This window comes from Pseudomonas sp. R3-52-08, from assembly GCF_003851745.1.
Classification (GTDB): domain Bacteria; phylum Pseudomonadota; class Gammaproteobacteria; order Pseudomonadales; family Pseudomonadaceae; genus Aquipseudomonas.
Window position 1 is genome coordinate 915,399 of sequence record NZ_CP027730.1, and the last position, 55,821, is coordinate 971,219.

The window sequence follows — 55,821 nt, forward strand, 5'->3', positions numbered from 1 at the left end:
TAGCGGTTGGTGATGGCCGACTAAGGAGTCTCAAGGGTGAATTGTAAGGGCCATTTGCACCGTCTACACTCCAGCTCATGAAACGCTACCTGCGGTTTTGCCTAATTTTCCTGATTAGCTTGGCGCTTCCCCTCAGCGGGATGGCGGGTGTTCAGACATCGATTGAACCATGCCCGATGAAAACCATGGGCATGGCGATGATGGATGGTATGGGGCAAGACTGCTGCCACGACATGAAAAGTCCCACCGAGCATGGCAAACCTTGTAAGCCCGGTCAGGAATGCAAAACTGGCGGCATGTTGCAAGTATCGATCATCAAGCCTCCTATCACCCTGTCCAGTCCTCTCATTCTATCATTCTCCAGCCATTTCCCGCTCGTACAAACCTCTTCAGGGGTATGGCGACCCCCACGTACTTGATTCCTGTACCACACTGAGCCTCATTCCGCGTTAGCGGGATGGCATATCTGCGCGCATGTCTTATGAAGCGCGCGGTGGATCATCACAGGAATCGTGAACATGAACTCCAAGTGCTGTTGCACAGGTTGGTCCTTCCTGGCCGGCCTGGCGGCAAGCGTACTTGCATTGCCGAGCTTCGCTAGCGCATTGACATTCGATGAAGCGCTGCGTCTGGCCGAAAACAATGCACCATCGTTGACCGCACAAGACGCCAAAATTCAAGCAGCCACTAGCGCGGCCATTCCCGCCGGCGAACTACCCGATCCCAAGCTACTGCTGGGCGTGCAGAACTACCCCATTGGTGGACCCGACAGATGGAGCATCGACCAGGACTTCATGACCATGCAAGTGGTCGGGATTAGGCAGGAGATGCCCAACAGCGACAAGCGCAAAGCACGTATCGAGGTCGCGGATGCGGCTGTTGATCGAGCGTCAGCCGAGCGTCGAGTGGCGCGTCTGAACGTCCGACAGTCCACGGCATTAGCCTGGATCAGAAGCTACTCGGTTGAGCGTAAAGATGCGTTGTTCCAGGACTTCTACAAAGAAAACCGTCTTCTGACCGATACCGTCAGAGCTCAGATTGCGGGTGGCCGAGCCCAACCCGCCGATGCGGTGACACCTAAACAGGAAGCTGCTCAACTGGCTGAGCAGCAGGATGATTTAGTTCGTCAACGTGCACAGGCCCGGGCCGCCCTCAAGCGCTGGATTGGCCCTGCCGCCGATGACAAACCGGTAGGCGGTTTGCCTGATTGGCCTATTGAGACCTCAGGTTACTCCCATAAGCTGCAACATCACCCCGAATTAGCGGCTTTTGTGCCGATGACCCGTGAAGCACAAGCCAAGATCCGTGAAGCTGAGGCGGAAAAGCAGTCTGACTGGAGCTGGGAATTCGATTATCAGCACCGAGGCCAACAATTCGGTGACATGGTCAGCGTGCAGTTTTCATGGGATCTCCCGCTGTTCCCTAACTCTCGGCAAAACCCCAAGATTGCGGCCAAGCACGCCGAACTAAACCAGCTTGAGGCTGAGCGCGAAGCCCTGTCACGCGAGCATACCCAGCAACTGGAGGATGAGTTGGCTGACTACGAGCGCCTCAATCGTGCAGTCAGCCGTAATCAGGAAAGCTTGTTGCCGTTGGCTAAAGAAAAGGTCGAACTCACGATGGCCAGCTACCGCTCCGGCAAGGGTGATTTGAACTCGGTTGTTGCCGCCCGACGCGAACTCATCGAAGCCCGTCTCAAGCAGGTTGACGTTGAAGAGCAACGTGCCCTGACCAGCGCTCGCCTGTATTTCTCTTACGGGGAGTCCGCTCAATGATTTTTAAATTATGGAAAGGGACTTTAATCATCGGCATCTCGATTGCCTTGGGTGTTGCCGGGGGTTACTGGTTAGCCCAACCGCGAATGAGCGGAGTAGCTGGTGTCGTACCGGATCATGAACCCAAAGCCTCTGCCGATCGAAAAGTTCTGTATTGGTATGATCCCATGTACCCACAACAGAAATTCGATAAACCGGGTAAGTCACCCTTCATGGACATGCAGATGATCCCTCAATACGCAGATACCAAGGGGGACAGCGCTGCCATTCGAATTGATCCAAGCCTGACTCAGAACCTTGGTGTGCGACTGGCTAGTGTCAGTCGAGGCGTATTTGCCTCGACACTGAACGTGGTAGGTGTGCTGGCCTTCAACGAACGGGACGTTGCAGTCATTCAGGCCCGTACAGCGGGTTTTGTCGAGCGTGTGTATGCCCACGCACCTGGTGATGTGCTGAAAGCGAATGCCGCCTTGGCAGATATCTTGGTGCCGGAGTGGGCAGCTGCTCAGGAGGAATTTCTCGCCCTCAAGCGTAGTGGCGATGCTGGCTTGCTGACAGCGGCCCGGCAGCGACTGCGGCTAACCGGAATGCCACTTACGTTAATTGCTCAAGTTGAGCGCACTGGCAAAGTTCAATCGAACCTGACGCTGACCAGCCCTATTGGTGGTGTGCTTCAAGAGCTGAGTGTGCGTGAAGGTATGACGGTGGCCGCAGGCGAGACGTTGGCTCGTGTTAATGGTTTGAGCAGTGTCTGGCTGGCCGTGGCTGTACCAGAGGCGGAAGCTGGGTCAATCGTAGTAGGGCAAGCAGCTGAAGCGCGTTTATCCGCATTCCCTGGAGTTGTGCTCAAGGGCGTCGTCAGTGCGATTCTTCCGGAAACCAGTTCGGACAGTCGCACACTTCGCGTTCGAGTTGAGTTACCCAATCCAGATGGCCGACTCAGACCAGGTTTGACCGCACAGGTAAGCCTCAATCGTTCAACGGAGCAAAGTGTTCTGTGGGTGCCGAGCGAGGCCGTCATTCGTACCGGTCGACGTGCGTTGGTCATGCTCTCTGAAGACGCTGGTCGATATCGCCCGGTGGAGGTGCAGCTAGGCCAGGATAACGATGGCAAGACGGCGATATTGAAAGGCTTGGAAGAGGGGCAGAAAGTGGTGACCTCTGGCCAGTTCCTGCTCGACTCGGAGGCCAGTCTCAAGGGCGTTGTCGCAAGCTCATTGGACGTTTCGCCATCTACTATGCCCGTTGGCGCTTTGCATGAGGCCGATGGTCAGATCGTTGAGATCAACGACAAAGAAGTCACGCTCGCCCACGGTCCCTTCAAGACATTGGGTATGCCAGGCATGACGATGACTTTCCCTCTCGCCACTCCTGCTCTGATGAAGGGCCTAAAAACGGGCGACAAGGTTCGGATCGCTGTTAGCCAGACGGACGATGGTCTGCGTGTTGAACGTCTGGAACGCTCTGGGGGCCAGCCATGATTGCGGCCCTTATTCGCTGGTCGGTGGCCAACCGCTTTCTTGTGTTGCTGGCGACGCTGTTCGTCACGGCATGGGGGATCTGGGCGGTTCAAAGTACGCCCATCGATGCATTGCCAGACCTGTCGGATGTTCAGGTAATTATCCGTACACCTTACCCAGGCCAAGCCCCACAGATCGTCGAAAACCAGGTGACCTATCCACTGGCAACCACCATGCTCTCGGTACCTGGGGCCAAGACTGTGCGCGGTTACTCCTTCTTTGGCGACAGCTTCGTTTATGTGCTGTTCGAAGACGGAACTGACTTGTACTGGGCCCGCTCGCGGGTGTTGGAATACCTGAGCCAGATACAAAGCCGCCTACCAGCCAGTGCTAAGCCAGCCTTAGGACCTGATGCCACTGGCGTTGGCTGGATTTTCCAGTACGCGTTGGTTGATCGCAGCGGTGGGCACGATCTGGCGCAACTGCGAGCCCTACAGGACTGGTTTCTCAAATTCGAGCTCAAGACGCTGCCGAACGTTGCGGAAGTTGCCACCGTAGGTGGCATGGTCAAACAGTATCAGGTCCAGCTCGATCCGCTAAAGTTGGCGAACTTGGGTATCACGCAGTCTGAGGTGACCGAGGCGATCGGCAAAGCCAATCAGGAAACCGGTGGAGCCGTGCTGGAAATGGCGGAGACAGAGTTCATCGTACGAGCTTCCGGCTACCTAAAGACGCTCAATGACTTTCGCGCCATCCCGCTCAAACTGGGCGCGGGCAGTGTGCCGGTCACGTTGGGCGATGTTGCCACGATTCAGTTAGGGCCTGAGATGCGTCGAGGCATTACCGAACTCGACGGTGAAGGTGAGACCGTCGGCGGCGTGGTGATTCTGCGCAGCGGGAAGAATGCTCGTGAAACCATTGCGGCGGTCAAAACCAAACTCGACGAGCTGAAAAGCAGTCTGCCGGCGGGGGTTGAAATCGTCACCACCTACGACCGCAGCAAGTTGATTGATCGTGCCGTGGAAAACCTCAGCCACAAGCTGATCGAAGAGTTCATCGTCGTCGCGTTGGTCTGCGGAATCTTTCTCTGGCACCTGCGTTCATCTCTGGTGGCAATCATTTCCCTGCCGGTTGGGGTGCTGATCGCCTTCATCGTGATGCGCTATCAGGGTATCAACGCCAACATCATGTCCCTTGGCGGGATTGCCATCGCCATCGGCGCTATGGTCGACGCTGCCGTGGTGATGATTGAAAATGCCCACAAGAAGGTCGAGGCTTGGCACGTGGCCAATCCTGGGGAGGAACTGAAAGGTGAACGTCATTGGCACGTGATGACTGAAGCGGCTGCCGAGGTAGGACCTGCATTGTTCTTCTGTCTGCTGATCATCACCCTGTCGTTCATTCCGGTGTTCACGCTGGAGGCTCAGGAAGGACGTCTATTCGGTCCATTGGCGTTCACCAAAACCTACGCTATGGCCGCAGCGGCTGGACTGTCGGTAACTCTCGTACCGGTGTTGATGGGGTATTGGATTCGTGGACGAATTCCCAATGAGCAGCAGAATCCGCTAAATCGCTGGTTGATCCGGATCTACGAACCCGCTCTGGACGCCGTATTACATCGACCTAAAATAACGCTGCTGGTTGCGTTGCTAGTCTTTGTCAGCGCGTTGTGGCCGATCTCTCGTCTGGGTGGTGAGTTTCTTCCCCCGCTGGACGAAGGGGACCTGCTCTATATGCCATCAGCTCTGCCTGGATTATCGGCGCAGAAGGCCGCGCAACTGCTTCAACAGACTGACCGTCTGATAAAGACAGTTCCAGAGGTCGAACACGTTTTCGGCAAAGCCGGCCGCGCTGAAACCGCGACTGACCCAGCACCTTTGGAAATGTTCGAAACCACCATCCAATTCAAACCACACGAACAGTGGCGCCCAGGCATGACCCAGGAAAAGCTCGTTGAGGAGCTAGACCAAGCGGTGCGTGTCCCAGGATTGACCAACATCTGGATACCGCCGATTCGTAACCGCATCGACATGCTGGCCACTGGCATAAAAAGCCCTATTGGTGTGAAGGTTGCCGGTACCAACCTGACGGAGATCGATGCCGTCACCCAAGCCATCGAACGTGTTGCCAAGGATGTCTCAGGTGTGAGTTCAGCGTTGGCCGAACGACTGACCGGTGGCCGCTATATTGATGTGGATATCGATCGTAAAGCTGCGGCCCGCTATGGGTTAAATATTGCCGATGTGCAATCGATCGTGGCCGGCGCAATCGGCGGTGAAAACGTCGGGGAGACGATTGAAGGGTTGGCTCGTTTCCCAATTAACGTACGTTACCCTCGTGAGTGGCGGGATTCACTCGGCGCTCTGGAGCAGTTACCTATCTATACCCCTCTAGGCAGCCAGATCACTCTTGGCACCGTTGCGAAGATCAAGGTCAGCGATGGTCCGCCGATGCTTAAGAGTGAGAACGCCCGACCTTCAGGCTGGGTGTATATCGACGTGCGGGGACGGGATATTGCTTCGGTAGTCGCCGATCTACGACGGGTCGTCAGCGAGCAGGTTAAGTTGCAGCCTGGTATGAGCCTGAGCTACGCAGGACAGTTCGAATTTCTCGAAAGGGCCAACGCACGACTCAAGCTGGTGGTGCCTGCCACGCTGTTGATCATCTTCGTGCTGCTTTATTTAACCTTTGCTCGCTTCGATGAGGCCTTGCTGATCATGGCCACTCTGCCATTCGCACTGACTGGTGGGGTATGGTTTCTCTATCTATTGGGATTCAACCTGTCGGTCGCCACTGGTGTCGGCTTCATCGCTTTGGCCGGTGTTTCTGCCGAATTTGGCGTAATTATGCTGCTTTATCTGAAGAACGCCTGGGCTGAGCGTGAAGACCTCGGCGATAGGACCGAGCACGGGCTGATGGCCGCGATTCGTGAAGGCGCTGTCCAGCGCGTTCGGCCCAAAGCCATGACTGTGGCTGTCATCATTGCTGGCTTGTTACCCATTTTGCTGGGCAGCGGGACCGGCAGCGAGGTGATGAGCCGAATTGCGGCACCCATGGTTGGAGGCATGATTACCGCGCCCTTGCTGTCGCTGTTTGTCATTCCGGCAGCCTATCGACTGATGCGTCGCCGGCACCTCTCAGTTGAGCCCATCAATCCTCAAGAAAAAGTCGTATGAAACTGACCCTGATTGCAGTTGCAAACACCGTATTTGCGCTGTCTCTTTCGGCCCACGCGTAGGACATGCCGGGCATGAAAATGTATGAATGGAATGCAAGCTCATTTAATGACAATGGCTAAGTGATTTAACGTTCGACTTTTGCAGAGCGTCGCAGCTCTTTTTTTGAGCCAGCCAATCACGAGCTGATAATAACAATACCCCGTCAGCTGGTCCCTCAAGCTTTACGGAGCTGCCAGTCGTGTTGTCTTTAATTATCACAGTAGGAGTTGCCGTAATGCCCGCTTTGAGGGCCTCCTCGACCTGTTGGCCAACATGCCGGGCGATCACTTTGTCGGTAGCTGCACAGGACAATAAATCCTGGTAAGTAACATCAACGACGTTCAGATGCCCATTGAAACCCTCACCGTTGCTACGGGTCCGGTCAAAAATCTGGTCAATGGCTTGCCAGAAGGCAGGTGCGCCACCAAGCGCCCCCGCACATTCAGCGAGCTTGGCTTCGTGTAATGCGGTCGGACCGTGCACATCCAGTGGCAGATGATGCCACTGCAGGTTTACATCCTTCTGCTGCTGTATCCAGGTTTTCAACGCAGGTGTGTACGTCTTGCAGTAGGGGCACTCCAGATCCGCGAACTCAGTCACAGTCCAGCGTGCTTTGGAAGGACCAAACAACCACGGGCCTGTGTTGTGCGGGGATGGTATCTCACTTCGAGTGAGGGCTAAGCAGGCCATCGATGTGCCTGCCAAAACGCACCCCAGCATCAACCAATATTTGCGAAGGCCTATCATGCCCGAGCCTCTGCTGGCTTCGATGAAAGCAGCGCTTGTTTACGAAGGGCCTCAAGAAGAGCGTTCTCAGCATTCTCGGGTTGTGGGTGCTGTAGCAGCCAATTGGCTAACACCGCGTGAAGTTGGGACTCGATGTCACGACGATCCACCGCACGAACCAAAACCTGTTGCAGTTGCTCTATCAAAACGGGGGCACACACCTCAAGGGTTTGAAGGGCGTCTTCACCCGGTTGTTCAAGCAGCTGGGTCAGACTTTCTATAAGGTTCTGGGTCAGGGAATTCAATGCTCTCATGCTTGGCGCTCCAAGGCCGTGACTTGCTCGGGGAAAGTAATGATGTGAGGTTCGATACCGCGATAGCGGTCAAGCGTTGCAGCAACTTCAATGGCCGCATCCAGCTCGCTGCAGCCTTTGGCTTGCATGATGTCGAAGCGTTGCTTTTTCTCTTCCGGCTCGGTCATGGCCAGGGCCAGATACAAACTCGGTGGTACCGCCCGGAATAACATTTCCATGCTTTTGGACAACACGACGCCCTCGGTGAATTTGCCGCTTTCTTTACGCGCTGACAGCATCATCGACTTCTGTGCAGGAGTCAGTTCACGAAACCGCGCGATCTTCTCCACCTCATCAGGCGGCATGTTTAAGCACATCCACCACTCGATCATGTTGAGCAGGGCTGAGGCCTCTGGCGGCACGTCGTCAACGTTCTGGGTGGCCATCCAGAACCAGGCGCCGAGCTTTCGCCACATTTTGGTAATCTTGACGGAGTAGGGGGATAGGAGTGGGACCTTCAACTGGATGTGGCCTTCGTCGGTGAAGCAGATCAGCGGACGGCCTTTAAACTGGTCACGCTCGGCAATGTTGTTGACCGTGTTGAGCAGGGAAATATAAGCGATGGCCATCTGTGCGCTATAGCCTTCTCGCGCATAGGTGGCAAGGTCGACAATGGTAATGTCCGCTTCTGGCCATGGGGTGCCAGGACGGTTGAACATGTCGCCTTCGGTGCCCATACAGAACATGGACAAGGCTTCCGCCATCTCCAAGAATCGTGAGCTTCGGGCGTCTGGAATACCGGGCTCGAGTCCCATTTCTCGCAGCGCTTCACGGATATCTTCCGGCAGAACGATACGTTGCTCCGTCACGCATTTTTTCGCTGCATTCAGTATGCATTGGCGGATGGCGCTACGGTCGGCACGAGTAAGACGGGCATCCTCTTTTTCTTCACCACCGGTGATCATCAGCCTGGCCGCAATTTCCATCTCGCCCAGGATGTCGCGTTGTTCATCCTCGGTCTGGCTAGTCAGATGTTCGTCCGACGCCTCAAGATCATCAGCTTGGATAATCTTCACGTTTTGGCTGGGTTCGATGAGCTTCACGGCATCAGCGAATGGCGCGAGGCTGACACCCGATCCAGGTGCAAGTCGAACCCGGTTTACCGTCAAACCCAACTTTTTGGCGAAATCACCGAGTAAGCCGAAGCTGTTGCCAGCCTCCACAATGAATAGACGTGGCCGATAGATGGCGATGATTTGGCTAAGGATGTTTGTCGCGCTGGCCGATTTACCTGAACCCGTAGGCCCGAAAATGAACAAATGCGCGTTCATCTGCCGGTCCAGCTTGTTCAGCGGGTCGAAGGTTATCGGCGCTCCCCCACGGTTAAACAGGGTAATACCCGGGTGCCCGGTTCCGGTCGACCTACCCCAGACGGGGGCCAGGTTCGCAATGTGTTGGGCGAACATCAGTTGTGCGTACCACTCCAGTGCTTTGCGCGCATTGGGGTCGAAGTTGCCGGGTAGCCATCTAAGGTAGGAGTTCAGCGGTGCCACTTCATCCCGAGGTTCCACCGGCTCCATGCCCGCACCCAGCAATGCGCTGCTGAGTTGCAAACTGCGTTCGTGCAGCTGGGCATCATCTTTACCCCGCAGGTAAAACGCTACGCTACCTCTGTACAGCTTGTGCTTGCGCCCGAGCAACTGACGGGCGGTGGCGACGTCTTCGCGTGTCAGGATCGAGGCCTGAGTGTCTCCAACTGCCTTGCGTGAAAGCTGTTCCAGATGCCCTTCGAGAATGTCCTGCGGGGTGATCACGAGAGTGATACAGAGAATGGTGTCCTCTGGCATTTTGTCGAACAGTGCGTTGAGCGCATCACCGCCCTTTCGGGTTTCACCGGTTAAGTGCCCGGTCTTGGGAGCATCCCTCAAGCGGTCAAGCATCACCACCTGATGGGGAAGGCCGTCGAAATACCACAGACCTTTCTCTATATCTGACAGTGGTTCGCGATAAAACAGGTTTTGCGAGAAGTCAGTGCCGCTGGCGAGCGGCAGCTCGCCCTCTGCAGCACCAGGTGCTTGCTTGCACACCAATTCGTAGAAGCGGCGAATATCTGCATCGGCAGGGCCAAGATGATCGGGACGTGGATTGAACCAATGAATCAGCCAATGGCGAATGGCGTGGCCATCCATGCGATGGGTTTTAATGCCGGCGTTCGCCAAGCCGCCCACCAAGCGATCGCAGATGATTTTCAGGTAAGGACCTGGTGCCTGGCCTCGCACATCCGCTTGCGCGCCTTGGGTACGGCGGTAGACAACAACACGGACGCGGCGCTGTTGGCCCCTCCAGGGCAGTTGGCTGACCTTGGTGTCTTCAAACAGCCCGCCTGGTTTGGAGATGGATTCCAGGTGTTGCTTCATCAGCTTCAAATAAAGCTCGGTGAATGCACTGCCTTGTGCGCGTGGTTGAACGTAGTCATGCAGTTGCTGAAGGTAATCGTCCCAGCTGGTTTCGTCCTGGGCATAGAGCTGAACCACCCAGGGTGAGGTTTCAAGCTCGTCGAAGGAGTCCTGGAGGGCGTTTTCCAGGGCGTCGCGGGCCTTGCGTAACCATTCGGGATCCCGACCTTCAGTACCAATCGGTGTCAGCTCAAAAAAGGCAGCACGAGACACGCCGTCTTCCAATAGCATGGCTTTTTCTGCAGGCAGGTAATCTACCCACGGCAGTAGGTCTACGAAGGAGGGGTTGACGTGGTATAGACGGTCAGCATCAGCGGTTGTGGCTGGCTTTTTCTTTGGGTTACGCCAATCGCTCGGCGAGGGAATACCCATGGCAGCAAGGCGTTCGTAGTAACGCTCTGTAGCAGCCTCAAACGTCTCGGTTGCTGGTCCCTGCACATCGTCAGATAACGGCGAACCTGGTGTTACGCCAGGTTCCACACGCTCTGTCGCCCGTCGCGTTTTGAATCGTTCAAAAAAACCCATCAATATGCCTCCGTGCGTTCGCCAGGCATGGCGTATTGCACCCGCTGATACAGCGGAAACACCGTGGTGTAGCCTGGGATCGGTGCCGGGTCTGAACCCGCTAAATGAGGAAAGACGTACATCACCAGGTCGGGATTGGGTAGGCGTTTAAATTGGCTGTAGATCTCGTTTTGTGCGGTACGTGTGAACATGGTGTTGTCTGTTTCCCTCGTCTCCAGAGGCCGACGAAGATCTTGGCGTGCATCGAGCAATTGGCGGCTGCTCGAGCTGCTTGAGCCGCTGGAGCCTTGATCCCAAACGTCCATCATTGTGCGGTCCCCATGGGGGAGCAATTCGTCTTTGTTGGTGGAACAGGCCGAGGCGAGTAGGGCGATGGCCAGGTATGCACCTAGTTTTAAGCCATGATTAGTCAAGCGCAGTCGAAACATGACGGGCTCCTGAGCGATAGTTGACCTTGCGGCCATTGAGTTCGTAATCGATGGTCAGTTGCTGGTCCAGGTGCACAGCTATCTTTGCCCCGGGTTGTACATACACCGCTGCGAAGGCTTGCCCGTAGAGTTTGTTGACCCAGCTGGAGACGTCATTGACGCCCTGGCCAATAATTTTGCCCATGGCTTCACTGCCCGAGCCGCCGACAGAACCGATGGTCCCGGACTGAGGGTTTATAAAAGAGCCGCTGTTTCCATCTGACTTGATGAGGGAGGCAGCACCTGCGCCGGCGGCGGTAATCAGTACCTGCGAGCCAATGTATTGCGAGGCGTTGCTTTTGCGGTCGCCACTGATACAAGGAATGCCATAGGCATCGCTTATCCAGCCCAGGCCACCCTGAATGGTGGTTTGGTTGCCATTGTTCTGATTGTTACTATTTTGACTGCTATTCGTTTCTTCCTGAGGTTGTGGCAGCGTGCGCACAGTGCCGTCATTGAAGACGAACGTCAGGCTTTTGATCTGACCGCGTACGCAAGACAGGGTCCAATCGCCGGAAGCCGTTCCGCTGGCCACCGCGCCGGCGACGTCGGGCAAGTCGATGCCGTTGGCCGTGAGATTGTCCGGCCCGATCAATACCTTGAACGGGTAGGGGTCGTTGACAGTGCCGTCAATGGGCACCCGGCCGATCAGCGCGGACATGGCCACCGAACCCATCAATGTCGAGTTCTGCGGCAAGGTGTAGACCTTGCGCACCTGTTTGCGGGCCTCCTGTGGCGAGATTTCATTCGCAACACTTTGAGCGCCCGTGCGCAGTGCATTTTGTCCTCGGTCCACGGACTCGCCAAAAGAGGTCGGGAAGTTGAAGCCGCTTGCCGTTTGATTTGTCCCTGCAGCGATGGGCTTGCCGTTGACATCGACCGGCGTTGCGTCCTGCGGCTCTATCCAAACAACGTCCGCGCCAGGTCCGCCTTTGAAGCCTTGACCGTCACCTGGCTGAACGCCGAAGCCGATCGGCAAATCAGATCCAGACTCATTGCCACTGCCCGATTTGCTGCTCAGGGTATTGTACTGCTGCTGCAGTGTGTCCAAGAGGGTTTGGCTCTGTTGTTGCGCCTCCTGCTTCATCGTTTGCTGAACGTTCTGCAGTTTGTTATCGACGTTGAGGTCGATGTTCTGCAGGCGTTTTTGCAGCTCGATGTTCTGTTGCTTTAGTTCGTCATTGTTCTTCAAAGCATTGGAGACTTGGTCCTTGAGTTGTCTGCTTTCCACGACAATGGTGCGCAATGTGTCGCTGGGTGTATCTCCGTCAACCCCAAGCTTTTTAGCCTCCTTCGTACTAAGTACAACCGTTTCCGGCGCATGAACCTGTTGGTCGGCACTTTCGCGATTGAATAATTTGACCACTACGTATATCGCCAGGATCGCGAACGGTATGACCAGGTATTTAACAAGTGGATTACTCTTCACGACGGCCTCCCTTCGGATCGATCTGGCTGATGGCGGCCGGCAATAACGATTCGGCTAGACCATGACCACGGGTCACCAAGTAGACCGTCGAGGTGTCGCTGGAATCACCTTTGGCGCCAAGGTAGGGATGCTGAAAAGTCGCGGTGACAAAGTCACCCATCAGGTCACGCGGATCCAATGTGAGGTTTTGGGCGCTTGTGTTACGTAGCTTCACCGCCGTGACCCAATACTCGTCTAACCGCCACGACCCCAACGCAGAGGCTTCGACCGGCAATATCGGCATTAGGGTGGTGAGGTCCAAACCGCGCTTCAGATTGATCTGAGCAATCCCCTCCACGGGCTCAACGGTGCGTAGGGGCGCGTAAAGCATCTGTGCGGCATAGCGCGTCATGACCACCGGAAGAGGGGTCTCACGACGCGGTTTCGGCGCGTCCTCATCCTCCTCGGCTTGAGCGCTGGCTTGGGCCGTGGAAGAAGTTGAATGGTTGCTTGTAGGTTTGGCGTTGACTTGGCCGTAACGCGGGGCGGGACTGTCCCCGGCTACAATTTTAGCCGGCTCGGATGCGACCTGATTTGGTTTCCCTACCGTTGCGATGATATCCACGAGCATGATCTCACCGGAGTTCATGTTCTGCAGCTGTAAGCGAGTCGGTTCAATCGGCTCTTTCGCCAACAGGTAGAGGGCACCACCGGTGCTCTGCACGCGCAGTTTGTCGACGAGGTTACGAGGCAGACCCACCCGTACGTTTTGGTCCACAAAGACAATACGCTCCTGACCCACGATCAAGGGCAGTGCTATAGGGATACGATCCCAGCGCAGGATTTCGACGGCGTTGGCCAACCCGCAGAAGTGAAGGGCTACGAGCCCGATGATCAGTAGGCGGCGTGTCATCATTTGCCTCCTGCTCTGGTCGTTTCTGCGGAGACTTCGATGCGTTGTGGATTACTGCTATAACAGTCCCAGGCCAAGCCGAATGGGTTTTTTTCGGGATCGACGTCGAATCGGATAATTCTTAACGGATAGCGAGCAAATGCCCGCTTTACGCGCTCCCCGCCGTAGTGCTCGTCAGCGGTGATGTCCAGGTTGACGGTCCAGTCATTGATGCTGTGCTGTTCAATATGTTGCTCAGACTTATCGTCGATGCCTCTGCCTGGAATTTCAAATACACCCCGCTCACGTTTGCGCAGTTCCCCGCTATTGCGGCGTAGCTCGAAATCTTTCTGCAAGTAGGCTTTGCAGCTGGGAGTCAGGTAGCTTTCCAAGCGGGTAATGTTGTCCTCGTAGTCGGTTTCACCGTCAACGGGCCAACGGTTCATCTGCTGAAAAATGTACAGACCGAAGGCGTATACCGACTCCGGTGGAATATCCCACCACTTACGGGTGCTACCTGAACGTAGATCTGGAGGTACATGAACAGTTAGGTCACGCGGTGCGCTCTGCCAGCCATAAGCCATGTACAGACCCAGGGCAATGAGAAAACCAATGACCATGCGCAGGCTGTTAATGTGGGCCAGTTGGGCGTCTACTTTTTTACGGTAAGTCATTGAACCTCCGTTCGATGACAGGTCCACGCACCTGTACGAGTAATCAGCAGGGCTTTATTCCAGGTAGGAAAGAACCGCGCGATGTTCAATTGCATCTGGCGGTATAGCCATGTATCAGGTCGGCCGCGTTTCCACCGACGCAAGAAACGACTGGCAAGAAACAGCCCTAGGACAGCACAGAGCATGGCGGCGCCGATGATAAGTGCCCAAATCTGGGTCAATATCGCGGCCGGAATACCGATAACCAGCCCTGCGCCGGTGCTCAACGCCAAGGTGGCCCACATTTCGTCAGCGGTAAGGCCGCCCATGATGACTGGCTGATTGTTCAATCGCACAGGGAGGAAAATCAGGGTCCCATCGTCTGAGAGTTCTGTCATGGCCACGGCTCTTTTAAAGAATATTTGAAGCCTTGGTGACCAGAAAAATGGCGACACCGAGGATGGCGACGCCAACGGCGGCTGTCGCCCCCAGATCTCCCCATTTTTTCTTGCCAAGTTGAATTTCGTGGTAGGTGCCGAAGGCATGCCAAGCAACGCCACTGAAAATGACTGCGCAGATGATGAGGCCAAGCAAAGTAAAACCGTCAAAGGCGTAGTTCTGCATGGTTTGCATCAGGTTAGAGCCTTCCCCCCGGGTAGGAGGCTGAGACTGCGGAAGAGCCGCCATGGCCAGTTGGGGGAGAGCAAGCAACCCGATCAGCATGCGGCCCGGTTTTAAGAATGAAGTCATGGTGTATCTCCCATAGGGTCAACTAAGAACAAATGTGGTGAGGATCATGCAAAGCAGTAGGATGCGGACGAGCGAGGTCGAGGCAATCGTTCGATCAAGGTTGCCAGTGGCCCATCCTCGGTAGCAGCTCCAGATAGCCCAGGCGCCCCACATAAAGATGATGGCTACAGCGACGCCGACGAAAAACAGGTAGCTCGTCGAGGCAGGAAATCCTCCTGCCGCTTGAAACGCAGCAGCCTGAGCGCCGCTCATGCTCATGGCTTGCGTCCTTCGGTCGTGTATTGGCCTGACAGCTCAACAGGATCACGAGGCTGGGCTCGGGTTGGGGTTAGATAGCCCTCCAACCCATGACGAATTCGAGCGATATCACCTGCTAGACGCTGGTAATCGAAGAAGTAACGCTTGCCAGGTTCGTCGGCCACTTGAGCGCTACGACGTGCGGTGTCCTCTAAGGCATTCAACTGGCGGATCATCACGTCCAGGTTGGCCTGTTCGGAGGCTGAAGCAGCGGTCGCATGAGAGACAGGCAGGCCGCATCCAAAAAGTGCGATGAGGCCTGGCAAGGCAAGTCGGCAAGTGAGTGCAGTGAGACGCGGGTACTGGATCACGGCTGGGCTCTAGTCATTCCTGATGCCGTCAGCTTGCCGTGATCAAGCTATGGTCGCCGCAAGAAAACCATATTCAGGACTGTAAGGATTTCTTCTGACGGTACTGACACCATCAATCACAGTGGATAGGGCGTTTGAAGAACAGCAGATACCCGATGGGCAAGGCGAATCCGTAAGCCCAGCCTTGGGCGTTTTGATTGCCAACCTTGACTTCTCCTTTGACCACGGGCTGCACGCTGACCAGCTCCCAGCCTTCGCTGCCTAATTGAGCAAGGCGGTTTTGACGTTCAGAATCTTCCAGAAAACCCTGGGTGTCGGGTTCAGTGGTGGGCTCTTCGGACTTGAACATGAAGAGCTTTTTGGTTCTGACAACGTACTGAAAGGGAGAGAACTCAGTGTGGTATTCAAATTTCTGACGGCCCATGGCGACGTCCTCAATGTGCAGAGCTACCAGGGTTTCAATAATAAGCGCGTGCCAGCAATCTGAAATAGTTTGTTGCTAAGCGCGTGATTTCTGAGGTTGGAGTGCAGAGGTCCGAGCATCGACATAGCGCTGCATGATAGAAAGCACCATTGAGTTCAACGCTAGGATCTTCATCCCTCGCGTCACCGCCACGTACAGCAAATTCAACTCGTCATCTTTACGACCTTGATCGATATCGGGTGAAAGCGGATCAGCGCTAAAGTCGTCATACAGGCTGACAAAGTCCCACTCCAGCCCCTTGGCCTTGTGCCCAGTCGTGAGTGTCACGGTGGCGTCGAGCTCGTTATCTACAGAGCGGGAACGTAGGGTTTGGATCCGCTGGGGCAGGTCCGGATAGGCTGTAATGATCTTGATCGATCGCAACATCTCCGTATCCTGGCTTACCTCGGCTATTTCCACGTACTGTGAAAAGTCCCGGTAATCTCTCAACAGCCTGCGGTTCTGCACCTCATGGTTACGGTTGCGGCTGAATAGGTATAAATCTTCCAGATCGCGTAGCGAGTAGCTGTCGATACCGCCGACCCAGAAAATCTTGGGGTTGCTTGCGACCAGCTGCAGGGCGTTCTCGATGACGCCGGTCACGGTACGATGGATAAACGTGCGATGCGGTAGCTCTTCAGGCAGAGCCCGTTTAACCAGGGTATTGCAACCTAACCCCTGCAGCTTTCGTGTCTCACCCTTGTAAAAAAGAATGATGTTGGCCACATGCGCGACGGCAGGGCCGAAGCGAAAGCTTTGGGTCAGGTAGTGACGTTCGGCGTCGGCCATCCAGTCGCTGTTGAGCGCATCTTCTGCGCCGCGGAAGCGATAGATCTGCTGGTGGGGATCGCCGACTGCCACCTTGCGGACCCGTTGTATTTTTACTATGTCGGCAATAACTGGGTTCACGTCTTGACCTTCGTCGAGCAGAATGGCGTTAAATCGTTCGCTCAGGTCGGGCTTGCTTAGCTGATACAGCTTCAAGTAAGCGTCATGGGTGATCGACATTGCTGTGTCCTGCAGATCGATCATCCGGTTCCAGATGGTTTTAGCCACGTTTAAAGCATTGTTCAGGAAACGTTCCTGGGCACTTGTGAGCATTCGTTGCCCCTGGAATCTGGGAAAATGCACACGGCCCAACTCGTCATCGGCGCTGGCCATGAAGTTGTTAAGCGTGCTGAGGACATCCCGCACGAGCTCCCAGTCCTGGGTGTTGATGGCCCTTGCGATGTCCGTCAGGCGTAAGTTATTGGTCTGCTTGGTGGCGTACTGACTGCCATAGACTGCATATGCGAGGCCATGCGCCGTCTTACACACCACGTTTCTGCGTGGAAAGCGGCCCCTGGCAGCGAGCTCGACGGATTTGTTGTAGCAGAGGTAGAGCATTTTCACCGAGGCGTGTTGTGTGGCGTAGCCCACCAGTGTGGTGGTTTTGCCGGTACCGGCAAAAGCCTGAACCAGTAGCTTGTCAGCCGTGGAATGGATGATGGGCTGCTGTTCTTGTGTCCACTGCATGGGCAGCTCCTAAAGGTATTTTTTGAAGCTTGAAACGGTGATGTAAACGGACACACCCAACAGCACGGCGCAGGGCAACAGAATCAAAAGGGGGCTGATGCTGATGGGGATGGCCAGGTAGACCGTCCAGGGCACGATGGTCAGCGGAATGATCGTCCCCCGGGCTTTGTGATACAGGTAACTTGACTCGCGGCCGGAGCCGAATTTTCGTAGATCACGCCGCACCAGGCCATCGACCAAGCCAGTGAACGCCGCCAGTGCGAACAGCGGAATCGTCAACGTCAGAATGACCATTCGCACACAGAAGGTCAGGACTGTGTATAACGCGGCTAAGCCATAGTCCTGGAATTTGATCATCGCCCGACCGAGTTCGTAGCGAAGGTTCAAGGTTCCCGTTTGTTGTGGTGATGTTGAGCGAGCGTACTGTGTCAGTGCATTTATATTGTCCTGCATGCCGGTTTTCACCATCAGCCAGTCATAGACCGTTTGTGCCAGCCAGGTTGCCGTACGCCCCGGTTCTTTGATGACAACGCTGTGCAGCAGATCCTGGGACAGCCAGCCCAGTTCATGTTGGAACATCTGCTGAGCATGTTTCCAGCCGGCATCCGGCCAGAACGTGTACATGCAAAGCCATTCAACGACGATGGCGCCGAGCAAGGAGCCGAACATCACCCCCAAGAAATGAAAAGGGGTAGAGAACAGCATGCCCAGGAAGTTTTTTTGACCTTCCTGCTGTTGCTGGGCTTTTTCCGCGATATCGGCCATGGCTCTGTTCCTTCAAGCCTATGCGGCTTTTCCGTTATTGGCCATCTGGCGGAAGTCGTCTACCAAGTCATCAGGAAGCGACTCACTTAGTGCGTCATATCCCGGTGCTTGCCACCAGTCGCTGCTGGTTCCGGATCCTTTACGCATGCCCTCAACCAAGGCCTGAAGATCCTTGGGCATCACTTCATCGGGATCGCTTGCCGGCAACGGCATACGAATCTTCCACAAATTCCCGCCCTCTATCAGGGCAAAGCATTGCCCCTTGGGTAGGGCAACCACATGCGCCGGTTCGATCATCGGTACGCTGACACTTTGGATCTGATCGTGAGTGTTAGAGGTGAAAGCGGTGTTGCCGTTAATAGCGTCGTTTGCACTGCTTGCTGGTGTACTGGTAAACACCTGGACCTTTGGCAACTGGTTGGTCAGCAGCTCGGCGGTTGCAGTCTCACGTACACGTAACATGAACAGGTTGTTGAAGTTACCGATGACTTGGCCAGCTTTAGCCCGGTTACCGATTTTTGCCTCAATATCGCTCATGGTTTGGGTATAGGCCGTGACCTGCATGCCGGCACCACCGCCTTTGTTGATCATCGGTATGAATTCATCGCCCATCAGTTCGTTGAATTCGTCCGCATGTACGTTAATTGCTACCTTGCCGCCGGTGGCCCCGGGCAAGCCATCATCGATGCCAAACTTATAGATGTGACCCGCAACTGACACCAGGTCGCTGAACATCGAGTTGCCCACCGCTGCAGCTACCTCTGTATCAGATAAAGCGTCCAGGCCGACATAGACCACTGCCCGTTTGCGGATGATCTGCATCCAGTCAAAGATTGGTCGTGGGTCCTCAAGATCCATGTAGTCGGGAGATAGCAGCTCTGCAATCCGGCCTGTGGTCAGTTTTTCCAGCAATGGCAGAAGGCTGGCCACGATCTTGTCGAAATAGGTTTTGTCATAGCGTACGGCTGATCGCAGACCCTCCATCACTGGGTCGGAGATGCGTTGCTGAGTGAGGTACATGTCCAGGGCCACCACGCGTAGCGGTCGATCCTTCATGGCGAAACTGAGGTTCTTACGATCGATCTTTCCTTCCAGCTCAACGATGGTTTGCCAGGCTTTGGGATCATTTTCAGCAAAGTGCTTCTGCGCATACTCAATAAACAGCGCGTCAATGTTTGTCACATGCTTGAGGATCTGTTCATAGTCCGGCCGACGTCCCAGTGCCACGAGGGCGCGCGCGATGATGTTGACGAAACGCCAGGCGAATTCCCGGAATGCCGCGGAATTGCCTTCCCCCGAAAGTTGGCCGGCAATGCGGGTGGCAACCTCCGAGATCCGACCAAACCGGCCGACGGCGTTGTAGCGAGCGGAGTGATCGGGCCAGCCTAGGTGGAACACGTAGAATTCCTCCAGTCGGTTTGCGCGCTTGCATTCGATGTACATGCGCTTCAGGAGGTCTGCGTCGCCTTTAGGATCGAAGACAATCACCACTTCGCGGTCCAGGTCCATTTCTACATTGCGCTGGCTTCGATGAACGGGTTGCACGCGGCGCCCCATATGAACGCGGCGCCGGGGGCTACGGCGGGTACGCCTGATGTCTTGGGTGATAAACAACTCTGCCAAGCGGGTTTTTCCAACACGAGTAGTCCCCAATACAAGGGAGTGTCCAACCCGCTCACCCAGTGGCAGGCTGACATCCGCTTCGTTCGGCTCTATACCGTGTAAGCGCGGTAGCCCCCGACTGGAGGAAGTGGACGCGCCGGGTTAAATGGCACATCCCACGAGGTAGCCTTTGACAGCAATTTGAGTGGAAAGGGTGCGAACTCCAGACGCTCCTCAATTCTGCGAGCAAAGGTATAGATAGACGTGGGCTCGACATACTCGGCGTACTTTGGGAGGTAAGTCTCCATCAACCGCTGAGTATGTTTTTGGGTCCAGCGAAAGCCTTTACCGATGAATAGCCGCTCATTGCTGACCGGCATGTCTTTGCTGGTCATGGTGTAGTGGGGTAGGCGCCGAATATTGCGCCGGTAACGCAGCACTACCAACGCTTGTTTGAGGCGGACGAACCCTAGACCCAGAAAGCCTGTACCGGCAACCATGCCGAATAAAGGCGTCAGAGCAACCGCCCAGGGCGCGAAAATACAGAGCAACGCCGCAGCGGCACATACGCAAACTGTGTACAGCTCAACAGCAGGGCGTAGTAACGACTCAATGGTGTAGGAGGTGGTCATGGATCACTTCCTATGAGTGAAAGGGGACAATGGCCCCACTGTTTCGAAATGGAAAACGACTGGCTTGCCTGTCTCAGCGATCAGCCCATAGGACTTGGCCAGGCGGTATATGGGGTGGTAGCTGTTAAGGGAGTTGACGTGTCCAGCAATGCGCTCTCGCCAGACTTCTAGTGGCATCGCTGCCTTGCTCAAATTACACGGCACGCACGCGGGCATCATGTTGCTGATGGCGTGGTTCTCTGGCCGCCCCAAAATGATGGCACCGGAGTACTTGCCGTCCACCCTCTCTGGTTCTCGCCATACTGCTTCCATGTGGTCCGCATGCCACCGGTCACCCAACAGCACACCGCAGTATGCGCAATGGCCCGCGAATTTAGCGTGAAGCTCGCAGCGTTGCTTCTTGGTCAGCTTCATGGGGCCGGGATCCTCCTTTCATGCGTGATGATGAATTGGCCAACTCTTGCCTCGCTTGCTCAACTGCCTCGGGCAGTCGTTCTTTTAGCCGCTGACATAGCTCCACCTCGTCACCAGGTACGCGGGCGATGACGGTGCCGCCATAGAGCTTGGCGACATAGGTGACCTGTTCAAAAAGCAGTTGGCCTGCTCGTGGGTCATCTGGTTGCTTGATGACCAAGGTGATGTGCGTAAGAGAGGCCATACCCTGGTTACTGCTGGATCGTTGTGGCAGTGATCAACAGCGGGTAATGCTGGACTCCCAAGCGCTGTGCCAGATCATTTGATGGAGCCGGGACCAACTGTAGATTTCCTGCCCATCGTTGGATTTCGGCAAACCGCTCGGCGCTGGCCACGTTAACCACAAGGCCCACTGCCTGCAGTTGCTGTAACTGATCGCGGCGCTGTGATAACCACTTTCTGGAGCTTTCATCGTCGCCTACAAGAAACAATGGTTGCAGGCCAGGTGCATTGATTACCCGGCCCTGTACCTGCCCGGGTGTCAGTTGGTCAGAGCGCACTGGAAACGAGCCTTGCCCACGCACACCAATATTCTCTGACTGTGCTGACTGCTCAGTAGGTTCTGGAGCCAAGTACTGGTAGTAGGGCAGAGCGGAAACACCCCCTCGGTCTTCAACAACAATCAGCGAGGTGGCATGCACTGCCATGGGGGAGGCCAAAGACAGCAAAACAGGCAGATGCAGCAATCTATTCATGGATTATTCGCCATCAGGTTGATACCGGTGACCCGGCTGAGGTGTTTGGCAAAAGCTCGTCGGTATCGGGCAGCGGGTTCGCCTCCGGCAGGGCGGTGGTACCGACCAGCAGCGGTGATCCAGTCGCCTCCTTTGGCTTTTTGCTCAGCCAGGATCTGGGCCGTAACCGAGAGGTTTTTGTACGGATCCAGCCCTTCGCAGGGATAGCTATAACGGTGGCCGTTGGCACCGATGTTGGTTTGTCCAAGCCCGACGTCGACTCTATTTGGGCCTGCGGTCTGAAGGGCGATCATCAACGCTCTGCAAGCATCGCTGCGTGTCGCAAAGCGATATCCGGCGCCGGCGACATTCAACGTCCAGGGCCAGGGGACGATCTGGCCGCGAAGTCGGGTGCCACTCTCTTGCAGTGCAACGGAGTACAGCACCTCGGACGGAACGCCGGCAGGCAGGGCAATCAACTGATAGGCCGGTGGCGGAACCTCGGCACCGTTAGCAAATGCCGCGGTGAGCAGTAGCCCCCCCGTTAAAGCCGCGCGAATTACAGACGCTGCCATTGTCCATTCACCTCGCGTACCACGGCCGGCAGCTCACCGCCGAGTCCAAGGCCAAGCCATCGACCGGCATCGTGATTCAATGTGATCTGTCGGCTTCTCACGCTGGCCGGTTCGACTCCAGCCAAGATGGCCCAGCGGCGAATTATTTCGTCATCACCTTGACTACCAACGAAGTACAGATCAAAGGACTGTTTCTGGTTTTGTAAGTCTTTGACGCGGTCAATACATGCGTTGCAACTGTCTTGAACAAAAACGGCTAGTCGTCCAGTGCCTTTCACAGCAGTTACCGCTCCCGAGCCTGGAGCAGATGCAGGGTTGGACGATAGTTGGATGACTTTTTCATTGGGGTAAAGACGTGCGAAGGCTTGGTCATAGGCCCTTTGGTACGCCAGTTCCTTATCGATACGCTGTCGCTCGGCTCGCACCTGCAGCTCTGCATAGCGTCGGCGCTCCTCCTCCGACTTCGCTTCGATGCCAAGTGCTGTCAGAGGATCCAGGCCTGGCGAATAGATTCCGCGAGGACCCTCCATCACAGTTTGAAAGCGGGACCATTCTTGGGGGGTTAATCCCCACTCGCGGGCGAGTTCTGTCTGACTGGCTCCTTGAGAAGAGTTGTGAACTTCACTGTTCTGAGTGTTCGAGATCGACGTTGATTGCCCCGAAGCCGCATGACAGACATATGCAAACGCGAAGGTGGCCAAGCCTGCAATGAAACCCAAAACGTAAAGAGCAATGTTCCTGGGCTTCTTTGTTTTCGAGGAAGTGGTAGGGGAGTGCATAAAGGAGGTCCTATTGCGCGACGGTTACGGTTTGAGGTGTTCCGGCCACGTCAAAGCGTGCGGATCTTCCGTCCAGCGCGTTGAGGCGCCAGGCGGTGCCCGCCACAGCGTCACCAGGTCGGATAAGGTAAATTTGATTCAACTGCGTGCTGCCAGGCGGTGCTACGGACAAAAAGCGTTCACCGCCGCGATACTCGATACCGACAACGGTAAAAGGGGGTGTTTGCGGTGTGACAGTGGTGGTAGCGGGCGGTGTTGGCCGCTTTGGTTGGCGGGCAACGGGCTTAGGCTTGGGCTTGAGGGGAACAGCAGTGGTTTGTTTGATGCGTGACTGACTGAGTTCTTGAAGACGGCTATCGAGTGTTTCGACGCTGGCTTTGAGGACTACCAATTCACCAGCAGACGCAGCATTTTGAGAGATTTCTTGCGCAGACTCCGTCGCTTGCTTTGCATACGCTTGTGCGGCATCAATTCGATTCGATAAAGCCTGCTGCCCGGCTCGGAAGTCCTCATTGGTCACCAGGTGGTTGCCGGCTACCGTGTCCAGTCGCTCATCGACTTTGCCCAGCCGCGTCAACAACGCATCGAGCGACTCTTTGTCTGCAGTCGCAGCCAAGCTGTTGCTGAGTTGGGAGAGTTGATGATGCTCATAACCCAGAATGCCTGCCAATAATGCAAGGCACAGACTGAGTATCGCTGTGGTTCGAGTAGGGCGTGGTAGGTTCATGGGCGTCCTCGCGAAAAAGCGAATACACCCTCTCAAACCGGTCTCTTAGGTGCATCAGGAAATAGGTTTTCCAGGACGCATGGTTTTTGAAGTGTCGAGTTGGCCGCTGGTAAATTGGGATCGTTATAAAAAAATGGCCACCCGAAGGTGGCCGTCAAACTATGAAGCAATGAGCTGCCTTGCAAGTGTCATTTCAACTGAATCACCATCTTGGTTCAGCGAGTCGAGACCAGAATCTGGCACATCTCCCGACGTGCTTTGAGCCACGGCGATTTTCTTGGCCATCAACTGCAGGCAAGTAATCTGAGAGCTGCCGGCATAGCCAAAAAAAACCACCCGCACCGGCTGCTTTTGCCCAATCCGCCATGACCGTCGAGCTGCCTGTTGCAAGGTGTACACGTTGTACCCCGTCTGCAGGAACGCAATGGTCGGAAAATCGAGCAAATCCAACCCGGTCTTGACCAGCTCCGGGTTAGTGATCAGTACGTCGACACCTCTGTCTACCTGGTCGAGGATCCAATCCTCGCGCCTGGCGGTATCCACTGACGCCCTCAGGACCGCTACTTTTAAACCAGATTGCTCCAGCAGTCGTTTCAGGCGAGAGGTGGTGTCTCGCGTGCCGCTGTACACGGTATAGGCCAGAACCTTCCGGCCTTTGGCTTTTTCCGTGAGGCAGAGGTCGAGCAGTGCTTTCTCCTTCGGCATTATTTGCTCATCTGCAAAGATCGAGGGGACGAACGCCAAGGTATCTTTGCTACGAGGGTGCTTAACGATCTCCGGTCGAAAGCAGCAGTCAGGCCAAGCCAGCAGCACGTTGAGTACTACCCCTAGCAAGGTAGTGTCTCGACGGGCCAATGCTTGGCGAAGTTCCTGCGTCAGTTTTCCTGCCAATTGCTGATAGGCCGACGCTTGTTCTGCAGACATGCTGATATCGACAAATTCCTCCTGGTACGCCGGCAACACGTTGCCACCGATATCTTTAAGTTTCAGAAACACGGTGAACGGCAACACAAAACGGTGAATGCCTTTAGGGCCGAAGCCTGGGGCTTTCACCGTTCGCACCGAGAGTTTTTTTCCCTTGGCTGTTTTGTGTGACACGTTGTCCCGCTCGGTGTAAATGTCCTTCAATACGCCGTGGTCGCGCATGAATGACATCGCGGCCGGAGCCATACTTCCGCGCGCGTTTGGTTTGTAACCGTCCTCGATCATTCGCCGGGTAAGTATTCGGAACAGGAGGTAGAACAGATCATCGGCATAGCCACCCATGAGGGTGCCTGTCAGCAGCACGGTTTTCCGTGCTTTCGCTGCCAATACACCCATGGCTTGACCCTGGGCCGAGCCACTGTTTTTGTATTCATGTCCTTCATCCACCACCAGCAGGTCGAAATATCCGTCTGGTAGGTAGCGTTTGATGAACTCGGTGGGTTGGAAACCGCCCTCGCCAAAGCCAAACTCAATGTTGGCCATGGCGCGCTCCATGCGTTTGGCTTGGCGGTCGCTGAAGATGAAATTGCCCTGAGCGTCCATCAGGTTGATGAATTCGCTGACGTTGTCGATCAGCATCGAAGCGAGGAAGTCCTCCCCGAAGTCATTCAGCAATCTGTCCGCACGTACTGGACCGATAGTCGGAATCCGACACATCGATTTTAGTATGGTCGCACGACGAGTTCCGTTGTCGGCTTTGCCCGGGCGCATCAGCGTCCAGAGTTGTCCTTGGCAATAAGGGCAGCTGCGACGGCGTTCCTCTCGGTGAAACTCTTCGACAGTCACACGGTTGCCTTCTAAGTCCAACAGAAGGCGTCCGCAGTCGGGGCATCCTGCGAAGTTGTATCCGCCGCTGGCGCGACGTGGCCAACATACCGTACGCCAGTGATACCCCATGCGCATTCGCACGCGTCCGAGAATGAAGAACTCTTTACGGCCATCGTAAGGATCCCCCAGTTGGTCACGTAGCTTGATCAGCTTAACCAGCGTATCGGGTCCATTGAGAACCCACACGCGTGCGTCTGGGATGGTTTCGAGTATCTCCCGTCGCCATTTGTAGACCAGGTGTGGAGGCGAAACCACCAAAGTGCGGCGGTAGCCCGCACTGTGCATGACAGCGGCTACAGCGATGGCCATCATGGTTTTCCCAGTGCCCATTTCTGCATTGATAACGGCTGCCTGCTCGTTGCGGTCTAGCAATAAAGCTGCAACGGCCTGCACTACATCAGCTTGAGCAGGGAACGGCTGGCGTTTGAGTTCGCTCATAACCCGTTGATAGGCTTCGTTGATGCTGCCGGAATAAACCGGTGGGTTAGAGCGATTGAGGGAGTCCAATAATTCATCACCGAATTCGTCGATGAACTCAGTCAGGCCGATGGCCAAGGGCGATACAGAGACTTGGGATAGGTCGTTCATGAGTGTTTCTCCAATAGGAACGAAACAGGGCATGCACGACACCCCGACGGGTATGGTGAATACCCTGCGGGTTGGTTAACGGATGGCCAGGTTGGCGTGGTGGGTCAGTAGTCCGATGGCAGCAACACGGTTGTTGCACTGCGGTCAGCTTCGGTGATGATCCAGAGCCGGGTCTCATCGCCGGCGCATATGTCATAACAGGAGAACAATCGATCCCCGTAGGTCAAAGCCCGTTGGTTACTGCTCCAGTCTTCTTTGGGCAGTTCCCCCCAGTCACCTGAGAAATGCCGTCGCAAGTAAGTGCTTGGATCGAGATGTCCACGCTCAATCAGGTGGTGCACTGACTGGGTCAGCACTAAGCGGCCAGGTTCAAATGTCACTCGTGGTGGTGGGGTCAGTGTTGGCTGTGTCACCACCTCATCAGCCTCATGCGGCGTATCCGCCGATGAACTGATGGTGATCACGCGGCCTTGGTTGGCAGAGCCTGGCGTCATGTCCCATGCCCGAATGATGGGCACGAAACGATCAGTCAGGATCCTTACCTCGGACACGTTGCCGTCCTGGTCTTCGGTGAACTCGGTCTTGCGGACCTTATCTTTGTAGGTATCGCCTTTGAGTACCAATACTCGGCCGGTTTTGGATTTCACTACGCCGGAAATCGCACCGGCAGCCAATGCCAACGCCAAGTGCCAGCGCGACAGCTCCCTCACGGGAGGTCGTGGCTGAGCGCCGCTTTGACCAAAGTGCAGTGTGAAGTCAGGCCACATGCCACGAAGTCTTTTGATTTCTTCGCTGAGCTGTTCAGGTTCAAGGCTGATACGGTAGAAGTGTTCCAGCTCGTTGGATGCCGAGAGAACCCTGTAGGGCTCCCATGGCCAACTGGTTGGTAACGCTTCCGCGCTCAATGTGCCGGTACCGATCGCCTGAAGGCGTGCGCGTACGTTTTTGACTTCTTGCGGTCGAGCGAGGTCCTGCCGGCGGATTCGTATACCGAAGATCACTACCTGTTTAAAGGTTGGATCAGCGGCTTTGTAGATCCGCAGTTCAGTAAAGTGATTGCATAGCCAACCACACAGCTCATCGTCCAGCACGTAGTGCGGAACAATCAGCACCAAGACTCCCCCGTACTGCAGCAGTGGTAGCGTCCGTTGATAGAACATCTTCTCCAGGCGCCGACGGCCGTTACCTTGGTACTGAGATGCACCTGCATGGTCAGCGACCAGGTTACCGTAGGGCGGGTTGAGCCAGAGCAAGCCGAAGGCCTGGCGGCTGATCATGGTGTCCATCAAGTCGCTGTGCAGCACGCAATCCAGCAGTGTCTTGCTGTGTTTGGCACGCTCCTGGTCATACTCGACTGCGTAGGTCTCAACGCGGTCACGCCCGAGTGCATGAGCAGCTTCAGCTAAGGCAACGCCTTCGCCTGCACAGGGATCGAAGATCCGCATCTTCCCGCTTGGGGATGGTGCCAACGCTTGTAGGGTGAGTTCCAGCGTCGTTTCGTCAGTGGGGTAGTAGCCATTGCGAGCGAAGTTGCGCGCCAATCGTGGGAACATCAAAGCCATGGTGAGGCTCCTGGATCAATGCTCAAACTGAGCGTGGGTTGAGAGCTGCCCCTGGCGAATGAGCTCGCCTAGGGCTGTTTCGAGAACGTCGAGTTGCAACGACAAACGCCATGCCGCAACAGCACCGGACGTTCCAGGTAACAGCTGCAGCATGTCGTGTTGGGTGAGCAACCCCATTACCTGCTCCTGCCAATGAGGCAGTAGCGGTAATGGACAGGTGTCCTGTATCAAAGGCCAAAGCCGTTGATGAGGTGACTGCCCGTTCTCAAGAAGGGCGTAGGCGAAGTGGTTGGCCCGATCCGGCTGTACGCAGCGTCGGTCAAACAACCAGAGGTGAATCAAGCTGCCGAATAACGTACCGCGCATTTGTCGCGTGGTGCGCTTCTCCAACAGATCGATGTTGGGGAAAACAGGAAGACTTCGGCCATCTACAACGATGTGAAACCGGCTTAGACCATCTTCTGTCGTGCCGAGGGTCAGCCTGGCCAGGAACTCCTGCAGCGCCGTGTCTCGACCCCATGCAGAAAGGAACACCAGGTTGCGTTGTTCGTCACACGCGCAAGCGTCGACGAAAAGATCATTGCACTCCTCGATTGGGAAGAGCGGGGTAGGGCTGGGCATGGGAACCTCCATAATGGAGGGGGAACCCGCCCGGAGGGGCGGTGAGCCCCTCGGGGGTGTTAGCAGTAAGTGTTATTGCTTGGGAAACAGCAGGTTGTCCGATTTGAACGTTTTATCGTTCGGGTCAAACGAGACCGTCTCGTCTTGAAATAGAGGGCTGTGCCCAGTGAGAAAAATTTGCCCCAGGTATTTGGGGCGAAGGGCAACGGCGGCATCGGCTTGTTCTGCCGTCATTTCGAGCTCCTCTACCAAGAAGTCCCAAAGCTCCTCATTCGTCGACACCTCGTTATTGGCGAGCTGATCTTCGATGTTTTCGAGGATTTCTTGGGTCAGGTTATTGAAGATTGGATTCATGTGCTGCTCCTGCTAAGTCGAGGAGCGCCCAGGAGGGAGCCCCTCATGGGTTGTGCCGATTGGCTTGGCGTATCGCGGGCTTCGTCAGGTATTGGAGATATTCCATACCTGCAGTTTGAAGTTGTGTACATAGCCGAGCTCAGAGAGCCGACTGCACTGTTGGCGTAGTTGCTGACGATCAACAGTTGTGTCCAGCCTGACTGTATCGCTTAGAGGCCAGATTGTGCCGAACAACTCAGCATCTGCCTCGAGGTCGTTGGTTCCGCCGGTCGGGGTCATCCCAAACGGGGCATCCTCTTTTGATACCTGTTTATTAGAGGCCGGTACTGCGGGTGGATTATTCCGCTGCACTGGCTTGGAGAGGTTGGAGGAAGACTCTTCATCCATAGGGTCAGGCTCGTTTGGCGAGAGCCTGGCGGCGTCTTCCGGTGTCAGATTGTCCACGTCGTCGAGGCTCATGCTTTCCAGCTTTGCACGGATCTCAACGACCAGGCGACCTGCTGTGGAGTAATACGAAGGACGGATCTCCGTTATCAGAAAGTCGCCTCGGTATTTTCCTTCATCGTACTGATCAAGGAGTGCGTCTTTGATCACGAACTCACCGATAGAGGTCGAGAGCCGTCCGACGTTGAATTCGCCATTGCGGCCACTGATGGTACGGATGGCCAGTTGGCCGGGGATGTTGATCATGGGCAGCTCCACACTGCTACGAATGAAAAAAGCCCGACAGATGTCGGGCTTTGGGTAGTGCTGTGAATGTCGAAGGATTATGGGCAAGAAGTATGAGTTTCTTCCTTGAGTGAGATGTACAGATAGAAAACGCCTGGCGGTGATTCTATGCGGTCAAGTTTTAGGTCCAGCCAGACTCGATCGGTGTTATTGCCGGCAGGCAATAAACGATAGAGGCCGAAATGGATCTGTGTGCTGTCAGGTTGCAAATGCAGTTCTCGATAGGCCTCCAGGACAACATCGCCCAGTCGCTCACTGACAACACTTGCATCCTGTGGGTTTTCAATATGCACCGCTTCCTGCCAGGCCCGGGGTGTTAAAACGACCGGGAGTTTGAGCAGGTCAGACGATACGAGGTTAGTGGTGGTTTGCATGTTTATCTCCAGGTGCGAAAACCACCTGGCCCGGTCGGGAGATGGTTTCCCGATGGGTCTTTATGCTGATTTGGAATCAGCGTGAGAGTCAGCCTATGCTACGTGGCGAGTTAGTAGTATTCGGGGTGGATAAGCTTATCTTCCAACTCCCAGCGAGCCCTTCGATATTCCTTGAGAAGTCCGTACTCCGACAACAGTGGGCTGTTTTCGGGATTGAATTCATCTCGATGGTCCATCTTTGCCAATGTGATAACCCCATCCAGAACTTCTAACCAAAGATCAGAAGTACGGGTGTAGCGCGGGTCATCATCGGGATCGAGTGCCGGGTTGCTCGGAAGTATTTTATCCAGCTCGCTGTAAACACTAGCTTGTGCTGCTAAAAGACCGATCTCGGTCAGCAGCGGCAGTCGTTGTGGGTTCATCATCATGGCTCATCTCCATTGCTCGGAAATCACCAATCCCGAAGGGTGGCGTTCCCTTCGATATGTAAATTGAAGTCACCCAGAGGGCGCTTGACTTCATGCAGCGTCACTTTCAGGTTGCGGATCTAAACGATCGCGGGCCTGCCAATACTCTTGGAGAAGTCCGAACGCCGATAAGGTCGGGCTGATGTCTGGGTTGAAATCATCTTTGTGGTCCATTTCGGCCAACTTAATAACCCCATCCAGAGCATCGAACCATAGGTCCGATGAGAGGAAGTAGTGCGGGTCATCATGAGGGTCAATTGCCACATTAATTGGACGTTGTTTGTCTAAGGCACTGTGAACACGAGCCTGAGCCGCTATTAGACCGATCTCAATCACCAGCGGCAGTCGTTGAGGGTTTATGATCATGGCGAATCTCCAGTCTTCGGAAACTACCAATCCCGAAGGGAGGCGTTCCCTTCGATACGAATATTGAAAGGCGCCCAGGGGGCGCCATGATTTCAATCATGCAGATTGACGTTGTTCAGGTTCAGGTTGTCCTTGGGCGTCATCCGAATCATCTCCAGCAGCACCATCCTGGGCAGGAAGGGGCTCAGCAGAGTCTTTCGGTTTGGCTTCATAGACAGTTACCCCATCCACCTTGATCCAGCCGATAAACAACAGGCGGCCCTTGAGGCTTGCTCCAGGTTGACCTTTTTTATCGCCTTTTTCGTAGGTAAATGCGTCGGTCCAGATATCACCGATTCGGAAGCTCACAAGGACCTTCTTTCCGGCTTCAACGGCTGCTTGGCTGCGACGAATCAGCTTTTCAGCTTCAGCGCCGACCACGTTGCAGTCGATATAGGAATACTCGGCATCATCCATCGAGCCGCGTAGTGCCGCAACGGTAACTGCCATGAATGGCTTACCTTTGCCGCGAGGTTTCACTTCACGGATACGGTTGAGATAACCGATACCAGTGGTGTGAAGGTCGAAGAATTTTGCTTCGTTGGATTGATTAGTGCTCATGGTGATTCTCCAGTTTCGAAATAACAGAAAGCGGAGAAACACTTCGCCCTGGGGGGAAAGTATTCCCCGCGAGGGTGGGTGGAGCTTAAGGTTGTTTAATGCATCAGCTTCATTGCAGCAATCATTACACCGACAGCTGCAGACAACATGACGCCCATGCGAATGGTGAGCTTGACTTCAAGCTGTGAAATCTCAGATTTGAACTCTGCAGCAAGAGCAGTTAAATCTGCCTTGGTAGCCAAACGTGAAAGCATGTCGGTCTCCAAAGCTTCAATAACAGCATTTGCCTTCTGTTCCGGGACGTTAATCGAAATCAACGCCTGGTAGAGAGCCAGTTCAGTTTTCATCAGACCTCCAAAAGTGAGAGGCCTGCCCTGACGGGGTAGGCCCGTCATGGGTGGGAAAGGTGCTTCCATCGACTAAGTCGACTGATCGCGCTACCGGAAGCTATGGCGATCTTGGGAGTGGATCAATGCGGAAAACCGCATCGTAGTCTTGCGGATCCAGACTACTTGGGCATGTTGCTGACGACGTCAGCGATACATGTGCAGATCATGGAAATACGATTGTCGCTTGTCAAGCCCCTACCGTGAAATCTCTGAGGAAACCTTCCCTTTGGGAAGGCTCCCTACAGAGGCGAAGGACGCAGACTTAGCAAGTTGCTGGCACCAACGAGCGTGCAGCTGGCTTCTTACGCGGTTTCCGAGCGGGCTTTTCGACCACTCGAGTGTTAGCCGCGTACCAAAGGTTCAGGTCGACACCTTTACGAGTTATTGCCGGTACATGATCCATCTCACGTACGAGACGCTCAGGTACGCAGGGCGGTGGAAGCAACGGAGCTGCTTTGGTATGGATAGCTGTGGGCGCAGCGCTGGTTTTCTTTACCGCACGCAGAAACTGTCGCGTGATGGTGCCAAGCGCGAAACCGAAGCCATAAGCAAGTTTAGACATGGTGATTCTCCTGCAGGTTGAATGCGGAGAACCCACTGACCCCGTTGGGGAAGTGATTCCCCGCGAGGTGAGTTGCATAAGGTGCTTCCATCGACGATTGTCGACCGACCGCGCTACCAGAAGCTCAGCGGTCTTGGGCGGATCTGACACGAACATCGTGTCGCAGTCTTCAAGATCCTGACTGCCTGGGCATGATGCTGACGACGTCAGCAAAGCACGTCCATATCATCGAAGGGGGGATGGTGATGTGTCAAGCGGAGAGGGATATTTCGCGGAGGGCAAAGAAGGTTCAGGTCGACAGGAGAAGCTACCGAGAGTAGCTGGGTCAACAGTCACTCTCGGATGTAGTAAGTAGCGTCTTTCAGAAAAAAATACCACCTGTGCGGGATGAAGGCGTTGTTGATCCCTGGGCTGTGATCTGAACGTCTTACTTCCAACACCTGGCCGATTATCGTGGCTGAGGCCAGCTAGCATAAGGCACGCATCCGCGCACAAAGGGAGCCCTGCGTTTCGCCGGCGGGCCACCGGCAAGGAAAAGCAGCTACCAATAGGTAGCCTGATCATCCTTTGCAAGATGATCAGGCTACCTATTGTGTGAGCTTTAAAAAGTGTGGGCCACAACACCAGTGTGGCCCTTAGACTACGGTGCTTCGAACCTCAACAGAGCCCTATGTGCCTTTGAACTCGCAATTCACGAGTTAGACGGCTGCGTGTCTGGCTTGAACAGGGAGACACAGGGAGAGCTCTGAACCAGGTCCGCACGCCCTTCCCGGAGCTATGCGTGCTTTGGGGTTGGTGATGAGGCAAGCCGCATCACCGGGCGCTACTGATGACCGCCAGTAGCCAACGGGGTGGAAACGTTGTTGTGATCATTATGTTGATAGGCCGGAGCTTATGCAACCCGGCGTCTTTCAAAGTCGGTCGACTCAGACTAATTGACGGCGACGACCGCACCTTCGGGAACAGGGGACGGAATTGCTATACCGGTCGCCCCAGTTATCTGTGAAATCAGCATTCCTGAACGCTTAAAACCAACGGTCGTTGTCTTTGTCAGGTCTACCAGCACAGAAGGCAAGCCTGACGGTGCAACCCCATCAAAATAAGTATAGGCCGTTCCTGATGAGATGTAAGAACCTACGCCCACAGGTTTCACAAACCACCCAGGTAGGTTGAGCGCAGAATCGCTCGGTACCCCGCTGAAGCCCGGGTTGGCCTGGGCATATTCGGTAGCGGCAGATCGGTACACCAGAAAGCCGCGACCCAGCGAGTCGAGGGTAGCGTAGTCGGATGTACGTTGGTCCTGATGTTGGTTCTCCATGAAAATGCTGGAGGCAATGAGCACAATCATCAAAACGAGCCATTGCATTGTCATGATATGAGCTCCATCCACAGAACGGTGGTTGTTACCACCTACGCGTCAATAACAAAACTATTTCGTGAGGATAATCAATGTTAAGCAAATTCCTACTAAGCCAAGCGCAATGACAGTCCACTTTGCGGCTCGCTTGATGCTCATTGGTTTGCGTTGTGGATTGATTAATTCCATAGTGGCGATCTTTTTTACTAAATAACGACCAGAGGCCGTTGGTTGTAACTTGTAAGTGAACTCGCCGACCTCGAATGCCTCTTTTCCTTCTAGTGCGCGACGCCATAGCACAGTTGAGCATATCCTGCTTCGGGTGCTTAGCCAGGTCTGTAATTCTCCAGCACTATACTCAACGTTATTCTCAAGCGTCTGCACTGCAATAATCCCCATAGACATACTATAAAACGTTTTGGAATTTATAAATGGATGCTTTATTTGAAGCAGCTCCAATAGAAAAGACCTGGCCAGGAAAGTCGAGATGTGGAGAGAAACCATCCACTTGCATTTCTGAAGATGTACCCAGTCTCACTATCCCCAATGCCAAAAGCGCCAGTTAAAGAGCACGACTTCCATGTAGTGTCGCCAAGGGAGCAGGTCACACTTCCTCTGGCAGGCGCCTGGCAGGTGCCCTGGATCAGCTGGAATTCCCACCCACCTGGTCTTTTCCATAAGCCTTGTTCGCAGGACAACGTTATTCCCGCGGCGCTTTTTGCAAGAAGGGTTCGGTCACTGCACTGTTGCCCCTCGGTAGCTATGCCTCCCAGGGACAAATATTCATTTGTCTGAATGCGATCATAGGCCGTTATCTTGCCCGTCGAGGTTATCTTTCCACCCCATAGTTCACCTCCGGTTGAAAAGTTTTTGTCGTTATAAACTTGGACCCAGTTGGGGCTATTTTGATAAATCCCGCCTCCCCATTTTTCGCTGTACCAGCCTGTGTCACCACGTGTTCTGAACCAACCACCTGTGCTGGTATCACCGTTAATGGTTGCAGTAGCGGCATTAACATTGGCTGTGGCGATAACGTTTCGAGCTGTAATGTCGGCGTTAGCTGTTATGTTGCCTGACGCTGTGATATTTCCTGCGTTGTTAATATTGTGGTTGCCCATCGTGATATCAGTATTCATCGTGTTGAATTCTGGATGATTGGGCACAGCGTTTCGATATAGATAGTCATTAGCCAACGCTCCATCCATAAGAAAAAGTGCGCTAGCTGTATGTCCTGGGCCAGGAGCTATAGCATAGTTACTTAGTGCTACCTGCCATCCACCCCGCACGCCCTGGACGATGTTCGGATTGGCAGAAGAGATGAACCCACCAGGTCCTCCGAGATTTTCAGCGATGGTTCGAATACCCATTTCAGGAATCGTCTGCCCACCTGTAGTAACCACAATCACTTCCAGTTGATTGGCGTTGGGTTTCCGGGCGAGGCCGACAATGGTCTGCCCAAAGGCGTTAGTGGGACTGAAACCCGCAGGAAGGTAGTTGGTGTTGACGAGCATCGGAACGGTTATTTGCACCGGTACGGTTGCTGCCGCGTTGGCCAGCACCACGCTGTAGTTATCCTTCAGATATTTGGCCAATGCCTCTGAAATGGTTCTCTGTTGATCAGCCGCAATTCGATAGTCCTGAGAATCCATCTGCTTGATTTGCCATGCGATCGCCAAAGTGACGACAACGGAGAAAACGGCCAATCCGATCGCCATGTCCAAGCTCAAGAAGCCCCGCTGCTTGTTCCTACTGGTCATTCCAGAGACTCCTTGATGATTGGTGAGCGATGTCGTGATCGAGCATCGTGATCTTTCCTGCATGGACTTTCTCTCGGATGCCCGGTCCGTCATCGCCCGTGAACAGCAGACTCTGCAGGGTTAATCGACGACTCCCTTCGTTGCCGCTTGATAAGGACTGGTGAAGAACGGCCACTAGCCCCTTGGAGAGCAGCTCTCGGGCGTTATTGAGTAACGGCTGAGCCAGGGCTGATATACGCTCAATGCCTTGAGTAACGCTGCCTGCATGGCCTGTGCTGATGATGAGATGGCCATTGATCGAGGCTTGAATTACTTGTGCTGCTGTCGAGCTGTCGCGAATTTCTCCCACGAACAGGAAATCGGCTCTTGTGCGCAGCGCTAGAATCAACGCTTCCTCGTATCCCCCCATCCGGCGAGAGACCGGAACTTGAATGCAGCGCCCACTGCCATGCCGACCATTCAAAAACGGTTCTGGAGGATCCTCGACAGCCACACAAATGCCTCCCCAGGCCTCAAGGCGAGCTTTCACCAGTGATGCAGCACTGGAGGTTTTCCCTGTGCCCATTTCCCCACAAATGAATATCAGGCCGCGAACCGTGTCACTCATCAGCGCGTCCTGCAGATAGTCGGGCAGACCCAGCATGTCCAATGGACGGATCTGGACTGAGGATTTGCTTACGACAAACACAGGTTTGCCATTCAAATCCAGCAACTGGGTTACACGAAGGACGACGCCATCTTCAATTAGGGCGAACTCTGGATCCTGGGTTGCCTTGTGCTTTTCCTCGCACTGCGCCCGTAAGCGCTCAAGGTCTGCCCGCCATTCGGCGGGCGCTTCAACCCTTCGTGCCTGCCCAGGGAGACCTTTGGCGTCGGCAAATCCATCGCCGAGGTACAGGTCGACGAATTCAGCATCAGAGATCACGCTCACACTGAATTCCTTAGTACGAAGTCCAAGCGATGGTATTGGCGTCCGAGGAGCAGCTGGTCGCAGCTGCCACCGCAGTGATTTCGCCGGCAATTGCAGTGCCGCCGTTGATCGCCGTAGTTGTCTGTTTGTCCTTGGCCATGTTCGAGGCAAGGGTGATGCAGGCATTTTTCGGAAGGTTGGATTCTGTGATGGTGAAGGTCATGCCGTTGCTCATCACGGTCACTGCGCCGTTCCAGCGGTTGGACAGGGCATTACCGTTGATGCTCATGCCGCCAGTTGCCTCGAGGTTGATCAAAGAAGGCGCTAAGTTGGTGCCTGCCGTGGCGTAACCCGTGGTGCTTTTCAGTCGTTTGGTATTGCTCAGCAACGTGCCGAGATTGCTCTGTTCAATAGTGACGTCCGAGCTGCCGAACGTTCTGTAGCCCATGAACACGATGAAACCAAGTGCCACCGCGATCAGCATCAACCAGAACATCCCGTCTAGGGAGAGAAATCCGCGTTGGTTGTTTGGAGTGTTTGTTGGCATTTCCAGTACCTCATTTAGGTTTGATTTAAAGCGTTGCAGTCACATTGCCGGCCAACTGGAAGATCCCGATCACTACCAGAATCATCATGACCCCCATGGCCATGGAGGACATGCCGATAAGAGATTTGGCGATGGCTTCGACGCGCTGAAGCGTTTGCTCCAGCCACCGGTTGGAAAACCGTTCCATCGACTCAGCGAAGCCTTTGCGGGTGGCGAGCACTTCCAGAAAATGCATCGCCATGGGGTCTGGGAATTGATGACCCGCAAGCTTCAATGCGGTACCGAAGTTTTTGCCGGCGCTCACTCCGTAATGAATGGCGCTCAGGCGCTCTTTCAACCATGGAGAGGCATTGCGTTGAAGAGAGGTCAGCGCATCTAGTTGGTTGATGCCGGAGCGCAGCATCACAGCCATGTTGAGCAGAAAGATCGATCCGTGGAGCGCCTTGTAGACTGACCAAGGCGGGAGCCTCTCTGCTCGGACTCGCAGGACCTGGAGCAGCTTGTTCAACTGCAGCTTCCACGAAGGGCTGGCGGCCGTAATCTGAAGGCCGCAAAACACGGGTAGAGTGATGATCGATATGAGGATGAAGACGATTACAGCTATCAGCGTCACTAGCCCGTAGTGGGTCACGAAATTCGATAGGGCATAGAGGAAGGCCGGCACGCCGGTCCACGCCTCGGGGTTGGAGCGTCGTGTCATGGAGGGCACCATCCACACTGCAATCACATACAGCAACGCCGCCATGACGCTCCACACCACGGAGGGGAAAACGGTGGCGGACGCTACGAGTTTGCTGATCCGCTGACGTACTTCGATGATCCTCACGCAGTCCCGAAATGCCTGCACCAGGTTGCCGGTGTCTTCCCCGGAAGCGATCAAAGAGTTCTCGTCATAGGGAACCCAGCCTTCGCAGGAAATGCTCAGCGATTTCCCACCTTTTACCGATTGCGCGATATCCCTGCAGGCAAGGGACACTGGATGGAGCTTCTGCCCGTTATCGCTGAATGCTCTGGCCACCGTGTGCAGTGCGTCCTCAAGCGACACACCATCCTCAAGGATGCCCATCAGGCTCTCGTAGAACTGGATTCTTTCGTTTTTGCCAAACTGCTTGGCATAGAAGGTCTCTGCCCAACGATTCAGCATCGCTCTGACGTCACTCAGCATGAGCGAGCTCCAGGATTTGCCGGTCAAAGTCCAACGGCCCCACCGTCATTTCGGCGTGGCGGGGGTCTACTAATCCTTGTTTCAGTTTGATGATCGTGTGTGCGGTCTTGGTAATACCGCCCATTTCCTTGACCCAGTGGCGACGTGCCGCACTTGCACCCTGCCCATTGAAAACGCGCATGAACTCAAGGTCGGTGAGCAAAGTTTCCGCAACCACCGTGCGACCGGTGATGCCCAAGCCTTTGCAATGCGGGCATCCCGGTCCTTTGAGGTAGGTCTCATCAATCGCTTCCAAATCGCGCAAGCGCTGCACCAGCGCACTGTTGAGCTGCCCGAGATGCTCGCGTGCGGGGACGCGGCAGTGGGAACACAGCACGGGCAAAAGGGATTGATTGACCACGCTTGTCATCAGTGCAGGATCAGTAACCAGGTGTCGGTCTACACCCATGTCGATCAGTCGTTGAAGAGCTGCTACAGCGTTGTTGGTGTGCAGTGTCGTCAGCACCAGGTGACCAGTCATACCGCCGCGGAAAGCCGCTTGTGCTGATGCAAGGTCCCGGATCTCCCCATACATGAGAATGTCAGGGTCGAGTCGCATGGAATTGGTGATACCGTCATTCCAGGTTTCACCGGCGCCCAGCGGTGACTGATTGGCGAGAAGTGGATATTCAGGTGGATCTTCCATCGTCAGAATGTGTTTTGTTCCACCGCACTCTTCGTGCAAGAGGTTCAGGTTTACCTGCAGCGACTTCGATTTGCCGGAACCGGTGGGTCCAGTGATCAGGTTCACCCCATAAGGCAAGCTGCGGATGCGGCTGAATGCATCAATTTGCTGCGTCAGGAAACCGAGATCACTAAGCGTCATTTTGGTTTTGTCGTCATACAGCAGACGCAAAACCATCAGAGGGCCATCTACGAGCGGCCGAGTGGCGACTCGGGCACCGAACAAACCGAGTTGGTCGACATAGGCGCGTTTTACCCTGGCGTCCTGGCTCACCTGCGGCTGGTAGTGGTCTTTCGCGACATCGCACATGCTGTTGTAGAGGGACGAGCAGAGCTCCATGCCCACCTGGCTCTGGTGCTGCTCTGCCTCCCACAAGAGCCCGTGGATGCGAAAGAAGATTCGAGTGATATCGTGACCTACGACAAAGTGGACGTCGCTGGCATTGCGCCGGTGGGCTTCTCCTAAAAGCTGCACCACCTGGGCCTGGCGCTTCGTCTCAGTCGCCGATAGTGCTTTACCATTTGCATCATCATTGGCGCGGTAGAGTGCCTTGATTGTGCTCATCGAGCAGACCTTGACCTCAAAGTGGTGATTTTCGTGTTCCAGCTGGTCCTCGAATGCCATGACATAGGCATCCGTTTGGTGTTGGGCTGACACATACAAAATCCCATCGCTGGTCAACGCACATAGTTGACGCAGCTCGGGTTTCAGCTCAAACGGTCCACCAGGGGCCGTCAGCAGTGTTTGGTGCGACGTCAGTAGGACTGCAGCAGACTCATCACTGTCAGGCTCTATGACATCTGGTTTTTCAGTCAGGATCGTCATCGAACTTCTCAATCAACGTTGGCCAGGGATCAGACCAGGCGGCATAGGTGCTGATGGGGTAATGCTGGGGGCTGAATTGTTAACGTTGCTCAAGCTGGCCGGGGGCGTACTGGAAAAGCCGAGGGGGTAGCGCTTACCGCCACGCTCGAGGGTCACGTTTTCGACGGAGAGGATGGCCATGCGATAGCCACCGGGTAACTCCCGAGATGAGGCATCTGCGTCTACTTCAAATCCGCTGCTGTAGAGCAGAGTCGCACGCAGCCGTTTTGCTGAGCCGAATACCGCTTTCACGACAGGCAAGTCAGACTGTGTATCACTGCTGTGCGCCGAGGCTGCAGCCGGCTGTGTGAGGTTTCCTTGAGAAAAAAACACAGTTGACGGCTGCGTCGTCGCACTTTGGTCTTCGCCCTTGATCGATCTTTCGGCCTTGGCCTTCTCGGCTTTGGCATTCAACAAGATCGTCTGGCTTTGAATCTGGGCCAGCTCGCCGACGTTCACCCCAGATAGGGTGTTCTCATCTGCCCAGCTCGATGGTGCCCCTAACGCAAGGATGGAGCACAAAAAGCACAGCGCTTTATTTCGCACATAGGTCACCTATTACTGACCAGACAAGGTGGCCGGTCTCATATTTGGTTGTGATTTCGCGCAGCCGTAAGCCCTGACTGGGTGCGCCGGATAATGAGTCCAGCGGCGTAATGCCAGTGGCATAGCTCAGCTCGAATTGCTTCCATTGAGGCGGTGGGGGCGGCGGTGGCGCAGGTTGGCCCGGTATCGCTGGTTGAATGGGCACAACGACCGGCACTTCTTTCAGCACTGGGGTTTGAGTGAAGCTGTGCAGCCAAGACGACAGGTTCGCCAACATCACGATGGCGTCTTTTAGAGGCTCATCACCGGCTGCGGGTAGAGAGATGTCGAATTTCAACGTGGCCGAGTTGCCCTCGTCAAAGAAGGCCGGCCGATCAGAAAAGTGGCCCTGCGTCGCCTGTATCAGTTTGTCGGCCGTGCTATTGCCCGAGCGCTTATAGGAGGACAAAACCTGTGCGCCGTCGCAGACGGCACTCGTGAACTGCCATCCCTGAATGGACAGAGGCAACTGATAAATGACGTTGCTGCAACCCTCCAGGAAATCTGCAACAGATGGACGTTTGGCCCAAGGGTGTTCAAGCGCTTGGGGCGTCTGTTCCATACCGGATTCTTTTTGCAGTCTGGCCAACTCTGCCAGGCGTTGCTGTTCAGCCTGGAAAGCCGCCTCTTTGGCTATTTGGTCCTGATGGCTCTGCCATTGAGCCCACCCGATGATGCCGGCAGCGATCAGCGCGCCAAGAACCGCCAGCTGCACAAGTTCTGGTTTGGATAGCCCAAAGACGAGTGGCCGTAGCCGGTACTCGCGTTTTAGATGCGACGGCTGAAGTAGCTCTGCCACGTCCAGTGGTTGACCGCCCATATCGAACTCTGGGGGCAGGTACTCGTTGTCGAAGTTGATCCCACGACTGCGTTGTTGCGCGACTCGGCGGCGGACCTCAGCACCAGTGCCGATCATGTCGCAGCCAGAGATCACGCCACCTTGATACACAGCAACGAGGGCATATTGGTCAATCTCGCTCTCAGTTTTCCAGGCCGCGATCCATGAGTCCCCCAGCTGTCCAGCCAGGGTGGCCGCGAGCGAGTACATCCCTTTGGTGACCTCCTCGCTGCGCGCTACAAAACCTGCCTGAATAATGGCTGGTGTTCTTCTAATGGCGACAATGTCGAGGTGGTGCTCACGACCGTACTGGCGCGCTTCCTTCATGTGCCCGGTGACACTGCCCAGCGGATGCCAGCGCAGACCGGTGACAAATGATTTTCCACGATACTGGAGTACCTGGACTCGAGCAGAGCGTGCATTTTTTGAGGTTTCCGCAACCATGGCTTACCCCTTGGAACCTGTGCAATGCAGCAGTGGGGTATGGCAAGAGCCCCAAGGCTCGTTGGCAGCAGGTGAAATCACCGCGCTGGGGCTGCCTGTTTCGCTATCAACAACAGGAGTAATCAGCACTACGAGTACGCTGTGCCCTGTGGTGCGGATACGGCTGCCGCCCAAACCGAAGAATCCAGGATCACCTACGCCAGACTTGGTTGCGTTTTCGCTGTTCTCCTCAAAACCAGTCAGTACGAGGGTTTGACCGCTGCGCAATTTGACCTTGGGCGACAGGTTCTTGGTGTCGTAATCCGCTGTCTGGACACTGGAGCCGTTGCTCGTAAAAGTGGTGAAGGTCGGTTTGCTACTCATGCTCAGGGTGATCATCAGCAACATGTTGTCCTGGTCGATGATTCGAGGGAGCAACATCATGTTGAAGCCGCTGGTGATAGTCGCGGGGGTGAGCGAAGTAGACGATCCAACGGAAGCCGTGGTGGTTGTCGAGCTTGATGCGACATAGCTCTTTACGTTGCCGATCTGGATGGGTGCCGGCTGCAGATTCAGCGTGGTGACCGACGGCGAGCGAACGTTCGAGATTCGGCCCTGTTCGGAAAGTGCTTTGATGATTAAGTTGGAGCCAGCCCAAGGAGACTTCGACGTGTCCAAAATACTCAACGAGCCCGACACCGCGCCCGTGCTTATGCCGGTGGTGGCATTCTTCAGCGAAAAGCCCCATTTGTTGCTCAAGGACGTATAGACAGCCGTCCAGTCCAGGCCGGTCTGGTCTGTGTCGGTGAGAGTTACCTCGAAAACTTTGACGTTGAACAACACCTGACGGGTGATACTGCTGTTGATCGAATTCAGGTATTTAGCAACGTTTGAGAGTACTTCTGGTCGATCACTTACCGTCAGGGTGCCAGTGGAACGCGAGAGGAACATCCGACCTTGGGGCTGTTGGCTCAGCATCGCCTTGACGTTTTTTTCAATGTCTCCGATCAGCGAGGTCTTGATGGTAACGGTGGTGCTCTGGTTGCTGCCTGATTCACCCGATGCACCTGTCGACGAAGATCCGCCGCCACCACCACCGGAACTGCTCCCGCTGCCTGTAGCAGTCAGCAAGCCCGACTTCACTGTGCTTTCAATGACCTGGTCATCACCAAATGCCCAGACGTCGAACGTCTTGGTGTCGAAGTAAGTGACATGCACGCTTCGATCATCGGAGGAATAATTCCACGCTAAGCCTAACTGGGAGGTCGCTTGATTCAACAACCCTGACAGCTTGCCGCTGTACTTAATGGGGAATGTGTTGGGCGCAGTCAGCCCAATCGAATTCATTGAGCGGGCGTTGCTCGGAACATTGCCGATGACGCCGGCGGGCATGAAGTTGGTCAGGTTGTCGGCAGAGCCCAAACCAGGTGGAACTGCAGGTCCTGAGTTGCCCTGCGTCGAACTGGAAAGGACACTTGGGTCGATTGCGTCAGGGGCTACGATGACCGGTACACCACATTCACTAGTGATGTACTGCGCGATCTCAGCGATCCCAACGTTATATGAGGGGCGATAGGTGATGTCGCAATCCATGGTCAGCGGTAAACCACGCTTGGCGACCAGCGGTTTTTTGGATACCCATGGTTTGTCGCTGAACACCACCGTAGCGCGCGCGGACTCTTGCTGCTGATTTCTCAGAAATCGGCTGTATTGAGAGGCTGTCGCAGCGTCATTTTCAGCTCGGCTGGCCGATTCATTCACACGCTGCAGCGAACAGGAACTCACCAGTGCGACGATAAGTGACAAGGCTGTGCTTTTGATCCAGAGACGAGCAGTCATCATTTGTTCCTCTCTGTAATAAAAATCAGCCGCTGTGAGGAGTTACTGTCGACCACATCGACCAGAAAGGACCGTGGAGCCGAGTCGTAGAGTGGGAAAATCGACCCAATGGCTTCTTGGAAACTGCCCTCAAATCGAAGTGGAGCGTCAATTGAGTAATCCAAATCATCGACCTGCCACATCAGTTTCCAGCCCGCTTTTTCAGCCCAGCCTTCGACGGTTTGACGAAGGGTTGAGCCAGTTGAAGCCGTCCATGTCTGGGCCAGCGGCTTCGGCGCTGCAATGTCCGTCGCAACCGGCTTTGGCGCTGCAGAAACTGCGGCCGGCGCGGTGACCAGTTTCGGAGTTGAAGCGGCCTTGGCATCTGGGTTGCTGGACGAAGTCGAGGCCGGACTCTGAGTCGGCAAGGCAGACGTTTGTTTTGTAGAGCCATCCTTGGTAATCACCGTAGGAGGGGCCACGGTTTTGGCTGGTGCAGCGTTCGCCACAGGGGTAGCGGCTGATGCCGTTGTTGTGAAAGGCGCTGTTTGGGGAACGGCGGCGACTACTACTTGGCTGCCCGCATCATTGTTATTGCTCTTCGCTGCGATAGGCTGTGCAGCTGTCGATGTGTTGAGTTGAGCAATCTGAGTTGATGCAGGACGTGGAGAGTCCGGGAGCTGGTAGCCAGGGCGCAGGACGTAGCACACCTGACGGTTGACCTCGTCGACCTTCACCTGCCAGGCCGGACCTGCGAGCACCTGCAGGGTGTTACGCAGGGTCATAGGGCCAAGTTTATATTGGGCTGCTGGGAGTGGTCGGGTGTAAAGGATGTTGACGTGGCCAGAGTCTGCCGAGCAAAGCGTATAACCTGAACGGTCCACCACGTACTGCATGGCCTCATGCACATTTGGGTGCATGTTGGCTGGAATGCTGATGTCGATAATCTGAGCCATCAGGTCACGTTGGCCAGAATCTGGCAGCGTGCTGACGAGGGTGTAGCGGCCATAGCGCACTACTGGTTCTTTTTCAGGAACGGCGCCGCCAGGATAGAGGTCTGGCGTCAACATGTCCGGATTGCGACTGCTGTCGAAAGCGGGCTTGGGTGTCTGCGCCGTTTGGGTCGTGCAACTGGCGATTAACGCTAGAAGCGAGAGCGTGGTGACGTGCCTGATCATGTGCCGAGAGGCCCCCTGTAATGATAGGGGAACGGTGACAGGCTGGTACCAGCTGCGCAGTAGGAAATAGAAAACTACGTCTATAGGTATTTATAGGCTATACAAAGATGACGCGACCGAGGTGGAAAATTACCTAGTATCTGATCACCCATTTCCATTCACGCTGAGCATTCATTTGCATTCACGCTGACCACTCAATTGCATTCGACCTGACCAGCTATCCTGCCATTACGCCTAGAGTAATGAATCCAAAATCGCGTTCAGCGAACATCCATTCGAACATCAAATCTCCGTCCGCGTGCTGAGGCGATTGTTAATCCCTCCTGGTCGTTACCCTGTGGTCGACCGGTGAGCATTGATCCCCATCGTTAACTCCCGCCACAGGCATTTGTGCAAGCAGGCTGAACGTGGTTAAATCTGCATATTCGATTATCCACATATGCAGAGCGATTGCTTATGAGCCTTACACCACACACATTCTTCAAGTGCTTGGGTGATGAAACTCGCGCCCGGATCATGCTCATGCTTTCGGCTGAGGGTGAGTTGTGCGTGTGCGAGTTAATCTGGGCACTGGACGATAACCAGTCGAAGGTCTCCAGGCATCTTGCCCAACTGCGTGCTTGCGGGTTACTCGCAGATCGGAGGCAGGGTCAGTGGGTTTACTACCGGCTGCATCCCGAGCTTGAACAGTGGGCACTGGATGTTCTGAACGTCACTACGCAGGCACACCAGTCCTGGGTTAACGACCATCAAGGACGGCTGGCTTCCATGGAAGACAGACCCGTGCGCCAAGCCTCCTGCTGCTGACATCCTGATCTGGAACATACTCATGCTCATCGCAGCATCGATTTTCGTAGTTACGCTCGTCTTTGTTATCTGGCAACCCAAGGGGTTAGGTGTCGGCTGGAGCGCGGCAGCGGGTGCCGTTCTGGCACTACTGACTGGCGCCGTAAGTCTAGGGGATGTGCCGGTTGTGTGGCACATCGTCTGGAACGCTACCGCGACCTTCATTGCTGTGATCATCATCAGTTTGTTGCTCGATGAAGCGGGATTCTTCAAATGGGCGGCGCTTCATGTCGCTCGCTGGGGTCGGGGCAAAGGCGGACGTCTGTTTGCGCTGATGATCCTGCTCGGTGCAGCCGTTTCGGCACTGTTCGCCAATGATGGAGCCGCACTGATTCTGACCCCAATCGTCATCGCGATGCTGACGGCGCTTCGCTTCAGCCCGGCATCCACCTTGGCATTCGTGATGGCCGCAGGCTTCATCGCTGATACCGCCAGTCTGCCGATGGTGGTGTCCAACCTGGTGAACATCGTTTCGGCAGACTTTTTTGGCGTGGGTTTCGGTGAATACGCTTCTGTCATGTGGCCAGTGAACCTAGTGGCCGTGGCCGCGACACTGTTCATGCTCTGGATGTTCTATCGCAAGGACATTCCCGCCCAGTACGACGCGGATCAGCTTGAGGCCCCGGAGTCGGTGATTCGAGATCGGGCGACCTTCATTGCTGGCTGGTGGGTACTTGGCCTGCTGCTGGTTGGTCTGTTCGCACTGGAGCCGTTAGGTATCCCCATCAGCGCTGTTGCTGCTGCGTGTGCAATGATCCTGCTGGTCATCGCAGGTAAAGGCCAAATCATCTCCACGAGAAGGGTCATCAAGGACGCGCCCTGGCAAATTGTCGTGTTTTCGCTGGGCATGTATCTGGTGGTCTATGGCCTGCGTAATGCTGGCCTAACCGACTCGCTCTCGGGGCTGCTGAACATATTTGCCGAGCATGGCCTATGGGCCGCTACCTTGGGCACCGGTATCACCGCTGCGCTGTTGTCCTCGATCATGAACAACATGCCGAGTGTGCTTATCGGCGCTCTGTCCATTCAGGGCAGCGACGCTACAGGACTGGTACGTGAGGCCATGATCTACGCCAACGTCATCGGTTGCGATCTTGGCCCCAAGATCACGCCCATCGGAAGCCTGGCCACGTTGCTGTGGCTGCATGTGCTAGCGCAGAAAAATATCCGCATCACCTGGGGTTACTACTTCAAAGTCGGCAGCATCCTCACCCTCCCTATCTTGCTGGTAACGCTGGTGGCACTGGCGTCGCGGCTGAGCATCCCTGTCTAGGAGAAACCCATGAAAGTGCTATTTATGTGTACGGCAAACAGCTGCCGGAGCGTTCTCTCGGAGGGGTTGTTCAACCACCTGGCCCCGAGCGGTTTTAACGCCGTCAGTTCGGGCAGCTTCCCAAGCGGACAACTGAATCCACGCGCCGTGAGTACGTTGCAAGCGCTTGGTATCGACACCACAGATCTCTACAGCAAAGGCTCAGAGGTGTTTTCGGACTCACCACCGGATGTGGTGATCACCGTGTGTGATAAGGCTGGAGGCGAACCCTGCCCGGTCTATTTCGGGCCTGCTGTCAAAAGCCACTGGGGCCTCGCCGACCCTTCCGATGTAGAAGGCACAGACAGCGACATCCAAGCCGCATTTGACGCGACCGTCGTCCAGATTAAAAAGCGTTTCGAGGCATTCTTCAGCTTGGATCATTCGGCGCTCACACCGCAGGAACTGAAGCGCGAGCTAGATCAAATAGGTGAACTGTAATGGACGAATTTTCCTCGGAAAGCAGCCTGGATCTACCTAATCTGGATCAGTCGCTAATCGACTTCGTCACACTGGATCGCCTGCAAGGCAACGAGCAACCGACTCACAAACCACGCATCTTGTTGCTGTATGGCTCAACCCGTGAGCGCTCTTTCAGCAGGCTGCTGACCCAAGAGGCCGCGCGCATCCTGACCCTAATGGGAGCCGAGACCGTCATCTTTGATCCCTCGGGTCTGCCTCTCCCTGATGACGCTCCGGAAGACCATCCAAAGGTTAAAGAGCTGCGGGATCTGGTTCTGTGGTCAGAGGGACAGGTGTGGTGTTCGCCAGAGCGTCACGGTGCAATGTCTGCTGTATTCAAAGCCCAAATAGACTGGATACCTCTCACGTTGGGCGCTGTCCGCCCCAGCCAGGGCAAGACGTTGGCCGTCATGCAGGTCTGCGGTGGATCACAGTCCTTCAACACGGTAAACCAGCTTAGGATCCTCGGGCGCTGGATGCGGATGATCACCATCCCAAACCAGTCGTCAGTACCCAAAGCCTTTCTGGAGTTCGACGACGCAGGGCGTATGAAGCCATCCGCCTACTACGACCGTGTTGTGGACGTGATGGAGGAACTGATGAAGTTCACGCTGATGGTTCGGGGCCGGGAAACGTATTTGGTAGACCGCTATTCGGAGCGCAAGGAAAGCGCCGAAGCACTCTCGAAACGAGTCAATCAAAGATCGATTTGAGCGACCAAGGGGATAGAGGATGAGCAACACCACAGTAAGGATTGCGCAGATTTCGGACGCTCAAGCCATCCAGGCAATTTACGCACCGATGGTTGAGCATACGGCGATTTCGTTTGAGCTTGAGCCGCCCACAGTCGAAGAGATGGCCAAGCGGATTGGGTCGACTTTGCCGACTTACCCGTATCTGGTAGCGGAGCGAGACGGCCAGCTCATCGGCTATGCATATGCCAGTCAGCACCGGGCTCGTGAGGCCTATCGCTGGTCGGTCGACGTCACCGTTTATATATCGCCAGAAGCGCACCGTAGCGGGGTCGGCCGGGCACTGTATGGCGTGTTGCTGCCGACATTGAAAAGGCAAGGGTTTCACGCAGCCTTTGCCGGGATCGCGCTGCCAAACGATGGCAGCGTGGGGCTGCATGAAGCACTAGGCTTCGCTCACATCGGTACGTATCCAGAAGTAGGATTCAAGCATGGCGCTTGGCATGATGTTGGATATTGGCGTATCGCGCTGGATTCAACGAGTCCGCCAAAACTGTCCGTGCCTTTCAGTGAGATCAGTCTCTTCTGAATGGGTCTCGACGGCCATTATGAGCGATGGGAAGATTCTAATACGTAACAAAGTCAATTATGTTCGACTCCTCGAAATGAATACGAGCAAAGTGGGTAAAATCGAAATAGATTTGCCACTTTCGGAAGTTTGCAGATATCGAACGAAACTATTGTTGCCGATGGGGAGGCCTATTAGATTCCAGAAAACAAAAGTAATGGTTCCAAGTACGTTTACAAGGTCTCAGCCACTAAGAAGCAGTGATATACCGCAGATCTACAAATTGGTCGCCAATGCTTGTCTCGCGTTGCCGGCCGCGTCGGGCTCAATGAGGTCACTTGCCAACTGACGCTTATCCTGCAGCATTTGCCAAAGCATCTGGTCGATTGTGTTTTCCACCAGCGGGATTTTCACCACGACCATGCGCAATTGCCCATTGCGGTAGGCCCTGTCCTCAGCCTGGTCCTGCAGTCCAGGCGTCCAGGGGAGGCCCAGGAACATCACATAGTTGGCCGCAGTGAGGTTGTTGCCGGTGCCGGCAGCGGAGGTAGTGGCGGCAAAGACGCGGGTTTCTGGATCACTTTGGAATTGATCGATCGCCTTCTGCCGTTTGCCTACAGAGTCACTGCCGACAACCGTGACGCACCCGTACTCAGCTTGCTTGCACCGAGTGCGAAGTGTTCCTACCGTATCCTTGAACTCACAGAACAAGATTACTTTGTCCTCCGCGTCCAGTTCGCACAGCAGATCCATTACGACACGAATCTTTACCTGCTCAAGCAACTGACGCAGTGATCCCAACCTGGCGAGGCTAGGCCTGTCTTCGAGCCGAATTTGATCGTATTGCTTGCGCTCTTCAGCAGTGAGTTCGATGGGTAAAGTTTGGCGCTGTTTGCCCTTGAGACCGGGCAAGACATCCTTGCGTCGACGGAGCATCCAATCGCCGATTGCGCCCCGCAGATTCATGCGGAAATCCTGACTGCCGGCGAACTGTTCGCAGAATTCTTTCAAGGGCAGTTTCCCAACGGGGTGGCCGGATAGCCGTAGCAGCGTGTGCAGCTCAGATTCTCGGTTGAGGACTGGCGTACCCGTCAGCAGGTAACGGTTGGGTATCTTGGCGGCAATGTCGAAGCCGTGACGTGTCCACGCGGCGGTCGGCTCTTTCAGGCGGTGCGCCTCGTCGATGATCATCACTTCAAAGTGTCCTGCATGCAGAACAAAATCGCCAAGGCGTTCGTAGTTGGTGATAATCCATTGCGAAGAGGGATCAAAGACCTGTTGGCCGATAGTGGCCTTGGGATACACCATCTGGATTTCGCGTTGCCAGTTGATGATCAACGTCGACAGGGTGATAACCAAGATGGGTCTATTAGCTGCTCGGATTGCAGCGGCAATGATTGCTTGGCGAGTTTTACCAAGCCCCATGTCATCCGCAAGCAAGGCGCTTGTGCGCTGTAGCAAGTGCCGGATGCCTGCCGGTTGATGGTCCAGTAAAGAATAACCAGCCAATGCCTGGTTAATCTGTTCGGTAGTGGACCCGGTGCGCTCGATTGAGGGCACCGCGGCTAAATACACATCGGTTGAGGTGCTATCGTCAGCCGCTTTTGCTGCGCGCTCTTGTGGCGGTCCACCAAGACTGATGCGGGTGATTTCATCAGCTGGAACAACGGATCCGTCGGTCAGCAGCTCTTGCACGGTGTCGAGGATTTCGAACTGATCCTCCGACAATCCAAGCTCCAGGATCAAGTTGCTTCGCACCACTTCCGCACCAGCGTCAATGCGCCAGGACTTGGAATGCCCGAGAAACACGCCGTGCATGCGCCTTGAAACGGCGACCGCGCCAGGATGGTAGTCACCTGACAGCAGGATCCCGCCCTGAACGAGTGGAGCTATCCGAAAGGTCAGCCCCCACGTGAATGCCTGCCGATCTGGGTCGTTTTGTGCGGCTGTGATTTTATGTGAAAACGTCTCCCAACTTTCATTGAAACGGTCCTCGGACAACTCCATCAAACGGTGGAAGAGCACATCCAGGTCATCCAGCAACTTGCCTTTTGGTAATCGCCAATAGCGATGTTGAGGATGCTCGGCACGCCGAATATAGAAACCATTACGTTCGAGAAACAGCCGGTTCGCACCCTCAACGTATTGCATTAAGACCCCGAAGTCATAGCCGTCAAAAATGACTTTTTCGACCAGGTCCTGCCGGCGGTTCATCAGACGTGGACGACTCATGTCCTGCTCAATCGTTGGTTGATCCATTCCGCACAGGCCTGGGCATGCATTTTTTTCCGGTTTCGATTTGTATAGCGCGACATGGATAGTGTTTGGTCGGGCCATTCCAGGTTAATGGCGAGCTCACCCGATTTGATCTTTGCCCAAAACCATTGATAGGCCCGGTCAACCCTGGAGCCCGACTTAGGTGTGCGATTGCGGAGCCCTCTCAGTTGTATCGTCACCAGGTGTTTGGGAGTCAATTTTGCTAACGTTTCGCCCCAGGCACTTTCATCCATTTGGATTTCTGCAGAGGCCAACGATTTCCCGTTTTCGCGAACCGAAAAAAGACGGCAGATGCCCCGATAAGCACTGTAGTCGTAACCATCAATGCAATGGCCCAGCGCTCGATGTTCCGCATCAAGATCGGCGGGGCACTTCAGTTCGATAATTTGCAGCCCATTTGGACTCACGAGGGGTGTGCTGGTTGAATAAAGCAGCGGCTTCCAGGGCGTTAAAGAGTCTGTTCTTGTTTGTGGATCTACTGCATCTAAAGCCTCACGGATGTCTATCAACGCGAGGTGAAAGCCATTCACCAAGCTGGCGATCTGGTGATAGGAAGCAGTAGCAATGAAGCTTTTGAGTTTCTGCAGTGCTTCACCAGAAGCTGGTCCGTCGCTCTCATCAACGTTGTTAAAGAGCTCGTTCAGGTCTCGAAAGTCGTCGGCGATTTTGGACCAATTGTCGTCCGACCAATCAGTTGGACACCCTGACAGCAGCCTGTTCCAGTCCTGCGTTTGATCCAGCAGTTGATACGGGATTTTATCCAGCAGCGCGAAGAGAGTGATCCAGTGCGCTTTTTTAAGAGGACGGCGATTGCCCAGTGAGGCTCCCAGCAGCAGTCGATGCCAGGGTCCTTGTGGCCCCTCGCGGCTGATACGGGTCAATGCACTGCCGGTATCGAATACCCGCTGTTGACCCAGGTAGCGCACTGCAGCGCGCGGCGCCTGTAGCAGCCAAGCCAGTGTGTCGGAAAGGGGGAGGCCCGCGTCGGCTATGCGACCTACCAGGCACTCTTCAGCGGAAATCAAATAACGGTCCTCACTCCAGTATGGGCGCCACGCCTGAAGTTCATCCCATGGGCAGTTCATGTATACCTGCTGCTGCCCATCCCACGGCCACGGCCATTGATCTGCTAGTACCAGAAGTGGAATCAATACTGGCTGGGCTTTTAGGGCCTGAAGGCGGCGTTTTCGGTCACCTTGAGCCAGCCAGTTATAGAGCTTGGGTGAGGGACATTGCGCTGAACGAATGGCGAATAAAAGCTCTTGGTCCAGACACTGGCAAAACTGCTTCAGCGTGCTGCCAATCTGCTTCAGGTAAAATCGGGTGCGGGGATTGAAGTACCGATTGTTGCTCGCCGTCCAATCGAAGCCGCGGCGATTAAAGCTTCCTAGATCTTCAATCGAAAGGGCTTTCGCCCTCTCTCCAGCAGACTTGCAGAAGGAGGTCAGTAGGACGTCTGCATACCAGCGTTTTTCAAACCTGAGCAGTAGCTGCTGGGCCACCATTGCGGTGGGTTTTCTCTTATGCACGCGGTCCTTGCTGAAGATTTTGCAGGCCTTAACCTGATGACCATCGAAGTACTGGAGGTGATCGCCGATTCTGGCCAGGAGCCGCCGTGTTTGATCATCTGTAGAGGGCAGGGCTACGCACCAGCAACGAGTATGGACAGTGGAACTCAGATAGGTATCGATGAAGGAGGTCAGCTGGGAGGGCGGTACGTTAAATTGTAAAGCCCAGGTCTGGGCGACTTCAATTTGCCGGTCTGAGAACTTCTCCAGCTTCGGCGCTAAGATGCGCAGCCCCACCACCGATTGTCTCTTCTGTACGCTCACCCATGACCTCCTCTGCAATTTCGCAGAGGACTGTCAGGTATAGGAATGGTGGGCTTCTAGGGTTAATGCGTAACGGCGTTGTCGGTGATTTATATCGGCAATGGCAGAAGTCACACCCCTCTGGGTTTATTGAGATCTGGTTTGCCATTCAAGTTTGGAAAACTCACCTTGCATCCATTCGATTTGAAGCCTGTGCAACCCCAAAAGTCATAGCCACCGCCCCCTTTTTTTTGTCGCCTTGCGAGGGGTTGATTGCACTTGGGACAGTTGAAAGCGCCACCTGCTGTGGCTGGGCGTGGAGCGGACGCCATCGGCACACTCGGCATTCCACGTTGCTGAGACAGTTCCTCTTCCAGGCGTCTATGCAGACGCGCAACGACAGCTCCATAGGTGTCTTGGCCCTGGGCGACTTTGTCCAAATCCCGCTCCAGCTCCCTCGTAAAATCGAGCTCCACGAAACTGTAGAACCCTTCCAGCTTCGCGATTGTTTCCTCCCCCAGCGGCGCCGGTACCAGCTTGCGGCTTTTTTCCTCAATCATTCCTTTGCTGGTGATGTTCTTCAAGATCGAGGCGAACGTGCTGGGACGACCAATACCGCGGCGCTCCATTTCTTTGATTAGACTGGCCTTGGTGTAGCGGGATGGCGGCTGAGTTTTCTTCTTCAGCAGTTCTCCGTTGTGCACAGAGATGATCTGTTTTGGTGTGAGTGCAGGAACTGGGTTGCTCGCTGCTCCATCTTCCTCATCGTCTGTGTCATCGCCCTTGAGCAGTTTCCGCCACCCAGGATGAAAAAGGGTTTCACCAGTTGCATTGAATCGCAAAGCCTTACCATTTGGGCCAACCGCGAGCAGTTTTACAGCACGCACGTCGAATACCGCCGCTTCGATCTGGCTGGCCAGCGCCCGGACCCAAATCAACTTGTACAGGGCGAGTTCCTCGTCGTTCTCACCAGCTTTTGTATCAGCCCAATGCGTCGGGGTAATAGCGGGGTGGCCTTCCTGCGCGCCTTCGGCGGCCTTGAATGTACGTCGCTCGTCGACGGTCTTCAATCCGATAGATCTAGCTACGGTTCTAATATCCTCCATGGCCTCGTCTGGTACGTTGGGATTATCCGTCCTGTGGTAGGTGATCACGCCTTGTTCATACAATCGCTGGGCGACTTGCATGGTCTTGTCCGGGTCCCATTTCAAGGCGTTGCTGGCTGCTTGTTGAAGGGTGGAAGAGATGAAGGGCGCGGGTGGGTGGCGCTCGGCCTTGCGGTCTTCACAGGACTCGACGACGACATTACGTGTGCCGGCGACGAGTCGGGCCAGGTTGGCATCTTGAACGTAAGGAAAGTCTTTGCTCGCGAAATCCGGTACCGGTTGCCAGTCTGCATACCAGGTGGTGCCCTGATTCATATCCACAAAGTTCAGACGCACACCGAAGTGGTTGATTACCTGAAAGTTGCGGATCTCGCGCTCGCGCAAAACCACCAGGTATACGGCAGGCGATTGCACGCGGCCTGCAGAGGTGGGCTTGCCCATCAGTCGGCGTAGCTCCTGAGTCACCAGGTAACCCACCAAACGATCAAGTACACGCCGGCATTCTTGTGACGCGACTCTGTTCAAATCGATTTGGCGAGGATTGGCTAGAGCCTCTGCGACACGCTTCAGGGTGATTTCATTGAAGGTGATGCGTTTGTAGGATTTGACCGCCAGTACCTGCTGGATGTGCCAGCTGATGCTTTCACCTTCGCGATCCGGATCGGTTGCGAGGTAGATTTCATCGGCCTGTTTAGCTGCGGCCTTGATGGTCCGCACGGCCTTGGCGCTCTTATCCAGGATCTCGTACACCGGTGTGTAATTTTTGCGGACGCCTGTGGTGATCATGCTGTCGTCCTGCCCTCTGGCGGGCAAGTCACGTATGTGCCCACCACTGGCGACAACCAACCAGTGTTCGCCTGGGCGCAGTTTCTTCATCATTGGCTGAAGCTTTTTCAGCTTCCCAGGTGCCTCGATGATCAATAGCTTCACGGTGTGCCCCTTCTCAATTATGCAGAGCGGGACTGTCACGTCATGGCAGGTAAGGCTTCAATGGGAAATGGTCAATGCACAACGGGAGGCTTTTAGCGGCTAGAGGTCCAGCGTCAGCTGCTGTTCCTGGGCAAAGCCCTTTAGCCACGACGCGCGCATCGCAGGATGGTGGTAAGGGCAGTCATACACCCGTAGCCCTTTTCGGGCGGCGTCAGCACCGGCTATTTGAACGGCAGTATGGGGGTTATTGAATTGCCGCCTATCTGCTGGTTTCAAAGAAGTTCGAGATTGCGCCATTGGCTATCGGTCCCCGAAGAACAGATCTATCAGACAGTAACATCACGAATAGCGCATTTTTTTGCATCAAAAACGGAAGTTTTAAACTTCTGTGCTTGAGATAGCCGAATGGAAGTGTGACTCAACCTGAAAGTTAACGAATGGCGCGATTTTTTGCCAACCAATTGGCGGTTTGATGTCAATTCGAAGCTGGCTCGTCCGTCCAGTTCGCAACTCTGATCCACGCGATGAAGTCCTGAGTGGATTGTCCGCTTTGAACACGTAGTTGTTCCAGCTTGCCGTATAAGTGTTCAGTCATTTCGTCGTCGTCGTCAAAGTCGACGCGGTATTCAGTATCTAAGCGGTATTCATCGAGCAAGGTGTTGATAAATCGGCGGGCTTGCCAGGTATCAAGGTCTGTCTCTCCACGGCCCCCCATCAGATACTCTCCCGTTCGCCACCCAACTGGAGCCCATGATGCTCGGTTTATGTCCAGGGTGAGCCCGTAGTAGTCCGGAGCATTCACCTCGCTTTCATCAAAGTAAGCCCAGTAAACACGGCCTAAAGCTGGGTGCTCTGCGCCAATGACAACGTACCCTGTTGGGTCCCTCAAAACTTCATCCATCGGCACGTCCTAATTTGTAGTGGTTCTCTAATGAGGTCGGGGGAAACGATGAGCTGTTTCCCCCAACACCGACAGCTACACGAATGGGCCGAAAAATTAAGCCCCTGTTTTCAGAATTGCGGTGGATCGGTATCTGGATATTCATCCGGGCCTGGAGCTGGCTGCGGCCGCGATTCGGGTCTGTTGGACTGTTGCGAATTCTGGTTTTGCGAAGGCGCCAGATTCACCATGGTCACGCGGTGTGGCAGCATGCCGACCCGGCTGGCCTGGATTTTCAAAGCTTCGAATTCGCCATCGTCGTTCTTCCAACGGTCCATAACGGCGCGACCGGAAACCAGCACTCGCATACCTTTCTGGAACAGTTGCGAATAATGCTCGGCGTCCTTGTGCCACCACTCCACATTCGCCCAAAAACCGCCACGATCTTCGTAGCCGCCTTTGCCATCCGGAATCGAATTGTCGAAGTAAACGTTGGCTCGCATGAGTCGACGTGGGTCTTTATTGCCGTTGGGGAATTCTTTGAATTCCGGTGCAGAACCGATATTGCCTTCCCAGCCTTGTACGGGCGTGCCCATGAGTATTCTCCGAGGTTATTGGTGTTGCGTTGGGTTGTTGAGCTGCTGCAGGCGAGCGGTATACACGGCCTCTGCCTGGCCCATTTTTTCTGCGCACTCGGCGGCCTGTTTGGTGATCGAGTGCAGCAAACTCATTTGCATATTCAAGGTGATGCGCTGCAGCTCCATCACGTAAAGATCCTGCAGCATGGATTCCGGTGTTCTGGGTGAGCCCATCATTTCTGCCCAAACCCCTACGCCCATCCGCCGATCTGTCACCTGCTGCCATCTCAAAAACTGGGTGCCGGCTTGGGTGTTCTGCTCAGTCAACCGCA

At 54.9% G+C, this 55,821-nt stretch carries 60 protein-coding genes (2 of these 60 running past the window's edge); 10 read left to right on the forward strand and 50 right to left on the reverse strand.

Features of this window, described 5'->3' with window-relative positions; genetic code table 11:
- The 5 genes from copD to C4J91_RS04065 form a co-directional block, all read left to right on the forward strand.
- Positions 1-3, forward strand: partial view of a copper homeostasis membrane protein CopD gene (copD, locus tag C4J91_RS04045; RefSeq protein ID WP_008437423.1) — the end only. It extends 936 nt beyond the left edge of the window; the window shows 3 of its 939 coding nt (coding positions 937-939); its start codon lies beyond the left edge, outside the window; it ends in the stop codon at positions 1-3.
- A 74-nt stretch (positions 4-77) separates the two neighbouring features.
- Positions 78-419, forward strand: a complete 342-nt coding sequence (locus C4J91_RS27685) for a hypothetical protein (protein ID WP_073844967.1) — start codon at positions 78-80, stop codon at positions 417-419.
- A gap of 99 nt (positions 420-518) precedes the next feature.
- A complete protein-coding gene (locus tag C4J91_RS04055) occupies positions 519-1,775 on the forward strand; it encodes a TolC family protein (protein ID WP_008437421.1) in 1,257 nt (418 codons plus the stop codon).
- Positions 1,772-3,256: an efflux RND transporter periplasmic adaptor subunit gene (locus tag C4J91_RS04060; protein WP_008437420.1), complete on the forward strand. Its 1,485-nt coding sequence runs from the start codon at positions 1,772-1,774 to the stop codon at positions 3,254-3,256. The genes C4J91_RS04055 and C4J91_RS04060 overlap by 4 nt, the downstream gene beginning before the upstream one ends.
- The gene (locus C4J91_RS04065; protein ID WP_008437418.1) at positions 3,253-6,411 is read left to right on the forward strand and encodes an efflux RND transporter permease subunit; all 3,159 of its coding nucleotides are present in this window, start codon (positions 3,253-3,255) and stop codon (positions 6,409-6,411) included. The genes C4J91_RS04060 and C4J91_RS04065 overlap by 4 nt, the downstream gene beginning before the upstream one ends.
- A gap of 105 nt (positions 6,412-6,516) precedes the next feature.
- Here C4J91_RS04065 and C4J91_RS04075 read toward each other — a convergent pair whose 3' ends face one another.
- From C4J91_RS04075 to C4J91_RS04280, 43 genes are all read right to left on the reverse strand, one after another.
- Positions 6,517-7,200, reverse strand: coding sequence for a DsbA family protein (locus C4J91_RS04075; protein WP_008437415.1), 684 nt, complete (start codon positions 7,198-7,200; stop codon positions 6,517-6,519).
- Entirely contained in the window at positions 7,197-7,493 is a 297-nt protein-coding gene (locus C4J91_RS04080; protein ID WP_008437414.1) for a hypothetical protein, read from the reverse strand. The genes C4J91_RS04075 and C4J91_RS04080 overlap by 4 nt, the downstream gene beginning before the upstream one ends.
- Positions 7,490-10,453, reverse strand: a complete 2,964-nt coding sequence (locus C4J91_RS04085) for a conjugative transfer ATPase (protein WP_024073351.1) — start codon at positions 10,451-10,453, stop codon at positions 7,490-7,492. Before C4J91_RS04085 ends, C4J91_RS04080 begins: the two co-directional genes overlap by 4 nt.
- Positions 10,453-10,881, reverse strand: coding sequence for a TIGR03751 family conjugal transfer lipoprotein (locus C4J91_RS04090; protein ID WP_008437412.1), 429 nt, complete (start codon positions 10,879-10,881; stop codon positions 10,453-10,455). Before C4J91_RS04090 ends, C4J91_RS04085 begins: the two co-directional genes overlap by 1 nt.
- Positions 10,859-12,349 (reverse strand): TIGR03752 family integrating conjugative element protein, encoded by a 1,491-nt coding sequence (locus C4J91_RS04095; protein WP_024073352.1) that lies wholly within the window; start codon positions 12,347-12,349, stop codon positions 10,859-10,861. The genes C4J91_RS04090 and C4J91_RS04095 overlap by 23 nt, the downstream gene beginning before the upstream one ends.
- Positions 12,339-13,241 (reverse strand): TIGR03749 family integrating conjugative element protein, encoded by a 903-nt coding sequence (locus C4J91_RS04100; protein WP_008437410.1) that lies wholly within the window; start codon positions 13,239-13,241, stop codon positions 12,339-12,341. The genes C4J91_RS04095 and C4J91_RS04100 overlap by 11 nt, the downstream gene beginning before the upstream one ends.
- Complete coding sequence (locus C4J91_RS04105; RefSeq protein WP_020302977.1) at positions 13,241-13,894, reverse strand: PFL_4703 family integrating conjugative element protein; 654 nt, start codon at positions 13,892-13,894, stop codon at positions 13,241-13,243. Before C4J91_RS04105 ends, C4J91_RS04100 begins: the two co-directional genes overlap by 1 nt.
- Positions 13,891-14,271, reverse strand: a complete 381-nt coding sequence (locus C4J91_RS04110) for a TIGR03750 family conjugal transfer protein (RefSeq protein WP_008437403.1) — start codon at positions 14,269-14,271, stop codon at positions 13,891-13,893. Before C4J91_RS04110 ends, C4J91_RS04105 begins: the two co-directional genes overlap by 4 nt.
- 13 nt (positions 14,272-14,284) lie before the next feature.
- Positions 14,285-14,623: a TIGR03745 family integrating conjugative element membrane protein gene (locus C4J91_RS04115; protein WP_008437401.1), complete on the reverse strand. Its 339-nt coding sequence runs from the start codon at positions 14,621-14,623 to the stop codon at positions 14,285-14,287.
- A gap of 18 nt (positions 14,624-14,641) precedes the next feature.
- Positions 14,642-14,881, reverse strand: a complete 240-nt coding sequence (locus C4J91_RS04120; RefSeq protein ID WP_008437400.1) for a TIGR03758 family integrating conjugative element protein — start codon at positions 14,879-14,881, stop codon at positions 14,642-14,644.
- Positions 14,878-15,186, reverse strand: a complete 309-nt coding sequence (locus C4J91_RS04125; protein WP_178110642.1) for an RAQPRD family integrative conjugative element protein — start codon at positions 15,184-15,186, stop codon at positions 14,878-14,880. Before C4J91_RS04125 ends, C4J91_RS04120 begins: the two co-directional genes overlap by 4 nt.
- Before the next feature lie 157 nt (positions 15,187-15,343).
- Positions 15,344-15,655, reverse strand: coding sequence for a hypothetical protein (locus C4J91_RS04130; protein WP_008437393.1), 312 nt, complete (start codon positions 15,653-15,655; stop codon positions 15,344-15,346).
- Between the two features lie 75 nt (positions 15,656-15,730).
- Positions 15,731-17,209 carry a UvrD-helicase domain-containing protein gene (locus C4J91_RS04135; protein WP_008437391.1) on the reverse strand — a complete coding sequence of 493 codons (1,479 nt, stop codon included), beginning with the start codon at positions 17,207-17,209 and terminating at the stop codon, positions 15,731-15,733.
- A gap of 9 nt (positions 17,210-17,218) precedes the next feature.
- On the reverse strand, positions 17,219-17,974 hold the full coding sequence (locus tag C4J91_RS04140) for a TIGR03747 family integrating conjugative element membrane protein (RefSeq protein ID WP_008437388.1): 756 nt from the start codon (positions 17,972-17,974) through the stop codon (positions 17,219-17,221).
- An 18-nt stretch (positions 17,975-17,992) separates the two neighbouring features.
- A complete protein-coding gene (gene traD / locus C4J91_RS04145; protein WP_372238307.1) occupies positions 17,993-19,690 on the reverse strand; it encodes a type IV conjugative transfer system coupling protein TraD in 1,698 nt (565 codons plus the stop codon).
- On the reverse strand, positions 19,687-20,208 hold the full coding sequence (locus C4J91_RS28050) for a hypothetical protein (protein WP_372238299.1): 522 nt from the start codon (positions 20,206-20,208) through the stop codon (positions 19,687-19,689). The genes traD and C4J91_RS28050 overlap by 4 nt, the downstream gene beginning before the upstream one ends.
- Positions 20,209-20,211: 3 nt before the next feature.
- Positions 20,212-20,622 (reverse strand): hypothetical protein, encoded by a 411-nt coding sequence (locus C4J91_RS04150; protein WP_008437384.1) that lies wholly within the window; start codon positions 20,620-20,622, stop codon positions 20,212-20,214.
- On the reverse strand, positions 20,582-20,866 hold the full coding sequence (locus C4J91_RS27490) for a hypothetical protein (RefSeq protein ID WP_024073354.1): 285 nt from the start codon (positions 20,864-20,866) through the stop codon (positions 20,582-20,584). The genes C4J91_RS04150 and C4J91_RS27490 overlap by 41 nt, the downstream gene beginning before the upstream one ends.
- A gap of 7 nt (positions 20,867-20,873) precedes the next feature.
- On the reverse strand, positions 20,874-21,377 hold the full coding sequence (locus C4J91_RS04155) for an integrating conjugative element protein (protein WP_008437383.1): 504 nt from the start codon (positions 21,375-21,377) through the stop codon (positions 20,874-20,876).
- The gene (locus C4J91_RS04160; RefSeq protein ID WP_008437382.1) at positions 21,374-21,931 is read right to left on the reverse strand and encodes a lytic transglycosylase; all 558 of its coding nucleotides are present in this window, start codon (positions 21,929-21,931) and stop codon (positions 21,374-21,376) included. The genes C4J91_RS04155 and C4J91_RS04160 overlap by 4 nt, the downstream gene beginning before the upstream one ends.
- Positions 21,916-22,710 (reverse strand): TIGR03759 family integrating conjugative element protein, encoded by a 795-nt coding sequence (locus C4J91_RS04165; RefSeq protein WP_124361236.1) that lies wholly within the window; start codon positions 22,708-22,710, stop codon positions 21,916-21,918. Before C4J91_RS04165 ends, C4J91_RS04160 begins: the two co-directional genes overlap by 16 nt.
- A gap of 10 nt (positions 22,711-22,720) precedes the next feature.
- On the reverse strand, positions 22,721-23,437 hold the full coding sequence (locus C4J91_RS04170) for a hypothetical protein (RefSeq protein WP_038448855.1): 717 nt from the start codon (positions 23,435-23,437) through the stop codon (positions 22,721-22,723).
- A gap of 159 nt (positions 23,438-23,596) precedes the next feature.
- A complete protein-coding gene (locus tag C4J91_RS04175) occupies positions 23,597-25,837 on the reverse strand; it encodes a DEAD/DEAH box helicase (RefSeq protein ID WP_008437374.1) in 2,241 nt (746 codons plus the stop codon).
- A gap of 104 nt (positions 25,838-25,941) precedes the next feature.
- The gene (locus C4J91_RS04180; RefSeq protein ID WP_008437372.1) at positions 25,942-27,399 is read right to left on the reverse strand and encodes a DUF6094 domain-containing protein; all 1,458 of its coding nucleotides are present in this window, start codon (positions 27,397-27,399) and stop codon (positions 25,942-25,944) included.
- A 15-nt stretch (positions 27,400-27,414) separates the two neighbouring features.
- The gene (locus tag C4J91_RS04185) at positions 27,415-28,020 is read right to left on the reverse strand and encodes a hypothetical protein (RefSeq protein ID WP_008437370.1); all 606 of its coding nucleotides are present in this window, start codon (positions 28,018-28,020) and stop codon (positions 27,415-27,417) included.
- A 72-nt stretch (positions 28,021-28,092) separates the two neighbouring features.
- Complete coding sequence (locus C4J91_RS04190; RefSeq protein ID WP_008437369.1) at positions 28,093-28,374, reverse strand: hypothetical protein; 282 nt, start codon at positions 28,372-28,374, stop codon at positions 28,093-28,095.
- An 84-nt stretch (positions 28,375-28,458) separates the two neighbouring features.
- Positions 28,459-29,064, reverse strand: coding sequence for a DUF3275 family protein (locus C4J91_RS04195; protein WP_008437368.1), 606 nt, complete (start codon positions 29,062-29,064; stop codon positions 28,459-28,461).
- A gap of 77 nt (positions 29,065-29,141) precedes the next feature.
- Complete coding sequence (locus tag C4J91_RS04200) at positions 29,142-29,477, reverse strand: hypothetical protein (protein WP_082236564.1); 336 nt, start codon at positions 29,475-29,477, stop codon at positions 29,142-29,144.
- Between the two features lie 110 nt (positions 29,478-29,587).
- Positions 29,588-29,905 carry a hypothetical protein gene (locus C4J91_RS04205; protein WP_008437367.1) on the reverse strand — a complete coding sequence of 106 codons (318 nt, stop codon included), beginning with the start codon at positions 29,903-29,905 and terminating at the stop codon, positions 29,588-29,590.
- A gap of 90 nt (positions 29,906-29,995) precedes the next feature.
- The gene (locus tag C4J91_RS04210) at positions 29,996-30,310 is read right to left on the reverse strand and encodes a hypothetical protein (RefSeq protein WP_008437366.1); all 315 of its coding nucleotides are present in this window, start codon (positions 30,308-30,310) and stop codon (positions 29,996-29,998) included.
- A 96-nt stretch (positions 30,311-30,406) separates the two neighbouring features.
- The gene (locus tag C4J91_RS04215) at positions 30,407-30,910 is read right to left on the reverse strand and encodes an STY4534 family ICE replication protein (RefSeq protein WP_008437365.1); all 504 of its coding nucleotides are present in this window, start codon (positions 30,908-30,910) and stop codon (positions 30,407-30,409) included.
- Between the two features lie 95 nt (positions 30,911-31,005).
- The gene (locus tag C4J91_RS04220; protein WP_008437363.1) at positions 31,006-31,257 is read right to left on the reverse strand and encodes a hypothetical protein; all 252 of its coding nucleotides are present in this window, start codon (positions 31,255-31,257) and stop codon (positions 31,006-31,008) included.
- 1,535 nt (positions 31,258-32,792) lie between these two features.
- Positions 32,793-33,233: a type IV pilus biogenesis protein PilM gene (gene pilM, locus C4J91_RS04230; RefSeq protein WP_008437362.1), complete on the reverse strand. Its 441-nt coding sequence runs from the start codon at positions 33,231-33,233 to the stop codon at positions 32,793-32,795.
- Between the two features lie 57 nt (positions 33,234-33,290).
- On the reverse strand, positions 33,291-33,677 hold the full coding sequence (locus C4J91_RS04235) for a hypothetical protein (RefSeq protein ID WP_124361237.1): 387 nt from the start codon (positions 33,675-33,677) through the stop codon (positions 33,291-33,293).
- On the reverse strand, positions 33,659-34,975 hold the full coding sequence (gene pilV / locus C4J91_RS04240) for a shufflon system plasmid conjugative transfer pilus tip adhesin PilV (protein WP_008437360.1): 1,317 nt from the start codon (positions 34,973-34,975) through the stop codon (positions 33,659-33,661). Before pilV ends, C4J91_RS04235 begins: the two co-directional genes overlap by 19 nt.
- Entirely contained in the window at positions 34,965-35,906 is a 942-nt protein-coding gene (locus C4J91_RS04245; protein WP_008437359.1) for an ATPase, T2SS/T4P/T4SS family, read from the reverse strand. Before C4J91_RS04245 ends, pilV begins: the two co-directional genes overlap by 11 nt.
- Before the next feature lie 10 nt (positions 35,907-35,916).
- The gene (locus tag C4J91_RS04250; protein ID WP_173667485.1) at positions 35,917-36,432 is read right to left on the reverse strand and encodes a type 4 pilus major pilin; all 516 of its coding nucleotides are present in this window, start codon (positions 36,430-36,432) and stop codon (positions 35,917-35,919) included.
- A gap of 25 nt (positions 36,433-36,457) precedes the next feature.
- Complete coding sequence (locus C4J91_RS04255) at positions 36,458-37,597, reverse strand: type II secretion system F family protein (RefSeq protein ID WP_008437357.1); 1,140 nt, start codon at positions 37,595-37,597, stop codon at positions 36,458-36,460.
- A complete protein-coding gene (locus C4J91_RS04260; RefSeq protein WP_008437356.1) occupies positions 37,587-39,146 on the reverse strand; it encodes a GspE/PulE family protein in 1,560 nt (519 codons plus the stop codon). The genes C4J91_RS04255 and C4J91_RS04260 overlap by 11 nt, the downstream gene beginning before the upstream one ends.
- Positions 39,147-39,158: 12 nt before the next feature.
- Positions 39,159-39,731 (reverse strand): type IV pilus biogenesis protein PilP, encoded by a 573-nt coding sequence (pilP, locus tag C4J91_RS04265; RefSeq protein WP_008437355.1) that lies wholly within the window; start codon positions 39,729-39,731, stop codon positions 39,159-39,161.
- Positions 39,721-41,052 (reverse strand): type 4b pilus protein PilO2, encoded by a 1,332-nt coding sequence (gene pilO2, locus C4J91_RS04270; RefSeq protein WP_124361238.1) that lies wholly within the window; start codon positions 41,050-41,052, stop codon positions 39,721-39,723. Before pilO2 ends, pilP begins: the two co-directional genes overlap by 11 nt.
- A gap of 3 nt (positions 41,053-41,055) precedes the next feature.
- Entirely contained in the window at positions 41,056-42,870 is a 1,815-nt protein-coding gene (locus C4J91_RS04275) for a PilN family type IVB pilus formation outer membrane protein (protein ID WP_032899626.1), read from the reverse strand.
- Positions 42,870-44,027 carry a TcpQ domain-containing protein gene (locus C4J91_RS04280; RefSeq protein WP_008437352.1) on the reverse strand — a complete coding sequence of 386 codons (1,158 nt, stop codon included), beginning with the start codon at positions 44,025-44,027 and terminating at the stop codon, positions 42,870-42,872. Before C4J91_RS04280 ends, C4J91_RS04275 begins: the two co-directional genes overlap by 1 nt.
- A 456-nt stretch (positions 44,028-44,483) precedes the next feature.
- Here C4J91_RS04280 and C4J91_RS04285 point away from each other — a divergent pair, with 456 nt between their 5' ends.
- Genes C4J91_RS04285 through C4J91_RS04305 form a run of 5 tightly spaced genes read left to right on the forward strand, consistent with a single transcriptional unit; the run spans position 44,484 to position 47,928 of the window.
- On the forward strand, positions 44,484-44,834 hold the full coding sequence (locus C4J91_RS04285; protein WP_008437351.1) for a metalloregulator ArsR/SmtB family transcription factor: 351 nt from the start codon (positions 44,484-44,486) through the stop codon (positions 44,832-44,834).
- Between the two features lie 22 nt (positions 44,835-44,856).
- Positions 44,857-46,146, forward strand: coding sequence for an arsenic transporter (locus tag C4J91_RS04290; RefSeq protein ID WP_008437350.1), 1,290 nt, complete (start codon positions 44,857-44,859; stop codon positions 46,144-46,146).
- Positions 46,147-46,155: 9 nt separating this feature from the next.
- Positions 46,156-46,626: an arsenate reductase ArsC gene (locus C4J91_RS04295; RefSeq protein WP_008437349.1), complete on the forward strand. Its 471-nt coding sequence runs from the start codon at positions 46,156-46,158 to the stop codon at positions 46,624-46,626.
- Entirely contained in the window at positions 46,626-47,360 is a 735-nt protein-coding gene (gene arsH, locus C4J91_RS04300) for an arsenical resistance protein ArsH (protein WP_008437348.1), read from the forward strand. The genes C4J91_RS04295 and arsH overlap by 1 nt, the downstream gene beginning before the upstream one ends.
- Before the next feature lie 19 nt (positions 47,361-47,379).
- Positions 47,380-47,928 (forward strand): arsinothricin resistance N-acetyltransferase ArsN1 family B, encoded by a 549-nt coding sequence (locus C4J91_RS04305; protein WP_008437347.1) that lies wholly within the window; start codon positions 47,380-47,382, stop codon positions 47,926-47,928.
- 255 nt (positions 47,929-48,183) lie between these two features.
- On the opposite strand, the gene C4J91_RS04310 is transcribed toward C4J91_RS04305, so the two are convergent.
- From C4J91_RS04310 to C4J91_RS04340, 7 genes are all read right to left on the reverse strand, one after another.
- Complete coding sequence (locus tag C4J91_RS04310) at positions 48,184-50,139, reverse strand: DEAD/DEAH box helicase (RefSeq protein WP_024073377.1); 1,956 nt, start codon at positions 50,137-50,139, stop codon at positions 48,184-48,186.
- Positions 50,136-52,016: a hypothetical protein gene (locus tag C4J91_RS04315; protein ID WP_019818088.1), complete on the reverse strand. Its 1,881-nt coding sequence runs from the start codon at positions 52,014-52,016 to the stop codon at positions 50,136-50,138. Before C4J91_RS04315 ends, C4J91_RS04310 begins: the two co-directional genes overlap by 4 nt.
- A gap of 110 nt (positions 52,017-52,126) precedes the next feature.
- Positions 52,127-54,031, reverse strand: a complete 1,905-nt coding sequence (gene topA / locus C4J91_RS04320; RefSeq protein ID WP_008437341.1) for a type I DNA topoisomerase — start codon at positions 54,029-54,031, stop codon at positions 52,127-52,129.
- Positions 54,032-54,130: 99 nt separating this feature from the next.
- On the reverse strand, positions 54,131-54,328 hold the full coding sequence (locus tag C4J91_RS04325; protein WP_073845721.1) for a CrpP family ICE-associated protein: 198 nt from the start codon (positions 54,326-54,328) through the stop codon (positions 54,131-54,133).
- A gap of 178 nt (positions 54,329-54,506) precedes the next feature.
- A complete protein-coding gene (locus C4J91_RS04330) occupies positions 54,507-54,932 on the reverse strand; it encodes a hypothetical protein (protein WP_008437339.1) in 426 nt (141 codons plus the stop codon).
- A 110-nt stretch (positions 54,933-55,042) separates the two neighbouring features.
- Complete coding sequence (locus tag C4J91_RS04335; RefSeq protein WP_008437336.1) at positions 55,043-55,507, reverse strand: single-stranded DNA-binding protein; 465 nt, start codon at positions 55,505-55,507, stop codon at positions 55,043-55,045.
- A gap of 15 nt (positions 55,508-55,522) precedes the next feature.
- On the reverse strand, positions 55,523-55,821 hold the 3' portion of the coding sequence (locus C4J91_RS04340; RefSeq protein ID WP_008437334.1) for a DUF3158 family protein. It continues 241 nt past the right edge of the window; 299 of the gene's 540 nt are visible here — the last part of the coding sequence; its start codon lies off the right edge, out of view; its stop codon occupies positions 55,523-55,525.

Bases quoted from the DNA above. Each gene is read 5' to 3' on its own strand.
- C4J91_RS04160 (WP_008437382.1), bottom strand. From the start codon at position 21,931: ATGGCAGCGTCTGTAATTCGCGCGGCTTTAACGGGGGGGCTACTGCTC.
- C4J91_RS04305 (WP_008437347.1), top strand. From the start codon at position 47,380: ATGAGCAACACCACAGTAAGGATTGCGCAGATTTCGGACGCTCAAGCC.
- C4J91_RS04190 (WP_008437369.1), bottom strand. From the start codon at position 28,374: ATGAATCCAATCTTCAATAACCTGACCCAAGAAATCCTCGAAAACATC.
- C4J91_RS04310 (WP_024073377.1), bottom strand. From the start codon at position 50,139: ATGAGTCGTCCACGTCTGATGAACCGCCGGCAGGACCTGGTCGAAAAA.
- C4J91_RS04105 (WP_020302977.1), bottom strand. From the start codon at position 13,894: ATGACTTACCGTAAAAAAGTAGACGCCCAACTGGCCCACATTAACAGC.
- C4J91_RS04065 (WP_008437418.1), top strand. From the start codon at position 3,253: ATGATTGCGGCCCTTATTCGCTGGTCGGTGGCCAACCGCTTTCTTGTG.
- C4J91_RS04285 (WP_008437351.1), top strand. From the start codon at position 44,484: ATGAGCCTTACACCACACACATTCTTCAAGTGCTTGGGTGATGAAACT.
- C4J91_RS04260 (WP_008437356.1), bottom strand. From the start codon at position 39,146: ATGACGATCCTGACTGAAAAACCAGATGTCATAGAGCCTGACAGTGAT.
- C4J91_RS04215 (WP_008437365.1), bottom strand. From the start codon at position 30,910: ATGAGCACTAATCAATCCAACGAAGCAAAATTCTTCGACCTTCACACC.
- C4J91_RS04085 (WP_024073351.1), bottom strand. From the start codon at position 10,453: ATGGGTTTTTTTGAACGATTCAAAACGCGACGGGCGACAGAGCGTGTG.
- C4J91_RS04090 (WP_008437412.1), bottom strand. From the start codon at position 10,881: ATGTTTCGACTGCGCTTGACTAATCATGGCTTAAAACTAGGTGCATAC.
- C4J91_RS04170 (WP_038448855.1), bottom strand. From the start codon at position 23,437: ATGAACCTACCACGCCCTACTCGAACCACAGCGATACTCAGTCTGTGC.
- C4J91_RS04255 (WP_008437357.1), bottom strand. From the start codon at position 37,597: ATGCTGAGTGACGTCAGAGCGATGCTGAATCGTTGGGCAGAGACCTTC.
- C4J91_RS04275 (WP_032899626.1), bottom strand. From the start codon at position 42,870: ATGACTGCTCGTCTCTGGATCAAAAGCACAGCCTTGTCACTTATCGTC.
- C4J91_RS04220 (WP_008437363.1), bottom strand. From the start codon at position 31,257: ATGAAAACTGAACTGGCTCTCTACCAGGCGTTGATTTCGATTAACGTC.
- pilV (WP_008437360.1), bottom strand. From the start codon at position 34,975: ATGACCAGTAGGAACAAGCAGCGGGGCTTCTTGAGCTTGGACATGGCG.
- C4J91_RS04155 (WP_008437383.1), bottom strand. From the start codon at position 21,377: ATGAATAGATTGCTGCATCTGCCTGTTTTGCTGTCTTTGGCCTCCCCC.
- C4J91_RS04110 (WP_008437403.1), bottom strand. From the start codon at position 14,271: ATGACAGAACTCTCAGACGATGGGACCCTGATTTTCCTCCCTGTGCGA.
- C4J91_RS04100 (WP_008437410.1), bottom strand. From the start codon at position 13,241: ATGACACGCCGCCTACTGATCATCGGGCTCGTAGCCCTTCACTTCTGC.
- C4J91_RS04205 (WP_008437367.1), bottom strand. From the start codon at position 29,905: ATGATGATGAACCCACAACGACTGCCGCTGCTGACCGAGATCGGTCTT.
- C4J91_RS27685 (WP_073844967.1), top strand. From the start codon at position 78: ATGAAACGCTACCTGCGGTTTTGCCTAATTTTCCTGATTAGCTTGGCG.
- C4J91_RS04185 (WP_008437370.1), bottom strand. From the start codon at position 28,020: ATGCCCAGCCCTACCCCGCTCTTCCCAATCGAGGAGTGCAATGATCTT.
- C4J91_RS04150 (WP_008437384.1), bottom strand. From the start codon at position 20,622: ATGAAGCTGACCAAGAAGCAACGCTGCGAGCTTCACGCTAAATTCGCG.
- C4J91_RS04175 (WP_008437374.1), bottom strand. From the start codon at position 25,837: ATGAACGACCTATCCCAAGTCTCTGTATCGCCCTTGGCCATCGGCCTG.
- C4J91_RS04280 (WP_008437352.1), bottom strand. From the start codon at position 44,027: ATGATCAGGCACGTCACCACGCTCTCGCTTCTAGCGTTAATCGCCAGT.
- C4J91_RS04200 (WP_082236564.1), bottom strand. From the start codon at position 29,477: ATGCAAACCACCACTAACCTCGTATCGTCTGACCTGCTCAAACTCCCG.
- pilM (WP_008437362.1), bottom strand. From the start codon at position 33,233: ATGACAATGCAATGGCTCGTTTTGATGATTGTGCTCATTGCCTCCAGC.
- C4J91_RS04080 (WP_008437414.1), bottom strand. From the start codon at position 7,493: ATGAGAGCATTGAATTCCCTGACCCAGAACCTTATAGAAAGTCTGACC.
- C4J91_RS04330 (WP_008437339.1), bottom strand. From the start codon at position 54,932: ATGGATGAAGTTTTGAGGGACCCAACAGGGTACGTTGTCATTGGCGCA.
- C4J91_RS04130 (WP_008437393.1), bottom strand. From the start codon at position 15,655: ATGGGCCGTCAGAAATTTGAATACCACACTGAGTTCTCTCCCTTTCAG.
- C4J91_RS04055 (WP_008437421.1), top strand. From the start codon at position 519: ATGAACTCCAAGTGCTGTTGCACAGGTTGGTCCTTCCTGGCCGGCCTG.
- arsH (WP_008437348.1), top strand. From the start codon at position 46,626: ATGGACGAATTTTCCTCGGAAAGCAGCCTGGATCTACCTAATCTGGAT.
- C4J91_RS04140 (WP_008437388.1), bottom strand. From the start codon at position 17,974: ATGGCCGATATCGCGGAAAAAGCCCAGCAACAGCAGGAAGGTCAAAAA.
- C4J91_RS04295 (WP_008437349.1), top strand. From the start codon at position 46,156: ATGAAAGTGCTATTTATGTGTACGGCAAACAGCTGCCGGAGCGTTCTC.
- C4J91_RS04250 (WP_173667485.1), bottom strand. From the start codon at position 36,432: ATGCCAACAAACACTCCAAACAACCAACGCGGATTTCTCTCCCTAGAC.
- C4J91_RS04180 (WP_008437372.1), bottom strand. From the start codon at position 27,399: ATGGCTTTGATGTTCCCACGATTGGCGCGCAACTTCGCTCGCAATGGC.
- C4J91_RS04060 (WP_008437420.1), top strand. From the start codon at position 1,772: ATGATTTTTAAATTATGGAAAGGGACTTTAATCATCGGCATCTCGATT.
- C4J91_RS04325 (WP_073845721.1), bottom strand. From the start codon at position 54,328: ATGGCGCAATCTCGAACTTCTTTGAAACCAGCAGATAGGCGGCAATTC.
- C4J91_RS27490 (WP_024073354.1), bottom strand. From the start codon at position 20,866: ATGGCCTCTCTTACGCACATCACCTTGGTCATCAAGCAACCAGATGAC.
- C4J91_RS04115 (WP_008437401.1), bottom strand. From the start codon at position 14,623: ATGACTTCATTCTTAAAACCGGGCCGCATGCTGATCGGGTTGCTTGCT.
- C4J91_RS04075 (WP_008437415.1), bottom strand. From the start codon at position 7,200: ATGATAGGCCTTCGCAAATATTGGTTGATGCTGGGGTGCGTTTTGGCA.
- C4J91_RS04165 (WP_124361236.1), bottom strand. From the start codon at position 22,710: ATGCACTCCCCTACCACTTCCTCGAAAACAAAGAAGCCCAGGAACATT.
- C4J91_RS04335 (WP_008437336.1), bottom strand. From the start codon at position 55,507: ATGGGCACGCCCGTACAAGGCTGGGAAGGCAATATCGGTTCTGCACCG.
- C4J91_RS04120 (WP_008437400.1), bottom strand. From the start codon at position 14,881: ATGAGCATGAGCGGCGCTCAGGCTGCTGCGTTTCAAGCGGCAGGAGGA.
- C4J91_RS28050 (WP_372238299.1), bottom strand. From the start codon at position 20,208: ATGACCACCTCCTACACCATTGAGTCGTTACTACGCCCTGCTGTTGAG.
- C4J91_RS04135 (WP_008437391.1), bottom strand. From the start codon at position 17,209: ATGCAGTGGACACAAGAACAGCAGCCCATCATCCATTCCACGGCTGAC.
- C4J91_RS04195 (WP_008437368.1), bottom strand. From the start codon at position 29,064: ATGATCAACATCCCCGGCCAACTGGCCATCCGTACCATCAGTGGCCGC.
- C4J91_RS04210 (WP_008437366.1), bottom strand. From the start codon at position 30,310: ATGATCATAAACCCTCAACGACTGCCGCTGGTGATTGAGATCGGTCTA.
- C4J91_RS04290 (WP_008437350.1), top strand. From the start codon at position 44,857: ATGCTCATCGCAGCATCGATTTTCGTAGTTACGCTCGTCTTTGTTATC.
- pilO2 (WP_124361238.1), bottom strand. From the start codon at position 41,052: ATGGTTGCGGAAACCTCAAAAAATGCACGCTCTGCTCGAGTCCAGGTA.